This window comes from Arthrobacter sp. BC5 (assembly GCF_056680255.1).
In genome coordinates this window covers 3,166,758-3,218,642 of the sequence record NZ_CM155273.1, presented here as the reverse complement: position 1 = coordinate 3,218,642, position 51,885 = coordinate 3,166,758, and the positions used below count along the sequence as shown (strand labels likewise).

Annotated in this window: 71 protein-coding genes and 1 other annotated feature (2 of these 72 running past the window's edge); of the genes, 17 read left to right on the top strand and 54 right to left on the bottom strand. The window is 65.1% G+C overall.

What is annotated here, in order from left to right:
- The 17 genes from AC1MFI_RS15160 to AC1MFI_RS15080 form a co-directional block, all read right to left on the bottom strand.
- Positions 1–3,202: the 5' portion of a matrixin family metalloprotease gene (locus AC1MFI_RS15160; protein WP_479817895.1), read on the bottom strand. The gene continues 818 nt to the left of window position 1, outside the view; only the first 3,202 of its 4,020 coding nucleotides appear in the window; its start codon is at positions 3,200–3,202; the stop codon falls past the left edge of the window.
- A 38-nt stretch (positions 3,203–3,240) separates the two neighbouring features.
- A complete protein-coding gene (locus tag AC1MFI_RS15155; protein WP_479817893.1) occupies positions 3,241–3,876 on the bottom strand; it encodes a DUF5361 domain-containing protein in 636 nt (211 codons plus the stop codon).
- Positions 3,837–4,166: a hypothetical protein gene (locus AC1MFI_RS15150; RefSeq protein ID WP_479817892.1), complete on the bottom strand. Its 330-nt coding sequence runs from the start codon at positions 4,164–4,166 to the stop codon at positions 3,837–3,839. Before AC1MFI_RS15150 ends, AC1MFI_RS15155 begins: the two co-directional genes overlap by 40 nt.
- Positions 4,167–4,416: 250 nt before the next feature.
- Positions 4,417–4,992: a phage tail tube protein gene (locus AC1MFI_RS15145; RefSeq protein ID WP_479817890.1), complete on the bottom strand. Its 576-nt coding sequence runs from the start codon at positions 4,990–4,992 to the stop codon at positions 4,417–4,419.
- A 51-nt stretch (positions 4,993–5,043) separates the two neighbouring features.
- On the bottom strand, positions 5,044–5,328 hold the full coding sequence (locus AC1MFI_RS15140; protein ID WP_479817888.1) for a hypothetical protein: 285 nt from the start codon (positions 5,326–5,328) through the stop codon (positions 5,044–5,046).
- A 9-nt stretch (positions 5,329–5,337) separates the two neighbouring features.
- Positions 5,338–5,745 carry a hypothetical protein gene (locus AC1MFI_RS15135; RefSeq protein WP_479817887.1) on the bottom strand — a complete coding sequence of 136 codons (408 nt, stop codon included), beginning with the start codon at positions 5,743–5,745 and terminating at the stop codon, positions 5,338–5,340.
- Positions 5,745–5,990, bottom strand: a complete 246-nt coding sequence (locus AC1MFI_RS15130; RefSeq protein ID WP_479817886.1) for a hypothetical protein — start codon at positions 5,988–5,990, stop codon at positions 5,745–5,747. The genes AC1MFI_RS15135 and AC1MFI_RS15130 overlap by 1 nt, the downstream gene beginning before the upstream one ends.
- Complete coding sequence (locus tag AC1MFI_RS15125) at positions 5,990–6,349, bottom strand: hypothetical protein (RefSeq protein WP_479817885.1); 360 nt, start codon at positions 6,347–6,349, stop codon at positions 5,990–5,992. Before AC1MFI_RS15125 ends, AC1MFI_RS15130 begins: the two co-directional genes overlap by 1 nt.
- Positions 6,346–6,735: a Gp19/Gp15/Gp42 family protein gene (locus AC1MFI_RS15120; RefSeq protein WP_479817883.1), complete on the bottom strand. Its 390-nt coding sequence runs from the start codon at positions 6,733–6,735 to the stop codon at positions 6,346–6,348. The genes AC1MFI_RS15125 and AC1MFI_RS15120 overlap by 4 nt, the downstream gene beginning before the upstream one ends.
- Positions 6,736–6,750: 15 nt before the next feature.
- Positions 6,751–7,134, bottom strand: a complete 384-nt coding sequence (locus tag AC1MFI_RS15115) for a hypothetical protein (RefSeq protein ID WP_479817881.1) — start codon at positions 7,132–7,134, stop codon at positions 6,751–6,753.
- Positions 7,131–8,174 (bottom strand): major capsid protein, encoded by a 1,044-nt coding sequence (locus AC1MFI_RS15110; RefSeq protein WP_479817880.1) that lies wholly within the window; start codon positions 8,172–8,174, stop codon positions 7,131–7,133. The genes AC1MFI_RS15115 and AC1MFI_RS15110 overlap by 4 nt, the downstream gene beginning before the upstream one ends.
- 9 nt (positions 8,175–8,183) lie before the next feature.
- Positions 8,184–8,591 (bottom strand): head decoration protein, encoded by a 408-nt coding sequence (locus tag AC1MFI_RS15105; protein ID WP_479817879.1) that lies wholly within the window; start codon positions 8,589–8,591, stop codon positions 8,184–8,186.
- Positions 8,592–8,615: 24 nt separating this feature from the next.
- The gene (locus tag AC1MFI_RS15100) at positions 8,616–9,314 is read right to left on the bottom strand and encodes a hypothetical protein (RefSeq protein ID WP_479817878.1); all 699 of its coding nucleotides are present in this window, start codon (positions 9,312–9,314) and stop codon (positions 8,616–8,618) included.
- 78 nt (positions 9,315–9,392) lie between these two features.
- Positions 9,393–10,205, bottom strand: coding sequence for a hypothetical protein (locus AC1MFI_RS15095; RefSeq protein WP_479817877.1), 813 nt, complete (start codon positions 10,203–10,205; stop codon positions 9,393–9,395).
- Positions 10,183–11,607: a phage portal protein gene (locus tag AC1MFI_RS15090; RefSeq protein ID WP_479817875.1), complete on the bottom strand. Its 1,425-nt coding sequence runs from the start codon at positions 11,605–11,607 to the stop codon at positions 10,183–10,185. Before AC1MFI_RS15090 ends, AC1MFI_RS15095 begins: the two co-directional genes overlap by 23 nt.
- Before the next feature lie 10 nt (positions 11,608–11,617).
- Positions 11,618–13,252 (bottom strand): hypothetical protein, encoded by a 1,635-nt coding sequence (locus tag AC1MFI_RS15085; RefSeq protein ID WP_479817873.1) that lies wholly within the window; start codon positions 13,250–13,252, stop codon positions 11,618–11,620.
- A gap of 1 nt (position 13,253) precedes the next feature.
- The gene (locus tag AC1MFI_RS15080; protein WP_479817872.1) at positions 13,254–13,739 is read right to left on the bottom strand and encodes a phage terminase small subunit; all 486 of its coding nucleotides are present in this window, start codon (positions 13,737–13,739) and stop codon (positions 13,254–13,256) included.
- A gap of 104 nt (positions 13,740–13,843) precedes the next feature.
- Between AC1MFI_RS15080 and AC1MFI_RS15075 the strand changes: the two genes are divergently transcribed.
- Positions 13,844–14,701 carry a hypothetical protein gene (locus AC1MFI_RS15075; protein ID WP_479817870.1) on the top strand — a complete coding sequence of 286 codons (858 nt, stop codon included), beginning with the start codon at positions 13,844–13,846 and terminating at the stop codon, positions 14,699–14,701.
- Positions 14,702–14,713: 12 nt separating this feature from the next.
- Here AC1MFI_RS15075 and AC1MFI_RS15070 read toward each other — a convergent pair whose 3' ends face one another.
- The 18 genes from AC1MFI_RS15070 to AC1MFI_RS14985 all read right to left on the bottom strand — a co-directional run bounded on the left by AC1MFI_RS15070 (position 14,714) and on the right by AC1MFI_RS14985 (position 25,119).
- On the bottom strand, positions 14,714–14,947 hold the full coding sequence (locus tag AC1MFI_RS15070; protein ID WP_479817869.1) for a hypothetical protein: 234 nt from the start codon (positions 14,945–14,947) through the stop codon (positions 14,714–14,716).
- Between the two features lie 603 nt (positions 14,948–15,550).
- Entirely contained in the window at positions 15,551–15,919 is a 369-nt protein-coding gene (locus AC1MFI_RS15065; RefSeq protein ID WP_479817868.1) for an HNH endonuclease, read from the bottom strand.
- A 617-nt stretch (positions 15,920–16,536) separates the two neighbouring features.
- Complete coding sequence (locus AC1MFI_RS15060; RefSeq protein WP_479817867.1) at positions 16,537–17,190, bottom strand: DUF7341 domain-containing protein; 654 nt, start codon at positions 17,188–17,190, stop codon at positions 16,537–16,539.
- Positions 17,191–17,255: 65 nt separating this feature from the next.
- Positions 17,256–17,630, bottom strand: coding sequence for a VRR-NUC domain-containing protein (locus AC1MFI_RS15055; protein WP_479817866.1), 375 nt, complete (start codon positions 17,628–17,630; stop codon positions 17,256–17,258).
- Entirely contained in the window at positions 17,627–18,652 is a 1,026-nt protein-coding gene (locus AC1MFI_RS15050) for an HNH endonuclease (protein WP_479817865.1), read from the bottom strand. The genes AC1MFI_RS15055 and AC1MFI_RS15050 overlap by 4 nt, the downstream gene beginning before the upstream one ends.
- Positions 18,653–18,657: 5 nt before the next feature.
- Entirely contained in the window at positions 18,658–19,062 is a 405-nt protein-coding gene (locus AC1MFI_RS15045) for a DUF4326 domain-containing protein (protein ID WP_479817864.1), read from the bottom strand.
- On the bottom strand, positions 19,059–19,694 hold the full coding sequence (locus AC1MFI_RS15040; RefSeq protein WP_479817863.1) for a hypothetical protein: 636 nt from the start codon (positions 19,692–19,694) through the stop codon (positions 19,059–19,061). The genes AC1MFI_RS15045 and AC1MFI_RS15040 overlap by 4 nt, the downstream gene beginning before the upstream one ends.
- Positions 19,691–19,960 (bottom strand): hypothetical protein, encoded by a 270-nt coding sequence (locus tag AC1MFI_RS15035; protein WP_479817862.1) that lies wholly within the window; start codon positions 19,958–19,960, stop codon positions 19,691–19,693. The genes AC1MFI_RS15040 and AC1MFI_RS15035 overlap by 4 nt, the downstream gene beginning before the upstream one ends.
- A 25-nt stretch (positions 19,961–19,985) precedes the next feature.
- Complete coding sequence (locus AC1MFI_RS15030; protein WP_479817861.1) at positions 19,986–20,411, bottom strand: hypothetical protein; 426 nt, start codon at positions 20,409–20,411, stop codon at positions 19,986–19,988.
- Entirely contained in the window at positions 20,408–20,842 is a 435-nt protein-coding gene (locus tag AC1MFI_RS15025) for a hypothetical protein (protein ID WP_479817860.1), read from the bottom strand. Before AC1MFI_RS15025 ends, AC1MFI_RS15030 begins: the two co-directional genes overlap by 4 nt.
- A complete protein-coding gene (locus AC1MFI_RS15020; RefSeq protein ID WP_479817859.1) occupies positions 20,839–21,186 on the bottom strand; it encodes a hypothetical protein in 348 nt (115 codons plus the stop codon). Before AC1MFI_RS15020 ends, AC1MFI_RS15025 begins: the two co-directional genes overlap by 4 nt.
- Complete coding sequence (locus AC1MFI_RS15015) at positions 21,186–22,280, bottom strand: DNA translocase FtsK (RefSeq protein ID WP_479817858.1); 1,095 nt, start codon at positions 22,278–22,280, stop codon at positions 21,186–21,188. Before AC1MFI_RS15015 ends, AC1MFI_RS15020 begins: the two co-directional genes overlap by 1 nt.
- Positions 22,277–22,579 (bottom strand): hypothetical protein, encoded by a 303-nt coding sequence (locus AC1MFI_RS15010; protein WP_479817857.1) that lies wholly within the window; start codon positions 22,577–22,579, stop codon positions 22,277–22,279. Before AC1MFI_RS15010 ends, AC1MFI_RS15015 begins: the two co-directional genes overlap by 4 nt.
- Entirely contained in the window at positions 22,576–23,616 is a 1,041-nt protein-coding gene (locus AC1MFI_RS15005) for a hypothetical protein (RefSeq protein ID WP_479817856.1), read from the bottom strand. The genes AC1MFI_RS15010 and AC1MFI_RS15005 overlap by 4 nt, the downstream gene beginning before the upstream one ends.
- A 93-nt stretch (positions 23,617–23,709) precedes the next feature.
- Positions 23,710–23,871 carry a hypothetical protein gene (locus tag AC1MFI_RS15000; RefSeq protein WP_479817854.1) on the bottom strand — a complete coding sequence of 54 codons (162 nt, stop codon included), beginning with the start codon at positions 23,869–23,871 and terminating at the stop codon, positions 23,710–23,712.
- The gene (locus AC1MFI_RS14995) at positions 23,868–24,194 is read right to left on the bottom strand and encodes a hypothetical protein (protein WP_479817853.1); all 327 of its coding nucleotides are present in this window, start codon (positions 24,192–24,194) and stop codon (positions 23,868–23,870) included. Before AC1MFI_RS14995 ends, AC1MFI_RS15000 begins: the two co-directional genes overlap by 4 nt.
- On the bottom strand, positions 24,191–24,697 hold the full coding sequence (locus AC1MFI_RS14990) for a DUF4406 domain-containing protein (RefSeq protein WP_479817852.1): 507 nt from the start codon (positions 24,695–24,697) through the stop codon (positions 24,191–24,193). Before AC1MFI_RS14990 ends, AC1MFI_RS14995 begins: the two co-directional genes overlap by 4 nt.
- The gene (locus AC1MFI_RS14985) at positions 24,694–25,119 is read right to left on the bottom strand and encodes a hypothetical protein (protein ID WP_479817851.1); all 426 of its coding nucleotides are present in this window, start codon (positions 25,117–25,119) and stop codon (positions 24,694–24,696) included. The genes AC1MFI_RS14990 and AC1MFI_RS14985 overlap by 4 nt, the downstream gene beginning before the upstream one ends.
- Before the next feature lie 229 nt (positions 25,120–25,348).
- On the opposite strand from AC1MFI_RS14985, the gene AC1MFI_RS14980 reads away from it, so the two are divergent.
- Positions 25,349–25,663 carry a hypothetical protein gene (locus AC1MFI_RS14980; RefSeq protein ID WP_479817849.1) on the top strand — a complete coding sequence of 105 codons (315 nt, stop codon included), beginning with the start codon at positions 25,349–25,351 and terminating at the stop codon, positions 25,661–25,663.
- Between the two features lie 5 nt (positions 25,664–25,668).
- Here AC1MFI_RS14980 and AC1MFI_RS14975 read toward each other — a convergent pair whose 3' ends face one another.
- The 8 genes from AC1MFI_RS14975 to AC1MFI_RS14940 all read right to left on the bottom strand — a co-directional run bounded on the left by AC1MFI_RS14975 (position 25,669) and on the right by AC1MFI_RS14940 (position 30,549).
- Positions 25,669–27,303 carry a DNA cytosine methyltransferase gene (locus AC1MFI_RS14975; RefSeq protein ID WP_479817848.1) on the bottom strand — a complete coding sequence of 545 codons (1,635 nt, stop codon included), beginning with the start codon at positions 27,301–27,303 and terminating at the stop codon, positions 25,669–25,671.
- A gap of 99 nt (positions 27,304–27,402) precedes the next feature.
- Positions 27,403–27,573, bottom strand: coding sequence for a hypothetical protein (locus AC1MFI_RS14970; RefSeq protein WP_479817847.1), 171 nt, complete (start codon positions 27,571–27,573; stop codon positions 27,403–27,405).
- A 136-nt stretch (positions 27,574–27,709) separates the two neighbouring features.
- Entirely contained in the window at positions 27,710–27,901 is a 192-nt protein-coding gene (locus tag AC1MFI_RS14965) for a hypothetical protein (protein ID WP_479817846.1), read from the bottom strand.
- A gap of 4 nt (positions 27,902–27,905) precedes the next feature.
- Positions 27,906–28,079, bottom strand: a complete 174-nt coding sequence (locus AC1MFI_RS14960) for a hypothetical protein (RefSeq protein ID WP_479817844.1) — start codon at positions 28,077–28,079, stop codon at positions 27,906–27,908.
- 1 nt (position 28,080) lies between these two features.
- A complete protein-coding gene (locus AC1MFI_RS14955) occupies positions 28,081–28,353 on the bottom strand; it encodes a hypothetical protein (RefSeq protein WP_479817843.1) in 273 nt (90 codons plus the stop codon).
- A 39-nt stretch (positions 28,354–28,392) separates the two neighbouring features.
- Positions 28,393–29,109: a phage antirepressor gene (locus AC1MFI_RS14950; RefSeq protein WP_479817842.1), complete on the bottom strand. Its 717-nt coding sequence runs from the start codon at positions 29,107–29,109 to the stop codon at positions 28,393–28,395.
- A 48-nt stretch (positions 29,110–29,157) separates the two neighbouring features.
- Entirely contained in the window at positions 29,158–29,946 is a 789-nt protein-coding gene (locus AC1MFI_RS14945) for a hypothetical protein (protein WP_479817841.1), read from the bottom strand.
- A gap of 333 nt (positions 29,947–30,279) precedes the next feature.
- Positions 30,280–30,549, bottom strand: a complete 270-nt coding sequence (locus tag AC1MFI_RS14940) for a helix-turn-helix domain-containing protein (RefSeq protein ID WP_479817840.1) — start codon at positions 30,547–30,549, stop codon at positions 30,280–30,282.
- A 283-nt stretch (positions 30,550–30,832) separates the two neighbouring features.
- On the opposite strand from AC1MFI_RS14940, the gene AC1MFI_RS14935 reads away from it, so the two are divergent.
- The 4 genes from AC1MFI_RS14935 to AC1MFI_RS14920 all read left to right on the top strand — a co-directional run bounded on the left by AC1MFI_RS14935 (position 30,833) and on the right by AC1MFI_RS14920 (position 32,692).
- Positions 30,833–31,372: a hypothetical protein gene (locus tag AC1MFI_RS14935; RefSeq protein WP_479817839.1), complete on the top strand. Its 540-nt coding sequence runs from the start codon at positions 30,833–30,835 to the stop codon at positions 31,370–31,372.
- Positions 31,369–31,971: a hypothetical protein gene (locus AC1MFI_RS14930; RefSeq protein ID WP_479817838.1), complete on the top strand. Its 603-nt coding sequence runs from the start codon at positions 31,369–31,371 to the stop codon at positions 31,969–31,971. Before AC1MFI_RS14935 ends, AC1MFI_RS14930 begins: the two co-directional genes overlap by 4 nt.
- Positions 31,972–32,052: 81 nt before the next feature.
- Positions 32,053–32,454: an ImmA/IrrE family metallo-endopeptidase gene (locus AC1MFI_RS14925; protein ID WP_479817837.1), complete on the top strand. Its 402-nt coding sequence runs from the start codon at positions 32,053–32,055 to the stop codon at positions 32,452–32,454.
- A complete protein-coding gene (locus AC1MFI_RS14920; RefSeq protein WP_479817836.1) occupies positions 32,432–32,692 on the top strand; it encodes a DUF3263 domain-containing protein in 261 nt (86 codons plus the stop codon). The genes AC1MFI_RS14925 and AC1MFI_RS14920 overlap by 23 nt, the downstream gene beginning before the upstream one ends.
- A 541-nt stretch (positions 32,693–33,233) precedes the next feature.
- Here AC1MFI_RS14920 and AC1MFI_RS14915 read toward each other — a convergent pair.
- Together AC1MFI_RS14915 and AC1MFI_RS14910 are read right to left on the bottom strand one after the other, a co-directional pair.
- Positions 33,234–33,842 (bottom strand): hypothetical protein, encoded by a 609-nt coding sequence (locus AC1MFI_RS14915; protein ID WP_479817835.1) that lies wholly within the window; start codon positions 33,840–33,842, stop codon positions 33,234–33,236.
- A gap of 32 nt (positions 33,843–33,874) precedes the next feature.
- Positions 33,875–34,090, bottom strand: a complete 216-nt coding sequence (locus AC1MFI_RS14910; protein WP_479817834.1) for a helix-turn-helix domain-containing protein — start codon at positions 34,088–34,090, stop codon at positions 33,875–33,877.
- Between the two features lie 294 nt (positions 34,091–34,384).
- On the opposite strand from AC1MFI_RS14910, the gene AC1MFI_RS14905 reads away from it, so the two are divergent.
- A complete protein-coding gene (locus AC1MFI_RS14905; RefSeq protein WP_479817832.1) occupies positions 34,385–34,615 on the top strand; it encodes a hypothetical protein in 231 nt (76 codons plus the stop codon).
- A gap of 12 nt (positions 34,616–34,627) precedes the next feature.
- On the opposite strand, the gene AC1MFI_RS14900 is transcribed toward AC1MFI_RS14905, so the two are convergent.
- Positions 34,628–35,928 (bottom strand): IS3 family transposase gene (locus AC1MFI_RS14900; RefSeq protein WP_104119114.1). Its coding sequence is split into 2 segments (ribosomal slippage): positions 34,628–35,646 and positions 35,646–35,928, totalling 1,302 coding nucleotides; the frame shifts between segments, so codons are not numbered across the junction.
- Positions 35,498–35,647: a sequence feature (AL1L pseudoknot), on the bottom strand. Its footprint overlaps the gene before it by 150 nt.
- A 94-nt stretch (positions 35,929–36,022) precedes the next feature.
- Between AC1MFI_RS14900 and AC1MFI_RS14895 the strand changes: the two genes are divergently transcribed.
- The 3 genes from AC1MFI_RS14895 to AC1MFI_RS14885 all read left to right on the top strand — a co-directional run bounded on the left by AC1MFI_RS14895 (position 36,023) and on the right by AC1MFI_RS14885 (position 37,332).
- Positions 36,023–36,457, top strand: a complete 435-nt coding sequence (locus AC1MFI_RS14895; protein ID WP_479817831.1) for a hypothetical protein — start codon at positions 36,023–36,025, stop codon at positions 36,455–36,457.
- A gap of 139 nt (positions 36,458–36,596) precedes the next feature.
- A complete protein-coding gene (locus tag AC1MFI_RS14890; protein WP_479817830.1) occupies positions 36,597–36,968 on the top strand; it encodes a hypothetical protein in 372 nt (123 codons plus the stop codon).
- A gap of 64 nt (positions 36,969–37,032) precedes the next feature.
- A complete protein-coding gene (locus tag AC1MFI_RS14885; protein WP_479817829.1) occupies positions 37,033–37,332 on the top strand; it encodes a hypothetical protein in 300 nt (99 codons plus the stop codon).
- A 214-nt stretch (positions 37,333–37,546) separates the two neighbouring features.
- Here AC1MFI_RS14885 and arfB read toward each other — a convergent pair whose 3' ends face one another.
- Complete coding sequence (gene arfB, locus AC1MFI_RS14880; protein ID WP_479817828.1) at positions 37,547–37,969, bottom strand: alternative ribosome rescue aminoacyl-tRNA hydrolase ArfB; 423 nt, start codon at positions 37,967–37,969, stop codon at positions 37,547–37,549.
- Positions 37,970–38,037: 68 nt separating this feature from the next.
- Between arfB and ligD the strand changes: the two genes are divergently transcribed.
- From ligD to AC1MFI_RS14865, 3 genes are all read left to right on the top strand, one after another.
- Positions 38,038–39,060, top strand: coding sequence for a non-homologous end-joining DNA ligase (gene ligD / locus AC1MFI_RS14875; RefSeq protein ID WP_479817827.1), 1,023 nt, complete (start codon positions 38,038–38,040; stop codon positions 39,058–39,060).
- Between the two features lie 146 nt (positions 39,061–39,206).
- Positions 39,207–39,824, top strand: a complete 618-nt coding sequence (locus AC1MFI_RS14870; protein ID WP_479817826.1) for a hypothetical protein — start codon at positions 39,207–39,209, stop codon at positions 39,822–39,824.
- Between the two features lie 45 nt (positions 39,825–39,869).
- Entirely contained in the window at positions 39,870–40,256 is a 387-nt protein-coding gene (locus tag AC1MFI_RS14865) for a response regulator transcription factor (RefSeq protein WP_479817824.1), read from the top strand.
- Between the two features lie 24 nt (positions 40,257–40,280).
- Here AC1MFI_RS14865 and AC1MFI_RS14860 read toward each other — a convergent pair whose 3' ends face one another.
- From AC1MFI_RS14860 to AC1MFI_RS14850, 3 genes are all read right to left on the bottom strand, one after another.
- Entirely contained in the window at positions 40,281–40,772 is a 492-nt protein-coding gene (locus tag AC1MFI_RS14860) for a hypothetical protein (protein WP_479817823.1), read from the bottom strand.
- Positions 40,769–40,951 carry a hypothetical protein gene (locus AC1MFI_RS14855; RefSeq protein WP_479817822.1) on the bottom strand — a complete coding sequence of 61 codons (183 nt, stop codon included), beginning with the start codon at positions 40,949–40,951 and terminating at the stop codon, positions 40,769–40,771. Before AC1MFI_RS14855 ends, AC1MFI_RS14860 begins: the two co-directional genes overlap by 4 nt.
- 217 nt (positions 40,952–41,168) lie before the next feature.
- A complete protein-coding gene (locus AC1MFI_RS14850; protein ID WP_400484143.1) occupies positions 41,169–41,657 on the bottom strand; it encodes a hotdog fold thioesterase in 489 nt (162 codons plus the stop codon).
- A 172-nt stretch (positions 41,658–41,829) separates the two neighbouring features.
- Here AC1MFI_RS14850 and polA point away from each other — a divergent pair, with 172 nt between their 5' ends.
- The 3 genes from polA (at position 41,830) to rpsA (ending at position 47,771) form a co-directional block, all read left to right on the top strand.
- Positions 41,830–44,478, top strand: a complete 2,649-nt coding sequence (gene polA, locus AC1MFI_RS14845; protein ID WP_479820904.1) for a DNA polymerase I — start codon at positions 41,830–41,832, stop codon at positions 44,476–44,478.
- Positions 44,479–44,737: 259 nt separating this feature from the next.
- Positions 44,738–46,039, top strand: a complete 1,302-nt coding sequence (locus AC1MFI_RS14840; RefSeq protein WP_479817820.1) for a GNAT family N-acetyltransferase — start codon at positions 44,738–44,740, stop codon at positions 46,037–46,039.
- Positions 46,040–46,298: 259 nt separating this feature from the next.
- Positions 46,299–47,771: a 30S ribosomal protein S1 gene (gene rpsA / locus AC1MFI_RS14835; protein WP_104117334.1), complete on the top strand. Its 1,473-nt coding sequence runs from the start codon at positions 46,299–46,301 to the stop codon at positions 47,769–47,771.
- Positions 47,772–47,936: 165 nt separating this feature from the next.
- On the opposite strand, the gene AC1MFI_RS14830 is transcribed toward rpsA, so the two are convergent.
- From AC1MFI_RS14830 to AC1MFI_RS14820, 3 genes are read right to left on the bottom strand one after another with little or no spacing between them, the layout of a single operon-like run.
- Entirely contained in the window at positions 47,937–49,076 is a 1,140-nt protein-coding gene (locus AC1MFI_RS14830) for a class I SAM-dependent methyltransferase (RefSeq protein WP_479817819.1), read from the bottom strand.
- 37 nt (positions 49,077–49,113) lie between these two features.
- On the bottom strand, positions 49,114–49,524 hold the full coding sequence (locus tag AC1MFI_RS14825; RefSeq protein ID WP_479817818.1) for a hypothetical protein: 411 nt from the start codon (positions 49,522–49,524) through the stop codon (positions 49,114–49,116).
- Between the two features lie 10 nt (positions 49,525–49,534).
- On the bottom strand, positions 49,535–50,236 hold the full coding sequence (locus tag AC1MFI_RS14820) for a GAF and ANTAR domain-containing protein (protein ID WP_479817817.1): 702 nt from the start codon (positions 50,234–50,236) through the stop codon (positions 49,535–49,537).
- A gap of 241 nt (positions 50,237–50,477) precedes the next feature.
- Here AC1MFI_RS14820 and AC1MFI_RS14815 point away from each other — a divergent pair, with 241 nt between their 5' ends.
- Entirely contained in the window at positions 50,478–50,816 is a 339-nt protein-coding gene (locus AC1MFI_RS14815; protein WP_479817816.1) for a DUF8129 domain-containing protein, read from the top strand.
- Positions 50,817–50,913: 97 nt separating this feature from the next.
- Here the strand turns inward: AC1MFI_RS14815 and AC1MFI_RS14810 are convergent, their stop codons facing one another.
- Positions 50,914–51,885: the 3' portion of a RecQ family ATP-dependent DNA helicase gene (locus tag AC1MFI_RS14810; RefSeq protein ID WP_479817815.1), read on the bottom strand. 696 nt of this gene lie beyond the right edge of the window; only the last 972 of its 1,668 coding nucleotides appear in the window; its start codon lies off the right edge, out of view; its stop codon occupies positions 50,914–50,916.

The window sequence follows — 51,885 nt, the reverse complement described above, 5'->3', positions numbered from 1 at the left end:
TGGCCGTCATGCTCGGCGAACCGTCGCCGACCTTCACTCGGAGGCCTGCTGCACCGTCCCACATGCGGGCAGCACCCGGAAGGTCCCAAGCCCCCGCACCGTTGCTCCGCACGAATGCCGTCCCCGCGGACCGGAAGGCCTGCTGCAGGCCACCGAAGTACAGCGGTGATGACCCGTCCGCCAGGAGGTTCGATGCGAGGCCGTTGAGTCCGCCGGACTTGAGGGCCGACGCCATCTCGTAGAGCTTCTTCGGGCCCGCCGCCGCCGTGGCGTCCGCGTCGAACACGAACTCCTGCCCGTGGACGTCGCCGGCCTTCTGGTTGCGCGGGATGTTGCCGGTGTAGCCACCCTTCCGGAAGCCCTTCGGCAGCGCGACGTCGGGCAGCGGGCTGACGCCGACCTTGGAGGCGATCTTGTTGACGTTCGCGATCAGGCCCTTGTTGAGGACCGTGTCGACGACGAACCGGACCGGGGCCTTGGCGATGTCCTGCAGCTTGTCCCATGCCGTCTTGACGGCGGACACGCCCAGGTCGAAGGCCTTGGGGACCTTGTTCTGAATGATGTCCGCGATGCCGTCGAAGATCGGCTTCAGGGTGCGGTCATAGACCCACCGCACGGCGTTGCCGATGTTGTCCATCGCCGGCCTAATGGCGTTGTCGTACAGCCAGGAGAAGACCGGGCCCAGGGTGCGCCGGAAGAAGTCGACGACGGTCTGGAAGATGATTGTCCACCCGCGGATCTGCGTGTCGATCACCCCGGAGATGAAGCCGAAGACAGGGTTGATGATCGAGTCGCGGAACCAGGTGAAGATCGCGCCGAGGGTGTTGCGGACGAAAGCGACGACCAGGGAGAAGACCGCCTGCGCCGTATTCCACCACGACGAGATGATCGAGCCGACCGCGGCGAACACCGGCACGATCGTGTCCCGCCAGAAGGACAGGAACGCCGGGATCAGGATCTTCGTCACGACCGCGACGATGATTTCGAAGATCTTCGACGCCAGCATCCAGAAGGCGTTCAGGACCATGCCGATGCCGGAGAACACCGGCTGGGCAACCGCGAGCGCGTTCTGGAAGGCGCTGACCACCCATCCTGCAGCCGCCTGAATGCCGGCGAAGGCGGGCTGGATGACGTTCGTGTAGAGCCAGGACGCGGCTGTGCCGATGGCGCCGAAGACCTGCTGCACGATCGGGACGACTGTGCCCTGGAACCAGGACACGACGGCGCCGACTGCGACCTGTATCCCCGCCCACGCGTTCTGGACGACCTGACGGCCCAGCTCGGTCTCGGTGAAGAACAGGACGATCCCGGCGACCGCCGAGGCGAGGATCGCGAGGAGCCCCACGAACGGCAGTGCCTTGACCGCGAAACCGAGAGTGCGGGTCGCGACCGCAGCGATGCCCTGGGCGACCGTGAGGCCGCCCGTGGCCGCCGTGATGGCCGTCGTCGCGGCCGTGTTCGCGGCAAGGGCTGCGGTAGTTGCTTTCTTGTTCCCGAGGGCTGCCTGTCCGACGCTGGTGTTCGCGGACTGGGCTGCCGTCTGGGCTCGGATGGCGCTGGCAAGGGCAAGGTTCGCGGTTGCCTGCGTCGCGAGCAGAGGCACGCGCAGCAGGTCTGCGACCGTCGCCGCCACGGTGGCTGCCTTCATCGTTACGTAGCCGGCCGCGAGGGCGATGATGACGCCGGAGAGCACGCCCGTGTTCTCGGCGAGGTAGTTCATGACCGAGGTCGCGCCCTGCAGGAGCGGGATCGCCAGAGGGAGTGCGCCAGCGACGAGCTTGCCGATCTCACCGGACATGCCACCGATGGCCTTGCCGACCTCGACCATGATCGGTGCTGCGGGCCTGGCGACGGCCATGATGGAGGTGAATAGCGGCTGCAGCTGGCTGAAATCGCCACCGGTCAGGGATGTAGCCGCGTCCCTGATCTTGAAGAGGTTGTCGGCGAAGACCGAGTCCTCCTGCTGCCCGAAGATCGGACCGGTGAAGTCTCCCTTTGCGACGACGTTCCAGAGGTTGCCAAGGGAGTCGGAGAGCTGGCGCGCCTGGTAGCCAGCCTTCTCCGCGAACCCGGGGAAGCCGCTGCTGGTAATGTCCCCGTCGTTGGCCCGCCATGCAGCGCCGAAAGCGTTGATCGCGCCGATGCCCTCGTTGACCGCCAGGCCAAAGCCCTGCGACGGGTCCAGGCCCAGCGCCTGCACGAGTACCGGAGTGGTCGCGCCCTCGCCGAGGGCGACCTGGAAGGCCAGCACCCGATCCAGCAGCGCCGACACGCCCTCCACGGTCCCCAGTGCCCGCGTGCGCGCTGCGGTGAAGGCCGGGGCGAGGACCTGCCCGAACTTGGCAGACACGTCTGCTGTGGCTGCGGAGAGCTGCTTCTGGATGTTCGCCGTCGACGTCGAGGTGCGGGCGAAGTCGCCCTGCGCGTCGGCGGTCTGCTGCATGATCAGCGCTTGCGCGGCAAGGGTCTTGTTCTGCGGGGTCAACGCCTCCTTCGTGGTGCTGATCAGGCCCATGGCGAGGGCCTGCTGCCGCAGGGACGCGTCGTCGAGCATGACGCCGTAGGCACGGATCGGCTCGGTCTCGCCGCGCAGGGCGGCACCGATGGCCTCGATCGCCTGCTCAGGGCTGGTGCCCTTGAACGAGGCCATGTCGGAGGCCAGCTGCGTCTGCTGCGTAGCGAAGTCGGCCAGCTCGTCACCGGACAGACCCGCGGCCTTGCCGTAGGTGCCGAAGGTGTTCGCGGCGTTAATGACCTGCTGCTTGGTCAGGCCCATTTGCTTCGAGGCGGAAGCAGACTGGTTGATGATCTTCTGCATGCTGTCGCCGAAGACCACACCAGCGGCAGCGGTGGAGTCCTCTAGCTCCGAGAAGGCCCCAACCGAGGTCTTCGCGAAGCCCGTAATCGCCCCGGCGCTGAAGACAGCGAGGGCGGGTCCGATAGCGCTCTTGAGTGTCGAGGCGAATCCGCCACCGAGCTTCTGCCCGACCTTCCGGCCCGTGGCTTCCGCTTCAGCCGGCGCCGGGGCGAGCTCCTTGGACAGGTGCCCGCGGAGGCCGCCGAACAGCCTGGGGCCCAGACGGCTGCCGGTGCGCTCGGCGCCGCGCTCCACCTCGTCGAATTCGGAGATGACGGACCTGCCGAGGCCCTTCGTCGTCGCGACGAGGTTGATGGCTCCTGTTCCAAGCTCGACGATAGGCAAGAGGGCCTCCTAGTGCTTCAGGAGGCCCTCCGGCCTCTTCAGTTGACGTGCTGCCAGGTGCGCCCATTGAGGACCGCGCTGATCGTTGACCTGGACACTCCATGACGCGCGGCTAGCGCGGCCTGTGAATGGCCGGAATCGGCCCGGATGGCCCGGACGTCGTCCTCGGTGAGTTTGGTGCGCGTGCGGGCAGCCTCGGCTCGCTCCTCGGCTTCCATGACCGCTTCGAGCTCGGCGATGTCGTCCGGGGCCGTCCAGCCCAACCACTCGAGCATTTCGCTCGACGGCAGGGGTGCGTAGTCTTCCCTCTTCGGCCGGTGGCCCGGGCGGGGGAAGGGCTTCGGGCGGTTGCGGCCGGTCTGCCTGTCCTTGGTCTGGAACCAGACGAGGTAGGCGACGAGGTCGACGACTTCGGCGGTGACCATCATCTCGGGCGTCCAGATGCTGTCCTCATTGATGACCTTGAGGCGGCGGTGCATTGCGGAGTCCTCCGGGAGGTGCCTGATGATGACGTAGAGGTCGCGCCAGTTGAACCGCCGGCTGCCCACGTCCCGCAGCCGAAGGTTCCGCCCGATCAGTTCATACTCCAGCGCCTCCAGCGCCTCGCCGCCCTCGAGGATGAGCTCGGCGAGGCCTAGAGTTCCCCCAGGGAAATCGAGGACTCCTCCTGCCACTGCTCGAGGAATTCGAGGACCTCGCCGATCGAGAGCTCGTCGAAACCCTCGACGTCCTCGGGGGAGAGGATCTCTGCGACGATGCGGTCCTGCACCTCCTCCTCGGGGATGTTGCGGAACTCCTTGGCGAGCTTGTACGGCAGGTTCTCGACGTACTTCGCGCGCAGCACCGCGCCCTCGTCCGTCGTGTACTCGAACCGCTCGGACTTCTTGTGGCGGGGCTTCTTGTTGTCCTCGGGGGTCTTCGCGCCGGCGGCCTTGGCTGCTTCTGCGGTGTTGGTCTGTGCCATGGTGGGTTCTTCTCTCTGCTGGTGGGATTCTGGCGCCCTGGTGGGCTGGTGGTGAGCTTCTGGTGGTGCTGGTGGGTGGCGGCGCGGGGAAGCCCACCATGGAAAAGCCCGCGCCGCCGGTCTGCTTGCTGCCCTGCCGCTCCGAGGGCGCTACCCTCTGGCCCCTCAGCCGGTGCTACCGGCCAGGAGTTGCCACGACGAGTCCTTCCCCGGCCCGCCATCGGCGAACAGGGAAGCAAGCAGTGATTAGCTACGCGGCGGTGAACTTGCCGTCGTCGTAGTAGCGGTAGACCTTGATGCCGGACTCGTCCTTGTAGGCCGAGACCGTGCAGTTGAACATGTTGAGCCCGCCGACGACGAACGGGGTCTCCTCGATCGTCGTGAGCTTGCCGTTCGGCACGAGGATGCGCATCTTCTTTTCGACGTAGCGCATGTCGAAGCCGTATGCCGCGAAGGGCAGCTGCGCGCCGTCCTCGATGACGGAGTAAAGCTTGCCGCGGGTCGCCGTGGCCGCGGTGACGGTCACGTTGGCGTCGCCGAAGACGGTCTTCAGGACGTCCTCGTTGAACACCTCGAGCAGCGGGAACGTGAACGAGGACGAGTGGTCCGTCTGGAGGTCCGCGACGGTGTCGCCGGCCCAGTCGCGGATGCTCTCGAGGTTACGTTCGCCGGACGGGGCGAGGCCATCCTCGCCGACGAGGCCGAGGCGCTTCCACGCTTCGACGAACGCCGTGGTGGCGTCGACGGGCAGCGCGGACCCGATCGGGGCGCGCAGCACTCCGCCGGTGGCCGCCGGGCCGCCAGCGGTCAGATTACGTACATCCATGATTCCTCCAAGGGAAATAGGGGTGGCCCGGAGAGCCGATGGGGTGGGGGACTACTGGGGGGTTTCACTGACGATCGCCACGACGGGCGCGTCCGAGGTGTCCGGCGTGCCGGTCTCCGCTTTTTTCTTGCGGGTCTCGGCACCCTTCCTGGCCGCTTCGGATCGCTTGGCCGCCTCAGCTTCCTCGGCGGCCTCGTTCTCTGCGGTGACCTTGGGGTCCTCGAGGAGCCAGCCGGCCTCCACGTGCGCGTCGACCTCGGTCTGGTCGGAGCGCTCCCGGGTGAGGCCCGGAACGGTCGGGTGGAAAAGGGTCGTGCTGTCGGCTGCTTCAGCCATGGCGATCTCCTAGATCGTGTCGATGTAGCTCATGTCGATTTCGGTGGTGAACGTGAAGCGGGAGTGCGCGGTGTCGGGGTCCGGCAGGTCCGCGGGGAGTGCGAAGTCACCGATCGCTCCGAACTGCACGCCGTCGACGACGGAGTTCTCGAGGCTGTGGATGATGGCGTAGGTGGCTTCGACGAGCTCGACAGCTCGTCCGGAGCTCCCCGCCCATGCCTCGATGGCGAAGGTTCGAGAGACAGTGATCTTGTTCTTCCGGTTCCCGCCGACCAGCAGGATCCGGATGAACTCGGGCGGGAGGTCGCGCGGTCGCTGAGTGGCGACGGGAATTGCGACGCTGAACCGTGTGCGGAGACGCGCGAGGAGGATCTTCCGCAGGAGTGCCGGAGCGTCCCCGAACAGAGGTTCCGCCATCAGCGCCGCCCCGCGTCGAGTGCCCTGGTAAGCGCCCGTTCCTTGGCCTCCCGGCGCTTGGCTGCCGGTGTCTGCGCAGTGACGGAAACGCGCGCGCGATTCCTGCCGATGTAGGTCGAGACCTGCATGCCGGGCCCGGCGGCCGCGGCGATATTTCGGCCGCGGCGCTCAAGGTCCTTCACGACGGCCTCGCTGGTGCGCAGTCTGCGGAACCCCTCGAGGTTGAGCTTCAGGTTGCTCGCCATCAGCCAGTCACCTTTCTCAGTTCAATCGCGGATACGACCTCCCGGCCGTCTGGGTGCCGCCACTTCGCCGGCTCGCCCTCGACGGTGTACGTGCTGCCGCGCGCCTCGACCTTGTCCAGGTGCGTGAACGGCATGTCGAAGGGCCCGTAGATCTTCGGCTCGACGACGACGCGTGAGCCGCCAGGCTCGCGCGGCTCGGAGGACGATCCGGGGTCGAAGACGTAGATGCCGACCTCTATCGGGTCGCCCCAGCCCGTGATCTCGTTTCCGTGCCCGTCAAGGACCGGGTTCCCGTCCTCGTCGATCCGGCCTCCGAGGTGCGGGAGCCGCTGCACCGTCTCGCTGATGCGGCGAGTCATCGGTACCCCGACCTGACCCGGAACGACCGGATGCGCTGCCGCGAGCGCTTCCTCCGGAGTCCCTTGAGGTCCTCCTCCGAGATGTAGATGAACCCCGAGGACACGGCGGCGTCGATCGTCTTGGAGTCGGTCACGGGACCGGTCGTGGTGCTGATCTGCCGGACAGCTTCAGGGTTCTGGAGGACCCTCTTGACGGCGTTGACGACGGCGATCTTCGCCGCTTCCGCCAGCAACCCGCCCTCGACAACCATGGCGTCAACGCTGGGCACGCGGAGCCGGAGCTTCGTTGATGCCTCGCTGAGGAGCCACTCGATGACCTGTTCCTCCCGCACCGAAAGAGGCCCCCACGCCTCGATCACGTTGTCCTTCGTCGCAATCTCGGGCATGAGAGCCTCCTTCAGTTACTCGGTGGGGATGCCGGCTTCGGCGAGCGAGTCGATGATCTCGGATGCCTTGGCGTCCTCGTCGACCTCGAAGCCCTTGGAAGCGGCGTAGGCGGCCCAGGCTGTGGCACTGGAGCCCTTGCCGCCCTTGGGCGGAATGGGCACCTCGGAGGAGCCCTGTGCGCCGCTCTGGTCGTCCGCGCCCGTGCCGGCGCCGCTTTGATCGTCTCCGCCGTCGCCACCACCGGAGTCGGGCTCCTGGGCTTTCTTCGGGGGAGTTGCCCAGACGTCGGGGTTGGTGATGAGCTCAGCGGCCCACTCCGGGACGGTGTCACCCGGCCCAAAGGCCTTGGACTCACCGTCGCGGTGCACGAACACGAAGGTGTTCAGCTTGCCGGTCACGGGTTGCGTACCTTTGCGACGAAGAGCCGCTTGGCGTCCGTGAGGATCGGCAGGGCGGTGGCGTCCACGAAGGTGAATTCGCGGTACGGGGGACCGACCTTCTCGGTGACGCCGACGATGCCGGAAGCGTTCTCGAAGGCGAAGTCGGCCTTCTCCGAGTTGACGAGCTCGAGAGCGGTCGCGGAGACGCCGTACGCGGTGTATCCGAGCTCGCTGAGGTCAGCCGGGGTGAGCATCACGCGGTCATCAGGGATGACCGGGGTGACGACGCCGTCGACATCGAAGCGGGCGACGTCCTGAAGCACGACCGGAGCAAGGTTCTCCGAGTCCATCAGGTCGTTGAGCTCGTTGTAGGTGACGCGCGTCTTGCCCGTCTGAGCGCCGTGCACGGCGTTGATGATCTGGCGGTTACGCTGCAGGAGGCGCAGGACGCCCTCCGTGGTTCGCTGCTCGCCGGGCCGGGTGCCGTTGGTGCGACGGTACTCGTCGTTCCAGGCGATCATGTCGTCGAGCGCGAGGGCCGCCTCGGTGCTCGACCAGAGGATGGCCGCGTCGACGATGTGGTTGGCGGGTACGCCGAAGTCGTACTCGCCGTTGACGCCGTTCTCGTTGATGGTGATCTTGCCGTCGGTCAGCAGATCGCCCCAGGCGAGTTCGAGGCGGTTCTGAACCTCGCGGGTCAGCTGCTCGCCGTCGTTGTAGGTGGCGTTCGCGAGCGCCTCGGAGCGGGTGCCACCGGTGCGCGCGAACTCGAGCTTCAGCCGCTCGTACTCGCCCTGGCTGAGCGAGGTCGAGAGCGGGATCAGCGGGACGCGCTTGTCGGAGCCGCCGTCGCGCTGGGAGACGGTGATGGCGCCGTCGAAGGTGCGGAACTTGGCGGCGCGGTTGGTGCGGAGGACCTCGGCGAAGTCGACGGTGTTGGTGTCGAGGTCGCGGCGGGGGAATGCGTTCAGGAACGCGAGGTTCGCGGGGACAGGGACTTCGCGGACGAAGACCGTGAGGTCGACCGGAGGGACCGGAGCGTCGTAGAAAATGGCCATGAGGTACTCCTAGAGTCCGGTGTGGATGAGGGCGAGGTCGGCGCGTGCTGCGTCGTCCAGGGAGCCGGTGCCGTCCTTGAGGGGCAGCCGGTCGGGGTTGATGAAGCCGTGCACGAGGCCGGCGCCGCCGACGCGGGCGCCCCCCGGACGGGCGGGCAGCGATCCGAAGAGGATGCAGCGCGCCGTCTCACGGCCATCGGTGGCAGCCCCGTCGTAGGGGACGAACAGCTCGGTGGCCGTGACCTTGCCGAGCACGATGCCGGAGGGCACCGTTCCGTTCGGCTTGTGGCGGTCCTGGAACTGCGAGAGGTCGAGGGTGATCGACGGCGTGGTGCCGGGATCGGTGCCGTGCGGGCCGACGAGCCACGAACGGTCCTCGGCCTGGTGGGTGGTGGTGATGACTCCGAATTCAGTCATGATCCGGTCCTTTCATGGGAGTGGTTAGTCCTTTTTCTTGAAGCGGCGTGCCGCTTCTGCCCGACCTGCGTCGCCGGGCGTGGATGATGCCTGCTCACGACGGCCCTGCCCCGTGTGGGGGAAGCGCTGCTTTTCCTGCTTCGAGGACTCCGAGGAGTTCTCCGTGACCCACTTCTTGATGTCATCGGTCTTGGCCTTATCGCCGTCAATGAACTCACCGATGTTGAGGCCGAGCATGGCGCCCGGCTCCACGGTGCGACCTGCGAGCGCCTTCTCGAAGGCGTTCCGGGCGCGTTCCTGACCGAGGACGGAGCGGTACTCGTTCCGGCCCGCTTCCTTGGCCGCTTCGATGGCGCGTTCCTGGTCGGGCAGGTTCTTGGTCCGGTTGGCCTCGATGTCCTGCTTGAGCTGGCGTGCCTGCTCGGGGGTGAGGTCCCCGTAGGCCTTGACCCGGTCCTCGTGCTTGCGTGCGGCGCTGCGCCAGTAGGCGGCCTGCTCTTCCGGTTTCATGTCCTTGACGGACGTATTGGCCGGGTAGCCGTTGGCTGAGGCGTCACCGTCGCCAGACTTGGGCCCGTCGCCGTTGTCTCCGCCGTCCTTGCCGCCTCCGTTCTCGTCCATGCGGGCGTTTCCGAAGGTGAGGCGACGGAACTCGAAGAGCTTGGCCAGAGCGCCGGGCTCGTGCAGGTTCAGCCCGTGGGGCTGCAGGGTGTTCGTGAGCATGCTGTTTCCTCCCATGACGGGGTAGTGGTGCGCCCCATGGCGGGGCATCCGCCACGGGCGAGCGCCGCGCGGAATTCTCTAGGTGAAGACCTCGGGTCCGGCGAAGTGCTGCGAGCGCCAGCCGATGATGGGTCCGATCTCGGAGTGCTGGTTTGCGACGATGAGGTCGAGGTAGTCGGAGCGTTCGTTGCGGCCGTCGAGGATCCTGGCGTCGCGGTCGCTGTCGCCGAACTCCTGCTCGACGGCGGCTTGTGTCTGCTCCAACAGGTCCGGGTCGATAACGTGCTCATCCGGTCCGGCGTAGGGCTTGGTGTCGCAGTCGCAGCCGGGATGGATCGGCATCAGGTTCCCGGTCGTATAGCGCTGGGTCGAGGCGATGACGCACAGCGCGCAGTTCTCGCGGCCGGTGAGAACCCTCCGGTGGGCGGAGAACCTGCCTCGGCTCATGGTGTCGCGGGCCGCGTGGGCCTTAGAGAGTTGCAGGCCGGTGCCGACGATGTCGGTCAGGCGCGCGCCGCCGGCGGCGGCTGCTGCGGTGAGCGATTTTCCCTCGCCGAGTTTCGTGTAGACGGTGTTGAACGGCCGCTGGTAGACGGTTTCCGCGTCGACGCCGCGGAGCGCGATCGTGGTCGCGGTGATCGCGCTGCCCGTCCGCACAGCCTGCTTCAGCTCGAGCTCGGACACCTGCCGGATGTACGCGTCCGTGAGGTCCGCAATCCGCTGCTGCCCGGCCTCGACCCGCGGCACCAGTTGGGCGACGAGCATCTCGTAGTCCGCGTCACGGTAGGACCCGAGCCCTCCCCACTGTCGTTCGGCGTAGGCAAGGACCCGGGCCCGTACGTCGCCGACCTGGCGCCGGTAGTTCGCGTCAAGCCGTGTTTGCGGGAGCATTGAGGTCCTCCGCGAGCAGCATCTCGTCCGCCAGCTCCGAGGAGAGCTGGCGGATCTCCTCGGGCGTCTTCTGCAGGATCTCGCGCCAGATCGTCTTCTTGGCAAGCGAGCCCTGCGCCTGTGCGACGGCGGAGTACATGTCCGAGAGCGAGTGCCGCTCGGTGGGCATCCATCCGATGATGATCTTCGACCGGTTCGCCCGCTCCGTGTCCTCGAGAGTGAGGAAGATCAGGTAGAACAGGTCCCGCAGTGCCTGGGCCGCGCGGGTCATCTTGTCCTCAGTCGCGAAGGTCAGACCCTCGCGTGTGAAGGACGCTCCCGTCGCGGACTGGTTGTCCGGGGCGAGGATCGACAGCGGCCGGCGGGTGACCGCCGCGAGCTGCTTCACGTCGTCCTTAATGGCGGACAGGATCCCGTTGAGGTCGGCCTGAGTGGACTCCCAGATGGTGGCGTCCTTCGGGAGCTGAATCCACGACCCGGGATCGGACGTCAGGACATCATCGAGTGTCAGCTTCTCAGCACCCGATCCGTTGCCTCCCTCGTCCTCGTCGTCCTCGTCTTCGTCCATGTGCACCACGCGCTGCTTGAACGCCTGGTACAGGGTGATGACCATGCGCTGGTACACGGTGTCGTTGATGCGATTCAGCAGGTCCAGGTGAGGCTCGAACTCGCCGACGCCGCGGCGGTTCCGGAATCGGACGACAGGAACGAGGCTGTGGGGGAGCGGCTCTCCCCCCGCCCCACCGAAGTCCTCGTCCCAGGACCACGCGCTCTTGCTGAACAGCGGGCCGCGGGGGCTTCCCTTCGACTTCCGCGACGCGACGTAGCGCATCGCCGGGCCGAAGGCGTTGGCCTCTTCGTCCCACTGGCCCTTGATGAAGAGGAAGATGTAGTCCTTGCCCTCGTCCGGGTCGTGAAACGTCTTGGACGCGGCGCGGATCTCCGACTGCTTCACCGGGTTGTGGATGGTGACGACCTGGCGAGGATCCTCACCCGTGACGATCAGCTCGTCGGACTCCGAGTCCCTGCCGACCATCATGAAGCTGTCGCCGAGCGCCAGCATGTTCTCCATGACGTCAGCGAACTCGACGTCGAGGCCGTGTTCCTTCCAGATGCGCTGCGCCTCGTCGTCGACCTCCTCGCCGCTGAGGGCGGTGCGGATGTCTCGGACGGTGATGCGCTCGGCCACCGACCCTACGAGGACGTCGGCGTAGTTCGTGCGGGCGGTCTTGAGGAACTCGCGGAACGACTCCCGAGCGGTCTCGACGTTGGTCGGCAGGGGCGGATCCCCGATGTGGTAGCTGTGCAGCAGGTTGAGGCGCTTCAGGCGTCCCGTGCGCTTCTTGTCCAACTTCGCGAGCCACCAGCCGGGGCTATTCGGGGTTTCGATGTCGATGGTCACAGGGCACCTCCTAGCGAAGTCGGCGGATCACAGAGCGCTTCTTGCGGCGCGGTTTGGCGCCGCTCTTGCGGGCGTCCAGGCAGGCTTTCCACGAGAGGACTCCTGCCATCGCTTGGTCGAACTTGCGGTCGAGCTCGATCTTCCCGAGCGTCCAGAGCGGTTGCCCTTGGTCGTCGAGGATGCGTAGGTCGCGGCGGCCAGCGTTGCCGATGTGCCGGGTGTAGTCCTCGGCCCCGGTATGGGTGAGGATTCCGGCGTCGATGGCTTCGGTGAAGGCTCGCACCGCGTAGGACATCGGGGTCTTCCGCGCCGTCCACCACTCTTCGACCTGGTCCGGGTACTTCGCAGACCAAGAGCCCATCGTCTCGGTCCAGTGCGGCGGGTCGCCGTAGAGCTTCCAGACGTTGAACCGCTTCATCAGCTCCTCGAGCTTCGCGGTGACTTCGTCCTCGTCGACTTCCCAGTCCTCGACCTTCGGATCCTGCTCCCACAGGAGGTCCTTGCCGCCCATCTGCAGGCCGGTCTCGATGTCGGTGACCACGAACGCGGTGGCGTCGCGGAATCGTGCGCCGTCGAAGCCGATCGTCACGAACGCGCCGTTGGGAATTGTCTGGTCAGGCCGCGCGAGCGTGCCCCACTTGTCGAGGTCGAAGGCCTGCGCTGCTGACTTCTGCCAGCGGTTCAGCCACACCCGCTCGAGGTAGGACTTGTCGGCGCCCTTGCGGTCCCACTGCCGGGCGATGGACTCAAACTGGCCGGGCCCGTACTCTCCGATCGGGCCGGTCGCCTCCGAGATAGCCGCCACACGCAGGTCGAGCGTCGTGAGGTCCTTGTGCTCCGGACCAGCCCACCGGGCGAAGAAGAACATCTGCGGGTCCTCGATGAGGCCCTTGTCGATGTCGTCCGCTTCCTTGCGCAGGTCCTCCTGGATGGAGTTCTGCCCAGGCTGGCCCGCCGTCGATGTGTAGAGCGACCACGGGTCTTCCAGCACCCTCTTCTCGAGGTTCGCTGTCATCGTCTCGTGGGCGTTCTTCTGGTTCGGTAGGTACAGGCGGTGCGGCTCGTCGAAGCACTGGAACGTGGTCAGCGCACCGTCGCGGGAGTTCGGAGCGTTCGATACCGGGACGACCTGACCCTCGTTCTGGCCGCGAGCGCCCAGGCGGATGATGCGGTCGAGTCCGGAGTCGAAGAGGTCCGCGTCGGGGCCTTCCTCAACGACGTACTTGAGGACGCCGTAGGCCAGCTCGGATACCTGCTCCTCGCTGGTGGCCATCATGGGGATGTAGGGGAACATCACCGGGCGTCCGACCGGTCGGCCGTAGGCGTCGAAGCCGTCGCAGCGAGCCGGCGCTTCGGGATGAAGCTCAGCAAAGGACACCCAAGCCGCGAACTCGGTCTTGGCGAGTCCCTTCCGCCACTCGATGCCGCCTCGCTTGAATCGGCGGCGCCCAGCGAGACGGTGACCCACCGGGTACACCTCGTAGAGCCGGTAGAGAGCCGCACGCTTCTCGGGGTCGAGGACGGCCGGGCGGCCAGCGAGGGAGCCGGGCCCGAAGACGCATCTGTCCTCGATGAAGGACACCAGCTGAGGGCCGAGGGTGGGCCATGGCTGATCATCCAGCTCGGGGACAATCAGGACCGCCACGCTAGTTCACCGACCTCAGGATCTGTCTCGGGTCGGGCCCCTCGTCGGGGGTGCCAGCCTGGCTGTGATCCCGGCCGCGGTCCTGGTTGCGCGTCTCGCCCTCTTCCGCGAGCGCGAACATGATGCGCAGTCGCGCGCGGTCCTCCGGGGTGGCCCCGAACTTCGCGACGCGCAGCCGGAGCTCGGACGCGAAGCGGAAGTCGCCGGACCACACCCGTGCATGCAGGAGGGCGGTGTCGAGCAGCTCCGACCAGTCGTTGGCGGTGAACTCAGCGGCGAGCGGGGACTCGCCCCACATCTTCCACCAGCGCACCGTGACCAGCGGCCACGTGAAGCGCTTCTTCTTGCCCTCGTCGTCGGTGAAGTAGATCGTCGGCAGCTTCGGCTGCTCGTCCGGGGTGATGCTGATGACCCGCATGCCCTGCTGGTCCTTGTTCCGCCGGGAGCGGGTGGAGGGATTCTTGCCGACGGGTCCACGTCCTGCCATCGGGCACCTCCACTCATGCAATCCGTCAGTGATCTACCTCTGATACGAGTTCCTTGGATGCAGCGCACTATTCTTGCCTAGCTGGTTCTACGAAGGAGATAGATGTGCTGAGCTTCCTGGGAAATTTCCGCGACATGAAGGCCTCTTTGACGGGCGGCATGATCGTGTTGCTTGCGCTCTGGCTGATGTTCGGGAATGCGCTCGTGGACACGCCCCCAGATGATCGCTTAGCAGGCAATTTCCGACGATTGGCGGAGTACCTCGGTCCGTTGCCCACCGTGGGTCTTCTCAGCTTTCTCGCCTACCTCCTGGGGATTATCTTGTCGCTTGACGAACGGGCGTTTCGACTCGCAGGTTTGTTGCGAATCCGGTCGACAAGCAGCGATCCGCTCCACGCTAGGGGCAGGCTGCAGGAACTCATCAGGAGACGGATCAGCAATGCGAACCTGCCTTTGCCCTATCTCGCGCTTGAAATCGCGCCTGAACAGATCGAAGCCTCGGACCGCGCAAACCTTGCCTCCATGCGGGAGAAGGGGATAAGCACAGCACAGCTTGATCATCAGTTTGGATACGCAGAGAGAAACGAGGCTTTGACAGACGCGATTTGGTGGAAGATTGATAGTCAGATTCTGACCGACATGGATCTCCTCGCTGTGCAGCTCGGACACAAGCACGAGGCCTCCTATAACAGGTTTGAGAAGGCTCAGAGCGAAGCTGAGTTTCGGGCAAGCCCGGTGTTACCCGCCCTATTGCTAGTGGGCGTGCTCGACTGGCGTCTGGTTACCGAGGGGTACAGTCTCATCGCGATCACACTAACCGTGCTCACGCTCATGGGCGCTTATACGCTGATGAGGAAGGCTCTAACCAAGCGGGCCGAAGCGCGAGAGATTGTGATGAACGCCGTTCTACTTGGGCAAGTCGAAGTCGAAAGCTTGACCACACTCAAGACGATGAGCGAGTAGTTCCCGCGTTGGTCACAGGCTAGGCGATAGGTCGCGGTGCAGCGGGGCGAGATCAAGGGCCTGCTTCAAAGCGCCGGCGCGGACGGTGTGTCCGGTGACGGTGATGTACCGGCCGGTGGAGTAGAACTCGACGCTGAGTCCATCGATGGTGGTTCGCCGCCCTGGTCCGGCGGGCGCCCTGCCCCAAAGGTGGAGCCCCGCGCCGGAGGGTGAGAGCTCGACCCAAGCGGCCGGGAATCGGTTCATTAGCGTCTGCGCCTGCGCGTTCGGTTTCCCGCCCACCATGCAGTCGTCTAGGTCAATGCAGGACACTCCGTCGCCGTTCAGGACGAACCCCAGCCCGACGCCGACGCGGGACGCTTTCGCTGCGGTGTAGTCCGTCCGGGTCCGTCGAGGACGCATGGCGGCCCGCGAGTGTCATCGGCACCTTGTCGGCGCGGCCGCGGCGCTCGACCAGGTCCCACCGGACCCACCGATTTAGGCGCCTCAGCTCGACTGGGATCGGGGCACGGTTTGCGTACACCCTGCATTTCGCAGAACAGAAGCGCGCGTCACTCCGAAGCAAATTCAGAGGGGATGAACAATGCGCGCACGCTCGTTTCGTCATGCCCCTATTCTACTCTTTTGTTACGGATAATCCGCGCTATCAAGCGGATGCAGGAAAGGCGACTCTGCGAGCACCGATAAGCCTTTCCCGGTGCGTGGAATGACCCGACGGGGCGAATTAGGCGATATGCGGGCATTTCGTGGCCGCTGGTGCCAGAAATACCCAGACCCGTACAAACAGAAAGTTGCAGCACCTCTCCGTAAGAGCTTCCGGGGCGGGGGAGGGGGATAGGCCCCTGGGTCTCATCCGACTGCGAAATCGTAGTCAGATCGAAGCCGACGGCGACCTTTGGCCGCCTCCTGCTGAGTCTTGTCCCGGTGGCACGGCGAGCAGGCTGCCTGCCCGTTATCCAGCGTCGTTTTGCCGCCAAATGCCTCGGCGACGATGTGGTCGGCCTCGGTCGCTCGGTAGGTGCACCGCGGCCCGCGGATCTTGCACTGGCCCTTGTCTCGAGCGAGTACAGCCGATCGCCATGCCTTGTGCTCAGTCGTCGCGGTTCGCGGTGTGCCTTCGCGCTGCCAGTTCACCGTCGTGTGCTCGGGACAGTAGCGCTTGCCGACGACTCGCGTCTCGCACTTGTGGTCCGCGCATTTCTTCGGAGCTCTTGGCATTGGATGTCCTGCCGAATAGCGAATTGCTGATGGCACAGCTGAGGCCCGGGAACTATGTGCGGTCACCGGGCCTCAGCATTTGAAGACACTTCTCCAAAGCCCCTTCAGGATAGCGTCAATGCCGGACGTTTAACAACTGCTCGACATGCATTCATTGCACACCGTGTCGGGAAACTCCCGATCGGGTATCAGGGTCGGGTGGGATTGATGGGAGGGGGGTACACATTGTGTACCCCCCTCCCGGCTACTTGCAGCAGTCCGCGTGGTCTTGGCCCGGGTGGGCCGAGTAGTTCGGACCCGTGAAAGGCGCCGGCTTATTCTCAAGGTGCTTCCGGTACTTGGCGAGCAGCGGAAGCATCTTCCGGCGCAGGTCGGCGGGAGCCATGTCGTAGGTGTATTCACAGGCCGCAAAGTCGCTTCGGTCAGCGGGGTAAAGCCCGCACCCGTAGGCGGGTTCAGGTGCCCACCCGAGTGCGAAGTGGGTGAGTACGTCGAGCTGACGCCGGTCGCTCGAGGTGCTTGTCTGTCGAGCTTCGTGTCCTGCCTAGCTAGGAAGAAATCTCGGTGGGACTTGGGCAGCGCCGCGAGCGCCTCATAGGTTTCGGTGCCGACAATGGTCACGCTCGTCCTTCCTTCGTCTGGTTGTCTGCGCTGATCTGCTCGGAGAGTTCGATCAGGTCGAAGCCGGGCCAGTGCTTGCCGCAGATGGAGCACTCTGCGTACGGGCCGGCATCGTCAGTGCTGATGTGCAGCGCGGTCTTCTTCGTGCGCTCGCCGTCGTCCTCGATGAAGTGAAACGCCTTCTTGCATGCGGGACAGGTGCCGGCCAACGGGATCACCTTCCTCGGGTTGAAGAGCGACTCGATGGACCGGTTCCATCCGAGCACGATCTTCTCGGCCTCGACCAGCTTCTCCCGATCAAGACGAGCCCGTGCCGCCCAGTACTGGATCCGGTCCTCAAGATCGTATGAGCGTAGCGGTTTCGTGTCGCGATTGGTCCAGTACAGGAAGCCTGCCTGCTCATCGATCTCGCGGTAGAGGTCGAAGGCGTTGAGAGCGAGCGGGGTGGGACGGCCGCCGCTGCCACCGGATCCACCCTCCATGCCTGGGGTCTTGGCCCTCCGCAGCTGCTTCAGCAAAGAGTCAGCCCGCACCCACTTGGTCTTCGTCCCGCCGTCTGGTGTCTCCTGCTCGATCGAGTGGGGTGTCTCGTTCACGAGGAGGGAGATCGCCTGGTCAAGCTTCTGGGTGCTCAGGTCGTGGTTCGTCATGGTCGGCTTCTTCCTGCTTCTCGTCGGTCCATCGCTGCACGCATCCCCAGCACTTGCACTCGCCCTCAACGTGACCCGGCACCGGGCTCTCCCTTCAGCTCGGTGATGATCGATCCATCGAGGATTCCGTCCGGGCGCCACACGCCGGCATCGATACCGAGCAACGCGAAGGCGGCAAGCCACTGCTGCTGAGGCAGAGTCGTCTTGCCCTTCATCGTCTTCAGTTCCCGCACTAGGATGGTTGCCCGCGCCCGGTGGATCATGACGAGGTCAGGGAAGCCAGGCTCCGACCGACGGGAATCATGAGTGTGGTAGGTCATCCATCCGAGGAGCTTGGCGGTCTGCACGACACGGGATTGGAAGTCCTTCTCGGAGAGAGCTAGGACAGTCGTAGTTCTGTGATCAGAGGCAGTAGGCATGAGAGTCCTATCTGTGGTCATCGGTTCTTCCTATTGCGTGGTCGACGTCTGCGATTGCCAGAGGATTGAGAGGGCGGATGCTTGAGTGCCCCACCATCACCACCCGGCCTGACCTGTCCCTTCACAGCCCGTCCCGTCACGTCCTGACCCGTCCCAGCAAATCCAGTTCCGTCAGCCTGATGTCCTGCCGGAATCTGCCGGAAGGATGGCGAGGCTTCATCGCTGCTGTGGTCCGGTGAGGCCGGACGAGCGTGGACCGGGCCGGAAGTATCCGTTGCCTGGTCGACCGGAGCTGCCACTGATGGCTGCTCAACGGGTCGCTCTGCCGTTGCCTGTGGTCCGTTGACCGGTCCAGAGATGAAGGGCTTGCGTGGGGATGGCTTGACGACGACGTCGTTCTTCGCGAGGAACGCGGCCGTCGACTCGGAGTAGTACGGTTCAGCCGGCGGTGGCAGTGGCTTCCACGCCTTTCCGCTCTGGTCGTCCTTCTTGGAGGAGTTACAGGACCGGCAAGCAACGACGAACATCTCGAGCGATGGCTCGCCCTGTCCGGGCACAACGTGGTCATACGTGCCGCCACGGCCCGACTTCCGATCACCGAAGTACACGACATTCGCGCAGTACCGGCACTGATCACCGTCCCGCAGCCGAGCCGGGATGGTGAGTTCCGGATTGCGGGCATCCCGCTTCCGTTGGTTCATCCACTCCCGCTCAGACTTCAACACCATGTGGAAGAGGTTCTCGTCCTCGACCAGCTTCAGCGCGTCCCGCTCAACACCCTCCTCCTCGACCTTCACCCAGCTCATGTACCCAGCGCGGACCGCCTGGTCCGTCATAACCCGATACCGAGACATTCCAGCTACCGACTTCGCCGTCCCCAGCGTCACCAGATAGTCCTGCTCGTGCGCCGCAGCCATAGTCACGCACCGCTGCACGAACCCGTACAGTTCATTGACCGTCCGATCATCAGCCTCATCAAACTCCAGCGCTCGCAGAACGATGGGGTGGAATGCGGCGGTGTCGGACCCTTTTACCCAAGACATGAGGTTTAGGGGCCCTGCCTCTCACTCGGTGGAGCGGCGAGCGCGATGGCAGGTGTCGCCTTGTCCTTGAAGGCGGCGGTTATGGTGTTGTCGTCGTTGGCGAACTTGAGGAGGACGTCGGCATGACACGGTCGGCCGGGCGGGCACCAACACATGAGGTCCTTGCCTCGCAGTTCCGCGAGCGCTTCACAGACCTCTGGCTTGCCCTGGATGGCGATCTTCAGCGTGTTGCGGAACATCCGAACCGCGTCCTTCTCGTCGATCCACTCGCCGGCGCGCTTGCCCGTGAGGAGCATGAACTTGCCCGGCACCCACGGATTGCCCCAGCGCGAGCCGCGTCCGACGTAGACGGCGCCCTCAGGCTTCCTCCAGCCCTTCGTGCGCTTCCGCTGAATCCTGTGCGGGCTCACGCGAGGGCCTCCGCAATCGCATGCTGAATCTCTTCTGGAACCAAGCTGTAGCCGAGGTTTTGTCGCACCCGTGCCAGGTCCTGCACGGCGTCGAGTGCAGCGATCAGATTCGAAACGTCCGTGCGGGCGTGCGCGATGAACAGCGCGTCGAGGATGCCTTGGTCGTTGGTCTCAAGGCCTGCCACCCACTCACCTGGGTCGTCGGGCTGGATGACCGAGATTATGGCTTCGTTGTCTGCACCGTAGCCGGGGAAGATGATCCATGGTCCGTCGGTGGCTGCTTCGGCGCGTGCTCGGATGTCGTCCAGGGCGCTCGCAGGCACGTTCCTGCCTGGTCGCGAATTGGTACTCGGCGGCTCGTCCTCTAATGCCGCCATGATCTCGGGCGTCCGGGCGAGGACTTCCTCGGACGCGGCTTCCCAGCCAAGGATGAACATGGGGTCGCCATTCACCCTGTCGGTCATGTTGGGGAGGACCAAGAGCGCGCGAACTCGTTCTGCAGCTCGTTCCGCGCTCGCCCGGTGAATGCCCTTCTCGGCTTCGGTTCTGTCCAAGGCCTCAGCTGCCCGGGTGAGCAGGCTGTAGTCCTCGGACTCGTGTGCTGCGGCGCGCAGCTCGTCCTGGAGGCTCATTGCTGCGCCTTCCTGCCTGCGTCTGCTGCGAGCGCGTAGTCGTCCTGGGTGGTGTCGCGGCTGTTGGTGAAGACGTTCGCGATCGAGTCGAAGGCATCTACGAGGGCTTGGAAGGGCCCGGGCTGCTTCGCTGCTTCGCCGAACTGCTGCATGGCTTGGAGGGTCTTCAGTCGGGACGCTGCCTGTCGGGCTTTGGCTTCCTCGCGCTTGCTGGCGCGGAGGTCTTTGAGGGCTCCGGGGTACTGCTTGCCTGAGAATCGGGACATGGTGGTCTCCTTCGTTGTGGTGCCGCTATGCGGCGTCGTGGTGGGGGAGGCTGGCGAAGCGTTCGACGACTATCGAGCGGAGGCATTCTTCGCGTTGGAACGGAATCCATCGCGGGTCCCCGGTCTTCCTGCCTCGGACTTCTGATTCGGCTTCCTGGAAGACCTGCCGGAAGAGTTCGGCTGCCAGCTCGACGTCGCTGAATCGTTTGGAGAGGTCTCGCTGCTCCTGCCCCTCAGGGGCGCCGGCTGTAAGTCGGTCGACCTCGGCGACGAGGCACATGATCGGGCTTTCCGCGAACCACCCGCACTTCGAGCAGTAGAGGCTCGTGTGGGTGTGCTGGTACGGGCACGCGTTCACCCGGGCCACGTACGCCCTGGCAACCGCTAGCTGCTGCGCCGTCTGCGGATCCGGCTCGGCACCATGGAAGGTCGCCGCAACCTTGCCGCTCATCCGCCGGCCTGCTCGCGTGAGGCTACGGTCACGATCGCGAAGTACTGGGTTGGGAGCCCTTCGAGCCCGGCTCGGCTGGGGTGCGGATCGTGCACGATGGTGCCTCTCCGGTTTGCGACGACGGCGTGCTCGAAGTCGCCTCGAGGACTCGGGCCGGTGGCGATGAGGTAATCGTCTTCGCCGAGCACGTTCTCAAGATCGGCCCACCAGCGCATTTCCATGTCCTGGCCGCGGTGCTCCTTGATGAAGCGCTGGGTGGCATGCCACCACTCGGTTTCACCCTCGAGGGCGGCGAAGTGCGGCACGTCGGCGAGGGGCAGGTCGAGGACGGACGCGATGCAGGTCTTCCAGCAATCCCCGGGGACGCCATCCGCGTCGTGCCCATCGCCGCGCTCCGGGTCTCCAACGATCTGTTGCGTGTGCCGGATCATCGTGCTGCTCCTGTCAGTACGGCGAGCGCTGAGCGCGCGTATCGGGTGGTGATTTGTTGGCAGTCAACGCAGGCGTCCCAGCCGCTTTCCCAGTCGCACTGGCCGCAGTAGGCGCCGTCTTGGTTGATGGCTCGGGCGATGCGTTCGATGACGGTGTCGTCGGCGAGGACGCGGCGGATGCCGCGGGTCGCGTCGCTGGTGTCGGCTGCTTTGAGGGTGGCGTTGGCTCGTCCCGTCCAGCGGGGCTCGTAGCCCTTGTATGGGGGAGCGCCTGCTGGTGATGCTGCCTGGAGGGCTTTGCCTGCCGCTGCGAGGCGTTCGGTGATCTGGATTGGCGCGGGCATCAGTCTTCGCCACCCAGGTGGGCCAGAGCGTCGCCGAGGCCCTCGGGGGTGTAGAGGACTGTTCGGGCCTTCGCTCCGTCAGCCGGGCTGACGATGCCGCGGTATTCGAGGAGGTCCATGAGGCGGGCTGCCTTCGCGAAGCCGACGCGCAGCTTGCGCTGAAGCATGGAGCTGGACCCGAACTGCGTGGTGATGACGAGTTCAGCGGCCTGCTTGAGCAGGTCGGCGTCCTCAGCTCCCTTGTCGTCGGGCTGCTTGACGAGGTGCAGCGTCTGCGTGGGCTCGTCCTCGGGCTCGGTCGTGGTTTCCGGTACCTCGACGGTGACTGTGGTCGGGCCGTGGAAGCCGGACCCGAAGCGGAGCCAGTCGCGGGCCGCCGTGGTGAAGGACTCGTTCTGCGCGATGTCGGGGAGACGGTTGTGCCAGCCGGTCCGCCACTCGTTCAGGTCGTTCGAGATCTCGTCGCCGTCCTCAGCCCTAATCGGCATCAGCAGTCCGAGGAAGGACTCACCGCAGGAGATGAGCATCCTGGTCTTCGTAGCGGTCGGCTCGATCGTCAGCGCCTCCTTGTAGGCAGAGGCCGCGTGGGCGAAGAGCTGCAGGAGCTTGCCGTTGGTGACGATGCGGGCCGGCACGTCGATGTCCGAGGCGAGGGCGCCAAGGAACATGCGGGGCAGGTTCGGGTAGTCCCCGCCGGCGGCGCTGTTCGGAATGGTGAAGGCCTTACCCGGGAACAGCCCGCTGACGTCGAGGAAGTGCAGGTTCTCGTCCGTGACGGTGAGGCGGAGCGCGTCACCGATGCTGTCCTCGGGGTTGTTCTTGCTGGCCTTGAAGATCGCCAGCAACTCCTTCACCGTGGTGCTGGACAGCTCGAAGGAGTCCTCCCGTGCGCTGCCCGTCAGGCCGCTGTGCTCCCAGATGCTCGCGATGGCCAGGGCTGCGGATGCGGTGTTCGTCGCCTGTACGTAGAGGTTCTCATCGGTCACGTCGAAGTGGACGTTGCAGATGCTGCCGAACGCCTCATCCGAGTGCACGTGCGGGACGACAGCCTGCAGGGCCTTCCGAAGGTCGTTGGTATTGACGTCGATGATCATGTTCGTGGCGCCTCCGCCCTTGGTGGGATGACCTCGTAGCGAGCAGTAAGAATGCCCGGGGAGAGCGTGGACAGACGGCCAAAGGAGTCCTTCACCAGATAGTGACCCCACGGGGCGCTGACGTTGTCGTGCGCGTTCGTGACGATGACGCCGTCGGTAAGTCCGCGGCCGGAGGCGGGAAGCTTCGCGAAACGGGCCTTCCCACCCGCGAAGGTCTCAACCTCGGGCAGGTTCAGCTCCGTCAGCTGGATGGCCTGAATGCGGGTGGGCCGGGCCCGGTAGTGCTTGACCTCGGTCATGAGCTTGCTCCCTTCGTGTTCTGGTGGGCCTCTCGGCCTTCGCGGCGGAGGTCAGCGCCTTCGGGGTCGAGGTCGTCGGCGATGCGGCGGAGCATCTGAGGCAGCGCGGCGCTGATGTGACGCTGCTCGATGGTGTCGGCGGTGTGGCTGATGGACCAGGCGTCCACTTCCTCCGGCGTCATTTGACCGAAGGGCCGGAGCGGCAGCAGCTCGTCATCGTCATCGCCGTCCTCCGCGAGGAGGGCGACGAGGTCATTCCAGTCGATGGCCTCGGCGGCACCTTCAACCGCGGACTCAAGCGATGTCAGCAGCTCGACGAAGTTGCTGAGGAATGGGTTGAGGGCCTTTGTCAGGTCCTTGTGCTCGACGTCGGTCAGATCCTCGGCCTTGGTCTTCAGCTTGTCCAGTGCGCGCCGGAGCGGCTCGGGGTCGGAGTAGTCCGCGGATCCTGTCAGCGGGGACAGCCCTGCCGGCATGAGTGCTGCTTCGTCCTGGTGTGCGGCGAGCGCCTTTGCACAGTCGGAGGTGCCGTTGACGCTGGCGAACTTGTCGATCTCGTCGTCGTCGGCGCCACCGTTGCGGGCGTAGATGGCGGCAAGCTCGCAGATGATCAGTTCGTAGCCCCAGCCCTCCAGCTCAAACTGCCTCCCTCCTGCTTCGTGGAAGCGCTGCAGGCGTCGGCGGAGCCATTCGGGGAGCGCGGCCTCGCGCTCCTGCCAGTCCTCGCGGCTTTCCTCGAGGCGCTCCCGTTTCTCCCGATCCCACTTTTCCTTCCGCTCAGCCTCCATAGCTGCGAAGTGCTCGTCGGAACGGTGGAAGATCCAGTCCTCAGAATCGGGGAGGCGGAGACCGCCGATGTAGTTGAAGCCGAACATCTCGCGAACGACCGCCTGGCCTTCAGCGAAGTGCTCAGAGTCGACGGGGGACAGCATGGTCCAGCCGTCGCTCATCTTCAGGGTGGCTCCGTCCCCGTGATGCGTTAGCTTCTCGATGGTGACGAGTTTCGTGTTGCGATTGGTGAATGTCTCGGTGGTCATGGCTTGCTCTCCTGTGAGTGCTGCTTACGGATGTGGTCCTGCACGAGGGAGGACACGGGGTGCCTGAAGGGGCAGTAGGGGCAGACGTTCGGGTCACGCATCGGACCTCGATTCGGACTCGATCCGCCGCCACCCGGCAGCGGTGAGGTGCTGCGCGAGATCTACGGCGGAACGGGCTGGCTGGTCCGGGCAGGTGATATGCCACCGGGCGTCCTGCCATGCCTGAATGTCGCGGGCGAGGTCCTCAGCCGTCACCGCGTGCCCCCGTACTGCCGGCGACCGCCTGGGACGGCTTTCGCGGGGCCCGTGTTGCGGTGCTTGCGCAGGTGCAGCGCCCGCTCACGGGGTTCGGTGGGGGTAGGTGTGGCAATTGGGCCGTGGTCCTGAAGCCACTTTCCGACGTCGATGAGCTGCTTGTAGGTGATGCCGGTGTCGGTGCCGCATAGGAACACTCGTTCCTCCTGCTCGTGGCACCCACACTCGCAATTCGCGGGCTCATCCAGCTCGTCGTCCCACGCGGCTTCGTCGCACTTGTGGCAGTTGGAGTCGCGGCAGTCGGGGGAAAGGATGATGCTCATTGCTGCAGCCTCGCCCGGTACGGCGACTCGACTCGGTGCGCGCCGACCTTCTCGGAGATGGTGATCCAGTTCTCGACCGTCCCAGCTCCCAAGCCGAGGTCGAAGGCGAGCTGCTTCTCGATGTTCGCGCCAGGACTCTTCTCCCACCCGGGAAGGAGTGCGATCGCATCGGCCCGCAGCAGCATGCGCAGCCCTACCCGCATGTAGTCCTCCCAGGAGGACTGCTTCGGATTCCGAGCCGGGTTGAGGGTGCGGTAACCGGCGGCCTGCAGCTGCATCTCAGCGGCATGGAACGCCGGATAGTTGAACTCAGGAAGGCCCGTCATGGGACCGGCGATGTACACGGTCAGGATGTCGTCAGCTGGCGGTGTTGCTGGTGGTGGTGGAGAGCTGGGCGGTGGAGGTGGTGGTTCGGTGAGGTCCAGACGGCTGCTGGTAGCACCCACCACAAGGATCGCGAGCAGGTATGCCAGGGCGATTACCGCGACTACGGTGTTGCTCATCGTGCTGCCTTTCCGTGGAGCACCCAGCGGGTGCCGGCGGAAGCTACTGCTGTCTTGCTGACCTGCTCACCGAGTCGGTGGTAGACCATGACCTTGCGGGCGTATGGTCCGCCGTCGTCCTTGATGACTTCGATGACCCGCAGGCGTGGGCTCATGGAGCCCGTCGGGTAGACGACGTCGCCGGGCACCATGTCGGCCACGCGGATCCGGCCGTGGTCGGCGAGCGCCGGCTGTGCAGACCAGAAGTCGTCGGCGGGGATGGAGTACTGCCGGGGCTCGCCGTCCAGCTCGTAAGCGAAGAGGTAGTGCTTGCGGCCGTCGATGAGTGCGGGCCCCTGCAGCCTGAGCTTGGGGACGCCTTCCAGTCCGTGGTGCGCCCAGGCTCTGCCGATCGGCGTCGGCTTCGGTTCCTTGCTGGCCATCAGGTGTCTCCTTTGGCTGATCGAGGGGCGAGGTGTGCGAGTGCTGGAGGAATCTCTGGAAGTTCGAGTGGCGGATTCGACCACTCGCAGAGGGTGCAGCCAGGACCGCCGCACAGGTGCGGTGCTGCGACCACGGGGACAGGGGCGAGGCCCTCAGTCATGCGGGCACCAGCCCTGTTGGGCGTGAGCGAGCCGTGGCAGCTCCGCTGTGCTGGATAGGCTTCAGCGCATGATGATCACGGTTACGAAAGACTCGGCTGAGCTGCTCGCTCAGATCTTCCCCACGCTGCTCATTGCTCTCGCAATTGAGATTCGCGGGCCGAAGGGCCAACTCAAGCGGTGGCTGGGTAGACTGCGCTTTCTCACCAGAGTCCTGGCGGTGCTGACTAGCCTGGTCGCGACCTTTCAGTGCATTCTGGTGGCCACCGGGAGTCCCACTGGCGCCGGGCCCGATTGGTGGGTGACCATTGCGTTCTGGTCGCTGTTCTTCGCGCTGCTGCTTTTCGTGAGCAACCTGTTCCACCGGGAAATCGATGAGAGCTAGCTTTTTCATGCCGCTACTCCGAGTGACTCAGCCGCGCAGGCAATGAGGTCGCGAGCTGCAGGCGGAGTCACAGCGTTGCCGGACATCTTGACCTGCTCACGCTTGTTGCCGAGCATCTTGTACTCCGCAGGGAACGCCATGCCGCGCTTGATCTCGTGGGGCTCGAGCATTCGGAACAGACAGTCCTCGAGGTCCGGCACCTTCCACTCTGTGAGGGCATGGTGTGTGCCGTTCGCTGCGAAGGTGTCCAAGGGCTCGGCGACGTCCTTTGGCGCGTTGGTGCCTCGCAGCGTGGTGATCATTGCGAAGCGGTCCCGGGTGCTCAGCGTGTCGATCGGGTGCCCGACGGATTTCATGCCGCCGTTGCCGTAGTAAGACATCAGCAGTGCCTGCGTGTTGGCCGTTGTCAGGGTTGGCAGTTCGCTGCCCACCTCGCGCATGCGGTTTGCCCAGTTGTTCGTCATCAGGAGGGCAGTCTCGTTGCGCGTGGTCATGGTCCGCATTGCCTCAGCAGTGCGGGCAGCCTGCTTACCCTCGCGGCCTTCGACAGGGACGAGTAGGGACTGGTGCCCGGCTGTCGTGAGTGTGCGCATGACCTCGTCGACTGGCGTGCTCATCTGCCCCTGGTCCCCACGCGCGGTGTTGTTGCGCATAAGCAGGGCCTTCGTTGGGGAGGTATGCAGGGTGCGCAGCGGATCAGTGTCGGGCCAGATTCGGAAGTAGTCGCCACCGCGCCGCGGGTCCGCGGAGTCGTACTGGTTGCCAGCGGCCTCTAGGTGCATGTCGCGGCCGTGGTACTTCCGTAGGCCGGCCTGGATGCGAGCGAGAGTCTTCGGCGCGAGCGGGCGGGCACGGTCTCCGATCCGCTCACCCATGATCGACCAATCAATGGCGCTGGATGCGGGTAGCCAGCCTGGCTCCACGATCTGGTTGCGGCAGACGGTGTTCGGGCAGCGGTAGTTGTACTGCGCCCGGTACCGTCCCCAGCGCTCGGCCTTCTTGAAGACCTGCATCGCGTTCACGACGGCGTCGCAGCCGCTGCAATACGCTCTCGGGCGGAAGTACTTGTCGAAGTCGGGGCGCCGGTTGCCCTTCAGCCAGAACACGACGTACATGCGGTCGCGGGACTGCGGGGCAGGGAGCCCGCCGTACTGTGCGTGCATGCTGTTGAGGTAGACGATGTGGTGGTCGTAGCCGAGAGACGTCATGGCCATCAGCCAGGCGTCGAACATGATCCACTTCGCCGCGTCGACGACGTTCTCCGTGATGATGATCTTGTAGCCGTGGTGCTCGGCGAACCGCGGCACGTCCCACATGGTGGCGCGGGACCGATCAGCAGCTTCATCGGGGAGGCTGTCTCCGAAAAGGTCGGGCTGATTGGTGCCACGCTTCTTGCCCTTCGCCACGGAGTGGTTGGTGCATTCCGGGGAAGCCCAGAGGATGTCGGAGCTGGCGACGTAGCGGGGGTCAACTTGGGAGACGTCGGCGCAGAGGTGCGCCGCGTTCTGGTGGTTGCTGTTGTGGGTGTCGATGGCGAGCTGCCAGTGGTTCATGGCGCTTTTGACGGTGACGCCCGGAACCTCAGTGGCCCCGGTGGAGGACCCGCCAGCACCGCAGAACATATCGGTGAGAGTCAGCATCAGGCGCTGCACCTGCAATCGCCCGTAAGAGGGTGAATCGGCACATTGCAGGACGGGCAGCGGTCAACATCGCGTGGATGCGGCGCTGTGGGGGTGAACTCAGGCAGCTTCGGCACCGGACACCTCCCGGCGGTACGAGAACTGGCCAGCGGCGATACGGTGAGTCCGCACGTGCAGTGCCGCCCACGCGAGAGCGTCGGCGCGGGTCTCGAAGTTCTTCACAGCGCCGTCAGCGTCGGAAATGACGTAGGGCTCAGCCCACACGGTCACGATCCACTGATCCCCGTTGGGGCGAACAGTGGCCCTCGGGTGAGGCAGCTCATCACAGCGAGGCGAAGGGCTCAGCGGCTTGTTCAGCATCATCAGGCGACCGATGCCGTCAGTCTTCCTCGTCGTAGGGCGATGCTCATGGCTGCACCTGGCTCTCCACGTAGGTACGTAGGAAGCCCTCGGCGGCGCGCAGCTGCGCGAGCGCGTGCACGGGCTGGTTGTCCTGGGACAGCAGCAGCGAGCGGGTGATGTGCTCCTCCGCGCTGAGCATCAGGTCTTTGGGCGTCAGAGCTGCGACGGGCAGCACAGGGTTGGGATGGGTGATCATGGGGCTACTTCCAGAGCTTGTTGGACAGGATGAGGGCGCTTGCGGCGACGACGACCGCGCCCGCAGCGTTCAGATTTGCCGCAGCGGGGTACGTCAGGAGGTACACAAGGGCACCGATCGCGAGCGTGAAGATGAGGATGATGTAGGTGGCGGTGCTGCGGGTCAGGGCGAGTCGCATGTCAGGCTCGCTTCCGGGCACGGGTGCCGATCTGGCGGACGCTGGCGGTGCTGCTGGCGCTGATCTGCTCGGAGGCTGAGGCCGGTGCGGCGTCCCTTACGGGCTGGGTGCGGAGGGCTGCTATCTCGCGGATGTGCTCGCTGGTGAAGACGAGCTTCCCCTTGCCCCAGGTGAGGTGCGGGATCTTCCCCTCGTAGGCCTGGTCGCGGAGGAAGTTCTCCGTGCACTTCATGAGCTGCGCCGCTTCGGCTGGCTCGTAGAACTCAAGATCCATGGCTGGCCTCGTTCTGTGAATCGTTGGTCTGGGCGGCGCTCATACGAGGACACCTGCCCGTTCGACGGCTTGCTGGGACTGGGCGAGCTTCCGGCGGAGGTAGTCCACCCCGGAGGGCCAAACCCATGTGGTGTGGGTGGGGATGGTTTCGCCGGCCCGGTTGCGGCGGGTGCCAACCTTGATTTCGAAGTGGTGCATGTACCGCTGGTAGGGCAGGTTGTTGCCCTGGAGGATGCCGAGGTGCCGAAGTTCCCGGAAGAGGACGTTGCGGCCGTAGCCGATAGCCTTCGCTGCTGCTTCCATGCTGTAGAGACCATGGGCATCCATCAGCTCGTCGAACGCTTCAGCTTTCGGGGCGGTGAGCTGGATCTGTTCGGCCTGGTCGATCACCTGGCGGGCGAGAGCGAGGACCAGCTCCTGCTGGGTGAGCTGCGGCATGACGGTGTACTCACCGGTGGTGCGGATGGCGGGGAGCACCTCGTGGGTGACCCACCGCTTGAAGGAGCGGGCCTGTTCTTTCCTGCTCCTGAAGATGAGGGAGTAGAGGCCGGCCTCGTTGATGAGGGACATCGTCTGGACGCCGCCAGGGGTGTCCACCCTGTGTACGCCCCTCTCGTCCTCGTCGAGGAGGGCAACTGATGAGCGGTTGAGGTCAAGGGTGGCGAGGACGTCGGCGGCGACGAACCATGGTTCTCCCGCCACCGTCGCGGTGCGCACCTCGTGGCCTTCGAATGTGAAGGGCTGTATCGTGGCCATGAATCTTTCTTTGCTGAAGGATTTGTTGATGCGGCCGGCTAGCTCGAACTAGCTGGCCGTTTCGTTTTCCGCGCTGGGCACGAAGGCCGCTGCGGGTGGTCGCTCCGCGGAGTAGTACTCGGTGGCGACGAAGCGAGCGAGGTGAGCGTGTAGCTCGTAGTACTCGCGCTCCAGCTCGTGCCAGGCAGCCTCGAGGTGCACGAGGCCGGCGTCGAGTTGACCTGAGCGGTCCAGAGTCCGGACGGTGGCCAGCTCCCGGTCGAAGCGATGCGACCCAGTCGAGAACCGGTTGAACGCCGCAATCTGTCGCTCCGCGAGCGCCTTGTCTGCCAGCGACTTCGGGCTCGGGAACGCAGATTCTGACTTCGCGAAGAACCGCGGGATCCGGAGGTCCTCCTTGTCGTGGTGCATGTGGCGCATCTCGAACTCCGCCATCAGCTTCGGGTCCTGCTCCATCGATGCCTTCTTGCACGTGTGGCAGAGGAGATGCCCGTTGCCGAGGCGTTGGAAGGGCCTGGGCGCGCCGCCGGGGGAGAGCGGCGCGTCCAGAGCCTTCTTGTCAGCGGTGGCCAGCACGTGGGGGAGTGCGGTCGCTTCGCTGACGGGGACCGCAGCGGGCTGCGCTGTGGAAGAAGCTTCAGCCCGAGCGGAAGAGTGGAAGTGGCAGGTCGCCTTGTGCTCGTCAACGAGCTGGCGCATTTCTGCTTGGGCGGGATCCTCAGCTGGCGCGACACCTTCGGTGACGGGCCACTCGAGAAAGAACCCGCAGTTGCATTCGTACTCTGCTGGGCACATCGCGCCGTTCTCGTCACGGCCGCCGGTGCTGAAACGGCTCATGGCTGGTTGCCGCGAGTACTGGCCCAAGTAGGGCGGGTGGGTGAGACGAGTGGTGCAAGGCAAGACCGCATTGCATATCCTTCGATTACTCGACGAAGACCACTTGGCGGTGGTTGTCGTCTGGTTTGGAGCGGCTCGGCATTCACTTCTTCGCGGGATAGATGCCGGGCCGCTTGTCTTAAATTCCTGGTTCTGCTTCCGCCTCGCGCAGAGCCTGCGCGACGTCGGATAGTTCTGCTGTAGCTCTAACCAGCCGATCCCAGTTCATGTCGGCGTAAGCCAATCGAGCCTGATGCTGGAGTTTGGCGAACCTCTCGTGGAGTTCCGCTGTCGTCATGCTGAGACCATCCGGGCTTTTGGGGTAACGCTCCGTGAAGCACTGCTGGGTATTTCGGGCACGAAATAGACATCCAATGGCACGTCGAGCGCTTCGCAGATCAGTTCAGCGACCCGGCCTCTATTCACGGATTGCGTCCGGCCCGACACCAAATTGTCGATCGTGCCGGGAGCAACATCTGCGTATCGAGCAAGGCGCCGATTGGAAAAGCCCTTCCGCTCCATCCGATCGACCAGGGAGTCGCGGGCGACGAGCTTCATTCTCATGCCGGTAGGCCACCTCCTTCGTTGAGTATGTGCGGTGCTACGTGTGTTCAAGTGAAGCCTCCTTAGGCAGGTATGTCAAGCAGTAGGTAATGGAACAGTACCTAGAGTTAGGCACCTTGGCAAGCGCCTTACGCACCTTTCCCGCCAGTACTGGGGCGGGAGGAAGATTTTCCGAACTTTCTTCTTAGGCGGTAAGTGGTACTGGATGATTGACTGACCCTAGGCAGTGCCTAAGAACGCGCGTTGGTGCGCTGGCTTTCTCCACCCCAAGCTAGGAACCGTGATGAACGAACTGGACCTGTCGAGACTCCTCAACGCCGCACGACGCGGCGGGGAGATCTCGTATGAGCGACTGTCGAAGGCCTGCGGGGGCACACCCTCGGCCAAGCGGTTGCACCAGCTCGAGAACGGACCGCTGAAGAACTTCCCGGATCCGCTCACCATTCAGGCTCTTGCCAAGGGCACGGGATTCAGCTCAACCGAGATCGTCATGGCGTCCGCCAGATCTCTAGGGCTTCCCGTCACATCAGACGATCCGGACACCATGAGGATCCACGGTCTGTCGACCGCGCCTCCGCGGGTGACTGATCTCCTTCGCGACCTCGGACGAGAGATCGTGAAGCTGACGGAGAAGGAGAGTGATGGGAATGTCAGTACCGCCCCCATTATCCGAGCAGGGGAGAGCCCTGCCGAAAGCAAGGATGAGACGACGCAGGACGATGTCGACCTAGCCGCTTATGACACGGGTCGGGAAAGCCAGGGAAGGCGCCTGCGCCGGCTGCAGGATGAGGCGGCTGAGGCTACCCAGGAGGATGGCTCATGATGGCAGGCGGCGTATATGAGGCGGAACCTGACTATTACGATGTGGCGCTCGTGGAGGTCGTCGGCACGCTGGACGACGACAGGAGGAGCGCTGACTACAGCGACGTTCTTCAAATTTCAATACCCACTTGGCCCGTCCAGTGGATGCCGGGTGAGATCCGCCGGGCCGCTATCGAAAGTCTTCACGCCGCGCACGAGTACAGCTACTACCTCGATGAGCGGGTGGGCGTCACAAACTGGGGTGCTTCTGGGGGCAGCCTTGGAATCCTCATCCAGATGGCTCACTTGACCGCCGCAGTCACGGACCACCCGGTGGCGAGGGGGATCGAGGCCGTTCTTCGAAGCAAGGTCGCGTCAGTGCCTCGGCCAGGCTGGGTCGACGAATCTGCCATGATCTCGGACGCGAAGCACCGCGTTGCTATGCGCTACAAGGTGAACGTCGCCGAGCTCATCGTTAGTGGACATGAGGTTGGAGGGGACTCAACTGCTGCCGTCACGCTTGAAGGGCCTGATGGGGTCGTCTACGACTTGCACTACCGCGCGACTGATGCGGGCTTGCAAACCACGAGGATCCGAGTCGCCAACCTGCCAAAGAGGTAGCGAAAGACTGCCACTGAATCACATCGATGTAGTTCACTGTCACGAACTAATAAGGTCACCGCAGCTGTCTACTTTGGTGGCATGGTCTCAGCCCACCCCTGGCGCGAACTGCGCTCACTGCCTCACATTACCGTGGAATGGGTCGAACTGCCCGAGGGCATCGACGCTAGGACTAATGGTGTGGACCGCATCCTCATGGACAAATGGCTCCTGCAGGTCGAACGGCGCTGCGCCCTAGCTCACGAGCTCCAGCACATCCGCATGGGGCACCGCGGGCACCAGTGCCTCCGCATCGAGCTCGTGGTCCGGGTCATCGTGGCCCGCCGGCTCATCCCGCTTGAGGACCTCATTGCCGCGTACCGCTGGGCTGGCAACAACCTCTGGGAGATGGCCGACGAACTCTGGGTCACACCCGAAGTTCTCTGGGACCGACTCACCCACCTCGACGCGAAAGAACGCGATGCCCTCCACAGTATTGACTGACCGCCAGCAACAGATGCTCCGAATGGCCGGCGCCGCCTACAAGAGGCAGGGCGCCCGCGACAGCGACATCACCAAGCTGTTCAACATCACCCCTACCGCCTTCTACCAACAGATCAACCAGATCATCGACACCGAGGCGGCCTACGCCTGGAACCCGATGCTCGTCCGTCGCCTGCGAGCGCAGCGGGGGACAAGGGACAGGCCGCGAGCTCAACGCCTGGGAGTCAGCTTCGGGTGATGTTTCCCAGTGTCGCCAGAAGGAGCGAGCGCGCACCGTACGCTCGCTCCTTCAACGCCATTCTCAGTTGGAGGGAGCTCGGTCTTCGAAGCCGAACAGCGAGTCAATCGGCGCCCACAGTTCCAGCTTGTTCTGCGAGCCGTCCGGGTTCTCGATCGTCACTGTATGTATCCAGCCAGGCTCACTTCCGATTTCGGAAGGCGCGAACCCGTACCCCAGTACCTTCGGCGGCAGGTCGCCACCCATGCGGATGGAGAACCCCGGAACTGGTGGTGTTCCAGGTTCCGTTGGTACGCCGAAGTCAGCGTCGAATATCCATCTCGCGCCTTCATCCACCGCACGCTTGTGCTCTCGGCATATGGGGACACTAGCGGGATCTTCGGGATGAAGTCTTAGCGTGTCGGAGGAGTCGTTGGAGCATCGCAGCACTTTGCATTCAGTCATGATCTGACGATACCGGGCTCCTACCGCGCGTATGGGGTCACGTTCACCCATCGGCTGCGAGCGCAGCGAAGGAAGTAAGCGGGCAAGTGCACGGACGTTAGGAGTCGAAATTGCTCAATGAAAAGCGCAGTTCGCGTACTACGTCCGGATGGTCCGCTGACAGCTCATGTAGGTCGCCGAGGTCGAAGCGCTGCCATCGTTGGCCGCGGACGTCGTCGAACTGCAACTCGAACCGATCAGCGTGTCCTGATGGCGTCCTTACCGTCTGTTCCTGCTTGCCTCCGGGTTCGATGGCCCGCCAATTGTTCACCCTGACCGTCTCGTTCCCATTTTCGAGGCTTGTGCGTCGGTTCAGCAGCACGACCCATGTAATCGGTTGTGCACTGTAATTGTGAATGACCAGAGAAGTAATCCGGTCCCGGCCACTCTGGTCAAAGCGCTCGTCCTGATGCACCAGGGAAACTTGAGTTGCCTGAAGGCGGAGCCGCTCGTGAGCTTCCTCGTCCTCTCGCGCCCGGAAACGCTCGCGGTCCTCCCGAGCTTCGCGACGCTCCGTCTCAAGGCGCTTACCGTCCCGTCGAGCCAAGACAATAGCGACGACTACCGCGGCAACAGTACCTATCGCTCCGAAGACTGACCCAGCAGCCCCCACCCATTCGGCCACGGATCCCAGTTCCATCGCTTGGGTAGCGCGTGTCATCAACATGCGGTGATCCTATGTAAGCCTGCTCCGTGTAATCAGTCGACCGAAGGGAGATCAGCGGGCTTCAGAGCCCCGCGCTGCTTCTCTGCCTGCTCGTACATGCGAGCGATGTACTCCTCGAGCTTCGCCCGCTCCACCCGCCACTGACCACGGCCCCCGACCTGGATTGCGGGCAAATCTCCCGACTTGACGAGGGCATACATCTGCGACTGGCTCACCGCCAGCTCCTCGGCGGCATCAGTGAGAGTCATGAAACGAGGTTGAACACTCATGAACTGATCCTAATGCCGTCACACGAGGTGGATGGGATGCCGACGTCGCCAAGCTCGTCAACCTGATGCCGAAGCAAGAACAAGGGCAGGGGCTGACAGGGGTGTTCTGGTGTACTGCTCGGCCGCTTAGTACCTTCGAAAAAGCGGCGTCTCTTGCAAGGGAACCCGTGCGCACTTGATTCGAAGAAGGCGACGCGGATCGGTTGGTGGCGCTGGGCCAGACTTAGAATGGCATACTGTCAGCACAGCTACGCGTACGCCAAGGAGCCAGAGTTGTCTGAAGCACTGCCCACAAGTTTGCTAGAACCAATCACGTTTCTGGCGTCCCTATCGGATGAGCAAGTTGACGCAATCGACGCAGCGTTTAGTAATCATGGATCTCTGACAACGCTGCATGCTGTCACCGAAGCCGTTCAAGGTGCCGTGCCTAGCGAGGACCCAGATGAGGCCGAGGCGCTGGCGGGCATGCTAATGGCCTTCGGACGTGAATCGCCCCGGGTTTGATGGAGGCTCGGTTCACTTGCTTCCGGCCCCGGTGGGGACGTTGGTAAGACTGTAGGCCTCCGTGGACTCGTGCGCCCAATGGTTGTTCTCGAACTCCACCGGTGGGATCAGCCCGATTTCGCCGTGGAGGCGCCGATGGTTGAACCAGTCAATGTATTCAGCGACAGCGATTTCAAGGTCACTGACGGTTTTCCAGCCGCCTTTGGGCCGCATGATCGGGTTGCGGATGCACTCAGCTTTGAAGAGTGAGTTGAATGCCTCGGCCATGGCGTTGTCGTAGGAATCGCCCTTGGATCCAACGGAAGCGACCGCTTCGGCTTCGGCAAGCCGTTCGGTGTAGCGAATCGCACGATATTGCACTCCACGATCGGAATGATGCGTCAGACCCGCAACGCTTTGTCGGGCTCTTTGACGGTTCCAGAACCCCATCTCGAGGGCGTCCAGGGCCAGATCGGTTCGCAGAGAGGTCGATACCTGCCAGCCGACGACGAGGCGGCTGAAGACATCGATGATGAACGCGGCGTAGACCCACCCCGAGTGTGTCCGGATGTAGGTCAGATCCGCCACCCATAACTGGTTCGGGGCTGCAGCAACGAACTGCCGCTCGACCAGGTCCGCCGGCCGCGGTGTTTCCGCGCCCGCGACGAGGGTCGTCTTGCGGGTCTTCTCCCGGCTGATCCCACGCAAGCCGCCGGCTCGCATCAATCGCTCCACGGTGCACCGGGCGACAGGGTGGCCTTCCCTGTTCATCTGCGCCCAGACCTTCCGGGCACCATAAACACCAATATTGTCCTGGTGCACTTTGGTGATGACCGGCATCAGTTCCGCATCCCGCACCGCACGCGCTGAGAGCGGCCGGCTCTTCGCGGCGTAGTAACTGCTCGGGGCGATCTCGACGCCTGCTGAGCGCAGGACCTCGATGACCGGCTCGACCCCGAGTGGTTTGCCCTCCACGACACGATCACGGTGGGCATCAATGTAGCCAGTAACTACTTCAGTTGGCGGTCGAGCTCCGCCGCGGCGAAAAAAGCCGACGCTGTCCGCAGTATCTCGTTGGCCCGCTTCAGTTCCCTGACTTCGCTCTCAAGCTTCGCGATCCGCTCGGCCTCCGCACTCGTGGTGCCCGCCCGAACCCCGTTATCGACCTCAGCCTGTCGAACCCACTTACGCAGCGTCATCGGGTGCATCCCCAATTGCTTCGCCACCCGCTCCACCGCACCAACGCGGGAGTCCGGATCACGCCGCAGCTCGACCGCCATCCGGGTCGCCCGCTGACGCAACTCATCGCTGTACTTCGTCGCCATAACTCTCATCCTCCATGGGTTGAGAGCCTCCACTAAACCCGGGGCGATTCAACGATTAGGGCACGATGATGGCAAGAGTCGATCCATCAAGACGTTCTCGCGCATGTCGAACGCTGACAATTTGGAGCTTTCTGAAGCTCAGAGGGCCGAACTCAGGCGGCGACTCTCACGCCTGATAATGTCGCCGAGTCTCGTATTAGCGGCTCGTTCAGCTCACGCGGATCGAGATCATGAGCGGATGTTTATTGAGTCTTCAATTCGCATAGACCTTCGACCCCAACTATCGAATGCCGGCAAGCTGGAGGGCATCGTTCCTTGGCACACCCTACGTATTCAGTACGCAGCGCGGCTCCAAGATCGTAACTTTAGCGAGTCACTAGCTCTTGATCATCGTGATTTAGTAGCTCTGAGAAAGCAGATTGATCGATCACTTGAAGAGCAACTGAAATTGCAAGCTGAGATGTTGTCTAAATCTGTTCTCGTTTGGGATCCGTATGAGCCAAAAGATTCGGCAGAGGTAGCTAACGATGAGTCCTAGGTATGACGATCTTCTCGAACCTGGGCGATACCGACGCAAAACGCTCGACGAGGAGATTGAGCTCTTCCGGTTTGAGGATTTCGATCTCGCTGTCGAGAAGAGCACAGAAGGTCTGTTGCGTTCTCACCAGATTAGTCGCATGGACGCAGCAATTCGCGCTATTGATGATGCGAAGATGCAATTCGGCATGGACACTTTCGAGCCGTCTTCCACCGCTGCGACTGGCGACCTTGTAGTCGCCCAAACCCCAAGTGCGGCCGAGGTCGGGGCGTTGAAGGAATCTGACGAGCGTCACGGAGCAACGGAGAGTCTCGTTCGAGTTGTTAGCCTAGGTGCTGCGCACAGTCGCATGTGGCTATTTCTTGTTGTCTTTGCATTGGTGGCAGGCGTATTAGCAGGTGCTGCATTTTTTGCAGGGGTCGGTCTCAGTCCTTCGGTCGCCCTTTATGGTTTAGTCGGGACACTGGGTTTAGGTGTGGTACTTTTCTTGCTTAGTGCACCAAAGGCTTAGTAGAATGAGAGGCAGTAAATCCGACGACAATAGCTTGTTTCGCTCCATAGCCCACGTTCTCAAGGTGGCACTGAAAGTAGAGTTTGGGTCTCCTGTAGGGCAGGTGAATGTTGCGGTCACCTTCTTGCCGATGCTCATAATTGCTGGTTTAAACCTGGGCTACAGCCTCATAGACCGGGCTGCTAATATCGCGCTAGCGATAGCTAACGGTGCTACACAGCTTCCAGAAGCACCTCAGTTCGATTACGGTCTCTTGGTCGGCCTCATCGTGCTGACGACAATCTGCATGTTCTTTACGACCTATACTCACCTCCGTATCAATGGACCTTCTGGTTCAAGCCCGCAAAACGGCAAGGTCCCATAGCGACATGGCCGGCTTCAACAGTCGGCTAGGCCCGTGACCCATACGAGGGTGTGCACGCTGTGCACACCCTCGTTCCGTTGTTTGGGGTCGTTCTCGTCAGTTCCCTGGAGTCCCCGGCACTTTTCCATGTCAGCCTTGTCCTCAGGTCGCGCTTGTCCGGTTCGAGTCCCACTTCGGGCACCACGACGTTCCCGACCGGCGGCCGGCAACAGGGCTACTCGGCTGTCGGCCGCTTTCGCTGCAGTTTCGTGGCTGACCGTCGTTCCTTGGCAGCCACTCGCCGGCGGACCGAGCCCCGGGTCGGCCGAGTCGCCCTGCGCGCAGCCGGTTCGGGCGCGAGGCCCTCTGCCAGAAGGCCGGCGAGCCTGGCCAGGGCGATCTCCCGATTGCGCAGCTGGGAGCGTCGTTCCGAGGCGGTCACGGTGATCACCCCGGAGGCGAGACGGGCTCCGAGACGCGTCAGCAGCATCAGGCGCTGGCTGTCCGAGAGCGCCGCCGAGCGTGCGACATCCCAGAAGAGTTCCACGCGGCTGTCCGAGGTGTTGACGTGCTGCCCGCCCGGCCCGGACGAACGCGAGAACCGCCAGCCCAGTTCCGACGCGGGAATCGTGAGCGCGGGCGTCACCTCCAGATCCATGCACCAAGCGTCGCACGAGAACGGGGCCGGGAGAGATCCATCGGAGTTGCCGGGGGTACATTGAGCCCATGGCAAGCGAAGCGATGATCCTCGATGTCGACGGCCCGGACGGCACGCGGGCGGTCCGCCTGTCGAGCCCGTCCCGCGTGCTCTGGCCCCAGATGGGCCTGACGAAGCTCGACCTCGCGCGGTACCTCGTCGCCGTCGCGCCGGCGTTCCTCCGCGCGAACGGCGGCCGTCCCCTCTCGCTCCAGCGCTTCGGCGGAGACGTGGACGGCGAGTACTTCTTCAGCAAGAACCCGCCCAGGGGCGCTCCCGATTATGTCCGCAGTGTGACGGTGGTCTATCCCAGTGGCCGCTCGCACCCCCAGCTGGTCCTCGACGAGCCGGCCTCGGCCGTCTGGGCCGTCCAGATGAACACGGTCGTCTTCCATCCGTGGGCCTCGCGCGCCGAAGACCCGGACCTCCCCGACGAACTGCGGATCGACCTCGACCCGCAGCCCGGCACGACCTTCGCCGACGTCGTGGCCGCCGCTCACGAGCTCCGCGCCGTCCTGCACGAAGCAGGCCTGACCGGCTTCGTGAAGACCTCGGGCAACCGCGGCCTCCATGTCTTCTCGCCCATCGAGCCGCTGCACGAGTTCCTCGAGGTCCGCCGTGCGGTCATCGCCGCCGCCCGGGAGCTCGAGCGGCGGATGCCGGATCGCGTGACGACGGCGTGGTGGAAGGAGGAGCGTGGCGCGCGCATCTTCGTCGACTACAACCAGGCGAACCGGGACAGGACCATGGCCGGCGCCTACAGCCCGAGGGCGTTGCCGCACGCCCCGGTGTCCTGCCCCGTCTCCTGGGAGGAGCTGCCGGGCCTCGAGCCGGCATCCTTCACCATCATGACAGTGCCCGAAAGGCTGCGGACCCAGGGCGACCCGTGGGAGGACCTTCATGCGGAGCCCGGCACGATCGACGTGCTGCGCAGGTGGTGGGACCGAGACGTCGAGAACGGACTCGGAGAGTTGCCCTTTCCGCCCGACTTCCCGAAGATGCCCGGCGAGCCCATGAGGGTGCAGCCGAGCCGCGCACGTAGCCGCGACTGATCCGCCCTGTCAACGGCCCTGCCACCACCTGTATCGCCTGCCCGGGGACGTGCAGCCGCTGGTAGAACGGAAGGAGAACGTTGCCGCGCCCCGCGTCGAGCCGGGCCTGATTCCGTGCCGGACCGCCCGTCGGCACTGGGAGACCCATGAACAAGAGCGTGCTGTCATCGACCCTCCTCCTGCTGCTCCTGACGGGATGTGGCGGCAACCCCGCGACCGATGCCGAGCCGCCCGGTCCCACGCCGGATCCCGCACAGACCCAGAGCGACGTTGCTGCTGCGCCGTCGGATGCGCCGTCCGTCGAGGGACTCACCGATTCCAGCAGCGGCAGCTTCGCGTTCCTGATCGACCAGGCCAGGGGCGACATCGTCCTCCCCGCGGAAGCTCCCGGGGACATCGAGGGGCTGCGCACCCGGCTGGGCGAGGATGCGGTGACCTACGCGCTCGTGACGGTGCAGAATCCCGAAGGCGGAACGCCCCTCGAGCTGGAGACCATCACCGTCTTCACGCCGGAGGGCCAGGACCTGGAGTTGCGTCCCGCAGCGACGGTGATCGAGGAGTGGGGCGCGGCATCCAACGGCGGCGAGTCCTCGTCGGAGGTCGTCGGGCTCGTCGAGCAGTACAGCGGGGGAGCGGTGCCCGGGGACACGAGCGAGCTCCTGATGATCGGGGCGTTCCCCGAGGTGCCGGAGACGGTGCGACAGGTGATGGTCCAGCCGACCGGTGGCGAGCCCGTGGAGGCCACCGTTAGGCCGGAATCGTAGGCACCGGCGCCCCGAGTCGACGGCGCCGCGGAGTAAACTCACGGTATGCCGAGCAAGGAAAACCCCCGCACCGCTGTGGTCATCGAAGACGACGACGACGTGCGCGACCTGCTGCACACCGTGCTGACCGGGTCTGGTTTCCGCGTGCACACCGCGCCCGCGGGCCTCGCGGGAGTGGAGATGGTGCGCCGCCTGATGCCGGACGTCGTCACGCTCGACGTCGGACTGCCCGATATCGACGGTTTCGAGGTGGCGGAGAGGATTCGCCGCTTCTCGACCACGTTCATCGTCATGCTGACGGCGCGCACGGACGCGTCCGACGAGAAGAGAGGATTCGAGGCCGGCGCCGACCGCTACCTGCGGAAGCCCTTCCGGCCCGCCGAGCTGCGCCGCCACCTGCAGGAGGGCACGGCGGCGACGTCCGACGCCTGATCGGTCACCGTCGAGCAGGCCCCGTCAGTGGGACCGTGCGCCCGCAGTGCTCACCAGTAACGGTTCGTTGAGCGCGTCCGAGGCCAGCCCTGTCACCAGGGCGTAGACGCCCTTGTGCAGATAGTCGACGGTCTTCTCGCCGGCCGGCCACAGGGACGGGGCGGCTCCGGCACCCGTGGCGTTCTCCAGGGTCTGGTCGAAGGCGAGGCGGAGGACCGTGTGGGCGGCCGTGGCGGAGCCACCCCGGATCCCTGTCACGGACCAGATGCCGCGCAGGGCGCCGAGAGTTGCTCCGGTCAGCCAGTGCATCGCATGGTTCCACGCGGGATAGTGCGCCGAATCACTCGCGGGTCGCCCGCATAGCAGCCGCAGCGTCCGAGCCGGGATGTGCGAGTCGGGGCGGTGTGTGAAGTGCTGCTCCACGAGCTCGCCGACGGTCATCGCGGCCGTACCCAGCAGGCCTGCCGCCACGCCCCGCAGGGCGGCCCCGGCCAGGACGGACCGGCGTCCCGTCACTGGTTGTCCTCCCCGCGCGCGTCATCGTCGAGATCGGTGTCGATCCCGTTGTTGTCGTCGTAGTTGCCGGTGTCTGTCCCGGAATTGTCGCTGTCCTTGGTGCCCAGGTCGCAACCGCCGAGGAAGAGTGCACTCGCGGCGAGGAGGGCGGCGATGGACTTGAGTTTCTTGTCGGCCATGGGAGGCTCCATCCTTCGGGTGCCGGTCAGGGACGACGGTCCCGCCGTCCCTGATCCACGCTAGGCAGGGGGTAGGAGAACCGGCAACCAGCGGCCCTCCGGTTGGCCGGCTTGCAATCCGGGCTGCCGTTCCTATCCGGGCAGGAGACCGTAGCGCTGCAGGAGCCTGCCCAGCGGATGGCGGGCGATTCGTCGAACCGTGCGCCCGTGCCCGGTTTCAGGTGCGGGAGTCGCGGATCAGGTTGGTGATGCGCGCGGTCGAGAGACGGCGTCCCTGTTCGTCCGTCATGACGACTTCATGCGTGGTCAGGGTCCGGCCGAGGTGGATGGCGGTCGCGGTGCCGGTCACCAGTCCGGAGTCCGCGCTGCGGTGGTGCGTCGCACCCACCTCGATGCCGACGGCCTGTCGTCCCGGCCCTGCGTGAAGCCCGGCCGCGAAGGACCCGAGGGTCTCGGCGAGCACCACGTGCGCTCCGCCGTGCAGGATGCCCGCCACCTGCTGGTTGCCCTCGACCGGCATGGTCGCGACCATGCGCTCCGCGCTCATCTCCTGGAACACGATGCCCATCTTGACCGTGAGGGCGCCCACGCCGTACCGGCCCAGCCAGCCGTGCATCTCCGCGGGAACACCGGCGGCGACGAGCTCCGCGAGCCGTTCCTCGGACGGTTCCTGGACGGCGTCGGGCTGGGTGCGGTTGTCTGTCATGGCAACTAGGCTGGCACCTGTGAGTGAAACAACCAAACCTGCTGCAACCCTGACCATGGCGCCGCCCGCCGAGAGCACCGCGGAGGATGCGGAGGCTCCCTCCGGGGGACAGGCGCCGGCCCGGCGCAGTGATGGCTCACGCAACAGGCTCCTCGTCATCGATGGGCATTCGATGGCCTTCCGGGCGTTCTACGCGCTCCCGCCCGAGAACTTCTCCACCGATACCGGACAGCACACCAACGCGGTCTACGGTTTCACCGCGATGCTCATCAACCTCATCAAGGATCAGAAGCCGAGCCACGTCGCGGTGGCCTTCGACCTCGATACCCCCACCTTCCGCTCCGAGGAGTACACGGAGTACAAGGGCGGCCGTTCCAAGACGCCCGAGGAGTTCCACGGCCAGGTGGATCTGATCATCAAGGTCATGGAGGCCATGCGCATCCCCACCATCTCACTGGACGGCTACGAGGCGGACGACATCCTGGCCACGCTCGCGTACCAGGCGGCGGCGTCGGACTGGGACGTGCAGGTGGTCAGTGGAGACCGCGACGCCTTCCAGCTCGTGAACGACCGCGTGACCGTCCTGTACCCGAAGCAGGGCGTCACCAACATCCCGCAGATGGATGCGCAGGCCATCGAGGAGAAGTACTTCGTCCCGCCGCACCAGTACTCGGATCTCGCGGCGCTCGTCGGCGAGAGTGCCGACAATCTGCCGGGCGTCCCGGGCGTGGGCCCGAAGACGGCGGCGAAATGGATCAAGCAGTACGGCGGCCTCGAGGGCATCCTGGAGAACCTCGACAAGATCGGCGGCAAGGTCGGCGACTCCCTGCGCGCCCACATCGAGGACGTGAAGCGGAACCGTCGGCTGAATCGCCTCCTCACCGATCTGGACCTCCCGGTGGACCTCGACGCGATGGTCTCCCAGCACCCGGACCGCCCGGCCGTCGAGGACCTCTTCGACTCGCTGCAGTTCAACACGCTGCGCAAGCGACTGTTCGATCTCTTCGGTGAGGAGGAGACCGAGGAGGAGGGCGACGAGCAGAGTGCACCGTCGCACGTCGTGCTCGAGGACGCTGCCGCGCTCACACGGTGGTTCAGGGCGACGAACCAGGCGCAGGCGTCGGTGGCCCTGGCGACCGAGACGACGGCAGGAGCCACTGATGTCGTCGGGATCGCCATCGTCACCAGCCTCCACGCGGCGTTCATCGAGCTCGAGCCCCTCGACGCGGCGGCCGAGAAGGTCCTCGGGGACTGGCTGGCGGATACCGACGCGCCGAAGATCGTCCACGACTTCAAGGCGGTGTTCAAACTCCTGTCCTCCCGGGGCTTCCTGCTGGCCGGTGAGATCGACGACACCGCCATCTCGGGCTACCTCATCCAGCCCGACCGCCGCAGCTATGACCTCGCCGACCTCGCCCAGTACCACCTGCGCCTCTCCATCACGGCGTCCGCCAGCGATTCGTCGGGGCAGCAGGCGCTCGACCTCGGAGGCAACGACGTGGCATCGCCCGCCGTCGTGGCGGCCTACGCGGCATTGCGCCTCAGCGAGCACTTCGCCGGACAGCTCGTGGAGCGGGGCGCCAACCAGTTGCTCGGGGGACTGGAACTGCCTCTCGCCGAGGTGCTCGCCCGCATGGAGCTCACGGGTGTGGCCGTCTCGGTGGAGGGCCTGGACAGGCTCCTCGACGACTTCTCGAAGACGATCAGCACGGCCGGGTCCGAGGCGTACCGGATCATCGGCAAGGAGATCAACCTCGGCTCGCCCAAGCAGCTGCAGACCGTGCTGTTCGACGAGCTCGAACTGCCCAAGACGAAGAAGATCAAGACGGGCTATTCCACCGACGCGGATGCGCTCACCGACCTCATCACCAAGACCGGACACCCCTTCCTCGAGCAACTCCTCGCATACCGCGATGCCACCAAGCTGCGCCAGACCGTCGAGGGGCTCCGGAAGGCCGTCGGCGACGACGGACGCATCCACACCACGTACCTGCAGACGGTCGCTGCGACCGGCCGCCTGTCCTCGACCAACCCGAACCTGCAGAACATCCCCGTCCGCTCGGACGAGGGCAGGCGCATCCGTGAGGTGTTCGTCGTCGGGCAGGGTCGGAACGGCGAGAAGTACGAGAGCCTCATGACCGCTGACTACTCCCAGATCGAGATGCGCATCATGGCGCACCTGTCGGGCGACGAAGGGCTCATCTCGGCATTCCAGGAGGGCGAGGACCTCCACCGCTTCGTCGGCTCGCACATCTTCGGTGTCGCGCCGGAAGAAGTCACGAACGCGATGCGGTCGAAGGTCAAGGCGATGTCCTACGGCCTGGTCTACGGCCTCAGTTCGTTCGGGCTCTCGAAGCAGCTCAACATCTCGGTCGACGAGGCACGCACCCTCATGCGCGACTACTTCGAGCGATTCGGGGCCGTCCGCGACTACCTGCGCGGGATCGTGGAGCAAGCCCGGAAGGACGGCTTCACCTCGACCATCGAGGGGCGACGGCGCTATCTGCCGGACCTCTCCAGCGACAACCGGCAGCTGCGGGAGATGGCCGAGCGGGCCGCCCTCAACGCACCGATCCAGGGCTCGGCCGCGGACATCATCAAGAAGGCGATGCTCGGCGTCGACGATGCCCTCAGGCGCCGCGGGCTGGCGTCGCGCATGCTGCTGCAGGTCCACGACGAACTGGTCCTCGAAGTAGCGGAGGGCGAATCCGAAGAGGTCGAGGCCCTGGTCCGTGAGCAGATGGGCAGTGCGGCCGATCTCTCGGTGCCCCTCGATGTCTCGGTCGGTACGGGCGCCAGCTGGCACGACGCCGCCCACTAGGGGTGCCACCGCTGTGCGGGCTGTGCTCGTGCGTGAAGCGCTCGAGCGGGGCGATGACCATACCCCGATTTCATCGAACACGTGTACTAACCACGATGGAGACAGGGCGCTGTGGAGGACAAGACGACACCCCTTATCCACATACGCACGCGCAGGGGGGGGACTCCCTCGAAGCCGCAGCCCGACACGGCCCGACACAGCCCGACACGCCCTCATGGCGCCCCTGTCCCCGCCGGACAGCCCCGGCTAGGGTGATGAGGTGAGCGACAACACCGCACCGGACCTGTACACCGAGATCTTCACCCCTGACGCCGACGAGGACGCCACGGCGGACGGCCGCTTCACGAAGTGGCTCGATGCCGAGGGCATCGGGTTCCACGAGGGAACGTTCGATCCCGAGGACATCCCGAAGTTCCTCGGGGCGTACCAAGCGGACCAGCGCGTCCTGTGGGGCGTCCACGACCGCGCCCAGCCCGCCGAAGCCCTCGGCTCGGACCATCCGGTGGCAACCTACGGCACCATGGTGCACCCGCTCAACGTCGGGGCAGGGCAGATCGATGCCCACCAGATCACGGCGGTCACCGTACGGCCGAGCCACCGGCGCAACGGCATCCTGCGCTCCATGATGACGAGGGACCTCGGCGAGGCCGCGGAACGAGGGCTCCCGCTGGCCATCCTGACCGCGTCGGAGGCCACGATCTACGGGCGCTTCGGGTTCGGTTGTGCCACGTTCACGCAGACCATCGAGGTGGATGTCAGGGAGCGGTTCGAGGTGACGGCGCCGAGAACGGGAACCACCACCCTCGTCGCCCGGGAGCACGCCGTGCGCCTCGCCCAGGAGATCTTCGCAGGCTTCCATGCCGTGACCTTCGGATCGGTCGACCGGCAGTACGCCTACCCGCGCCGCGCGTCGGGCGAATGGGGCAGGGAACGGCCGGTCGAGGATCGCGGCGTGCGAATGGCGGTGCACTACGACGCCGCGGGAACGCCGGCCGGGTATGTGTCCTACCGCTTCGCGGGCTGGGAGACCACGCCCTACACCATGAAGATCGTGGACCTCGTGGCGACCACACCTTCTGCCTACCTCGAGCTCTGGCGCTACCTCGGGTCGCTCGACCTCGTGCAGGTGATCACATGGGACGAGGCGCGGCGAGACGACGCGCTGCCGTGGTCGCTCCGCGACCGGCGCTGCTACAGCGTCAAGGGCACCGACGACGTCCTCTGGGTCCGCCTGCTCGACGTGCCGGCCGCGCTCCGTCAGCGGTCCTACCGGGGTAGCGGCAGTATCGTCCTGGAAGTGCTGGACACCCTCGGGATCGCAGGCGGCTCCTACCTCCTGACCGTCGTCGACGGGGTGGCGCAGGTGGAGCATGTGGACGCTGCAGCAGCACCGGACGTGACGCTCACCGTGAACGCGCTCGGATCGCTGTACCTCGGGGGAGTCCAGGCTTCCACGCTCGCGGCGGCCGGTGGACTGACGGCTCATGCGGACGACGCCGTCGAGCTGCTCGACACGCTGTTCGGGCTCGCGCGGGAACCGTACTGCATCACGCATTTCTGAGCGCGACGGACTACGTCGCGAGGCGAAGCCCTGCTTTGACGGTGTTTGGCCCCGAGGCTAGACTGAACAGGCGCGTAGTGCGCTTTGGACGGTTCCGGTGCAGACCGGGATCCCCGGGGCGCGGTACCACTCCTGAATCTTCCGAGGTTCTTTCCATTTCGTCCACATCCGGACATCGGAACCCGCTCCCGGCCCAGCTGGAATCGCGGTGTCCGCCATGACCGGAGCAAGTAATCATCCACAACGGAGCCCCAACTACATGACCATCACCACCACCGAGAAGCAAGGTGCCCCCGTCGTCGCCATCAACGACATCGGCACCGCTGAGGACTTCCTCGCAGCGATCGACGCCACCATCAAGTACTTCAACGACGGAGATCTCGTCGAGGGTACGGTCGTCAAGGTCGACCGCGACGAGGTTCTGCTCGACATCGGTTACAAGACCGAGGGTGTCATTCCTTCCCGCGAGCTTTCCATCAAGCACGACGTCGATCCCGGAGACGTCGTCTCCGTGGGCGATCAGGTCGAGGCTCTGGTTCTCACCAAGGAAGACAAAGAAGGCCGACTGATCCTCTCCAAGAAGCGTGCTCAGTACGAGCGCGCCTGGGGCGACATCGAGAAGGTCAAGGAAGAAGACGGCGTCGTCACCGGTACCGTCATCGAGGTCGTCAAGGGTGGCCTCATCCTGGACATCGGCCTGCGCGGCTTCCTGCCGGCGTCCCTCGTCGAGATGCGTCGCGTCCGCGACCTGGCTCCGTACATCGGCCAGCAGATCGAAGCGAAGATCATCGAGCTCGACAAGAACCGCAACAACGTCGTGCTGTCGCGTCGTGCGTGGCTCGAGCAGACCCAGTCCGAGGTGCGCTCCACGTTCCTCAACAAGCTCGAAAAGGGCCAGGTCCGTCCGGGCGTCGTCTCCTCGATCGTCAACTTCGGTGCGTTCGTGGACCTCGGCGGCGTCGACGGCCTCGTACACGTCTCGGAGCTCTCCTGGAAGCACATCGACCACCCCTCCGAGGTCGTCGAGGTCGGTCAGGAAGTCACCGTGGAGGTTCTCGAGGTCGATCTCGACCGCGAGCGTGTCTCCCTGTCGCTGAAGGCCACCCAGGAAGATCCCTGGCAGACCTTCGCTCGTACGCACGCACTGGGCCAGGTTGTCCCCGGCAAGGTCACGAAGCTCGTTCCCTTCGGTGCGTTCGTCCGCGTCGAGGACGGCATCGAAGGCCTCGTGCACATCTCGGAGCTCGCCGTCCGCCACGTGGAACTGGCCGAGCAGGTCGTCTCCGTGGGTGACGAGCTCTTCGTCAAGGTCATCGACATCGACCTCGAGCGCCGCCGCATCTCCCTCAGCCTCAAGCAGGCCAACGAGGGCGTCGACGCCGACAGCACCGAGTTCGATCCCGCGCTCTACGGCATGGCCGCCGAGTACGACGAAGAGGGCAACTACAAGTACCCCGAGGGCTTCGACCCCGAGTCGAACGAATGGCTCGAGGGCTACGAGACGCAGCGCGCCGCCTGGGAAGCTCAGTACGCCGAGGCCCAGTCGCGCTGGGAGTCCCACAAGAAGCAGGTCGTGCAGCACGCGTCCGACGACGCCGCTGCAGCGAACGAGCCTGTGGAGTCGAACGCGACGAGCTACTCTTCGGAGCCCGTTGCCGCCGATACCGGATCCGGCACGCTTGCCTCGGACGAGGCACTCGCAGCACTCCGGGAGAAGCTGACCGGAGCGTAGGCTACCGCGTTCCAGCTGAACCGAAGAAGGCCCCCGTCCATTGGACGGGGGCCTTCTTCTTCCTCGATGGAAGGCGGACTCGTTGGGAGGCGGATCTGATCCGGGACCGATCCGATCCGGACGGATCGCCGGCAGGGCGCTCTTCGACGTCGGCCGGTGCGGCTCCTACCGCCGCGTGGATCGCGTGACGGTGAAGCGGGGGGAGCGATCGAGCTGGAGCGTCGGCCCGATGGTCCGTTCGAGCACAGGCCGGTACCGGAGGTGGCTGTTCCAGACCGTCCAGAGCTCCCCGCCGGGCTCGAGGACGCGCGCGCAGGCGTCGAACAGCCGGTGCGCGATACCGGCGTGGACGGTGCTGCCCGTGTGGAACGGCGGATTGAGGACGATCACGCCGGCCGAGCGATCGGGAATGGCCGACAGGGCGTCGTCCCGACTCACCCTGATCCGGTCCGCGACGCCGTTCGCGCGTGCCGTCGCGGCTGTGGCGGCGACGGCCGACGTGGACTGGTCGGTCGCGTACACCCTCAGCCGAGGATCGCTCAGCGTGAGGTACGCGGAGATCGTGCCGTTGCCGCACCCCAGGTCGATGACCTCGCGTCCCCCGTCCGGACGCCGGTCAGCCACCCCCCGGAGGTGGGGGAGCAGCATCCGTGTCCCGGGATCCAGGGATGCGCCGCCGAAGGTGGCACCGTAGGCGCGCAGTTCGAGCGGCCGGTCGAGGCCGACGTCGTACCTCGCGCTCCGCGGGAACGCGGACGCGGCGACCACGCGCGGCTCACCCGCGATCAGCACGCGTGACTTCTGCCGGGCAAGGCCCGCGGTGACGTCGGCGAAGTAGCGTCCGAGCACATCGTTCATGGACAGGGACATGTGCTTGACCCTGCCCACGGCCAGCACCCGGACGTCCGGCCGCCCGTACGAGGCAATGGTCCAGGCGATCTCTTCGAGCTCGTCGAGTGAACGGGGTAGTCGCAGCAGGACGGTGGTGACGCCATCGAGCAGGCAGGCGTCGAGGGGGACGGACCGGTAGGCGCCGTCCATTCCCTGCTCGGCGGCATTCGCAGCGAGCGCCTGCTCGTGGACGAGGCCGTCCTGGAAGGCGCGGATATCCTGCAGGCCCGAGAGGTGCGCGGCACCGAGCGTGAGCGCGCCGTAGGAGTCGTTGACGGTCGCGACGGCGCCACCAGACCGGAGACGCTCTGCTGCTGTGTCGAGGAGCAGGCGGTCGGCGGCGTCCACGGCGACCAGTTCCGGTGCCTCGACGTCGGGGCGGCGGCGCAGGAGGTCGAGGGAGAACGGGCTCATCCCATCCATCCTAGGTGCCGCTGCGACCCGGTGGCGGTCAGGGAGGGGTGGTGCCGGAGCCCGACTCGTTGCCGCCCGGGTCGGTCTCTGCGCCCGGTCGGCGTTCGAAGAGCCAGTCGAGTGCGGTTGCATCCGGACTGCCCGCCGCCTCCCGGGGGGTCATCGCGTTCTCCGGCTGCTCGCCCTCCCCGGCGGGGTCCGTGCTGTAGGGGGCTCGCAGAGGGGGAGGCAGCCGGTCGATCAGTTCGTTCGCAGCGTGAGCCAGGAGGTCGCGCTGGAGCGGTGGGAGCGTGAAGGATCCGTGGAGGTAGGCTTCGACCTCGTACTCGCCCGCATCACCGCCCAGCGCGAAGTAGTGCAGCCACAATTCACTGCCACCGATCTGGGCATGACGGATCGCCCGAAGGAGGTTGACCCGCTGATATTCGTGATCCGGACGGTTCTCCACGAGCTACGCCTTAGTGCGAGCTACCGGCAGTGCCGTCGAGGACGGAGCGGGCGATGATGCGTAGGTCGGTCTTCGTGGAGGACGCCTCCGACAGCATCCGCCGCATCGCCTGCTCGGCGTCCAGCCCGTGTCGTTCCATCAGGATTCCCCGTGCGGTATGGATGAGGTCGCGGGTCCCGAGTGCTTCCTGGAGGGCGCGCGTCGCCGCTGCGGGAGCGCCGTCCGGCTGTGCGCTTCCCAGCAGCGTCGCCGCCGGCGAGGCGAGGAGAGCAAGTTGCTTCCTGTCCTGCCCGGAGAAGGCCGAGGGCAACGGCGAGTAGACCTTCAGCGCGCCGATGCTCCTGCCGTCATGAACCAGCGCGGTGCTGAGGGTCGAGCGCAGCGGGAGATGCGCGACGGCCTTCTGCCACAGGGGCCAGCGGTCGTCCGACCGGACGTCATCGACCTGCACGCTCGACTCGGCGGCCCAGGCCGTCAGGCACGGGCCCTGGCCCAGCTCGTACTGCAGGGCATCAGCGGTGGCGACGACGTCGTCGGTGTAGCCGGTGCTGCGCTTGCGTCCCTGGTCGTCGAGGAGGGAGACACCCGCTCCGAGTGAGCCGGGAATGGACTTCTTCACGGCCTCTGCCAGATCCTCCACGGCGCGGCCGGCCTTCATCTCCGTCAGCAGGAGGCCCTTGAGTCTGGCGAAGACGAAAGTCAGTTCTTCCATCGGTGAAGTCACAGTTCCAGCCTCGGCAACAGAGTCGTTTCGATCGATTACAAAGTATCAGGATACACACGGCGTTCCGCCCCCTGCTGGTCCTGTCGCGCTGCCGTCCGAAGGTGTAGGGGAGCCCCAGTGGCCCCCGCTGTCACGGCTCGACACCGCCCAAGACCTGCTTGCCCGTGGCTGTCCGACGTGCCTAGGCTGGAATTACTAAGCACCCTTTCCAATGAGTCAAGGAGTTGACGTGACCGGATCATCAGGCCATGACGCACTGCCGCTGCCCGACTACGACCACATCCCGCTGGGCACGCTGCCCACACGTATCACAGGCCTCGACGAGGGCGGCCTGCGGGTGCTCCTCGACTACGAGGAAGCACACGGCGACCGACTTCCGGTGAAGCTCGTCCTGCAGCAGCGGCTGGAGGCAGTCCAGGGCGGCGCCGAGCTCTCCGACGGAGCAGGCACCTCGATGCCCGAGGTGAGCAGCACCGCCGGCGGTTCGCCCGTGAGCCCCGCGACGTCGGGCCCTCCGATCAACCCGCCGTCCCAGGGCGACCCCACCAACCCCGCCCAGCCGCGCTAGCCCTTCGAAGGCGACCGCTTCGTCCGGGAAGCCCCGAATGCGTCCCGGGGCCCGTGACTGCAGAGGCCCCCGGATGCAGCCGTGCCGTCCGTATCACCTATGCGGACGGCACGGCTGCGAGCAGCTCCTTCTCCTCGACGAGTTCCAAGGACAGCGTCTTGTAGCCGACCGAATCGAACAGCACGGTGATGATGCCCTCCTCGTACCCCATGACGGTCCCGCGTCCCCACTGCGGATGCTCCACCTCGCTGTCGATCCCGAAGGGTAGGTCGCCGGTGTCCGCGACCGTCACCCCGACCGGCTCCGGATCTCCGATCACGGATTCCTCGCGCGCGCAGTTGCCGCAGTTCCCGCAGGGCTCCTGCAGCTCCTCCCCGAAGTACGAGAGCAGGAACTGCCGCCGGCAGCCTTTCGTCTCGGCGTAGCGCCGTGCCATCTCGATGCGTGACCGGTCGATCCGCTCCCGGGTCTCCGCCTGGTCCACGGCTTTGGCGACAGCCTCGTCGGCGGACATCCTCCTGGCCCGGTACCCCTTCACTCCGTCCCCGACGGCACCTGATGCCTCGAGGAGGTTGAGCAGACCGGCCAGCTTCCGCGGTGGGAGGCCCGAGAGGTCCTTGAGCTTCTTGGCCTTGACCGGCTTGTCCTGGGCCGCGAGGAGCAGGAACAGTTCGCGGAGCCGGGTGCGATTGACGGACTTCGCTGCGAAGAACCGGCGCAGGGACAGATCCTCGGGCCGGTAGTGCAGGATCGCCCGGGATGCGAGCCCATCGCGCCCGCCCCGGCCGATCTCCTGGTAGTAGCTGTCGAGCGAATCGGAGATGTCCGCATGGACGACGAAACGCACGTCCGGCTTGTCGATACCCATGCCGAAGGCGGTCGTCGCGACGACGACGTCGATGGTCCCGGTGAGGAAACCTTCGTGCACGGCCTCGCGCTCCTTCTTCCGGCGTCCTGCGTGGTAGGCATCGGCCCTCAGCCCGTGCTCCTGCAGTTCGGCTGCGAGCGCGTCGGCGGACTTCTTCGTCGCGACGTACACCAGTCCCGGCCCTGGAAGGTTGAGGACCTG

Excerpts from the sequence above, each read along its gene's own strand:
- AC1MFI_RS15150 (WP_479817892.1), bottom strand. The coding sequence starts at position 4,166 with ATGGCACAGACCAACACCGCAGAAGCAGCCAAGGCCGCCGGCGCGAAG.
- AC1MFI_RS15145 (WP_479817890.1), bottom strand. The coding sequence starts at position 4,992 with ATGGATGTACGTAATCTGACCGCTGGCGGCCCGGCGGCCACCGGCGGA.
- AC1MFI_RS15140 (WP_479817888.1), bottom strand. The coding sequence starts at position 5,328 with ATGGCTGAAGCAGCCGACAGCACGACCCTTTTCCACCCGACCGTTCCG.
- AC1MFI_RS15135 (WP_479817887.1), bottom strand. The coding sequence starts at position 5,745 with ATGGCGGAACCTCTGTTCGGGGACGCTCCGGCACTCCTGCGGAAGATC.
- AC1MFI_RS15130 (WP_479817886.1), bottom strand. The coding sequence starts at position 5,990 with ATGGCGAGCAACCTGAAGCTCAACCTCGAGGGGTTCCGCAGACTGCGC.
- AC1MFI_RS15125 (WP_479817885.1), bottom strand. The coding sequence starts at position 6,349 with ATGACTCGCCGCATCAGCGAGACGGTGCAGCGGCTCCCGCACCTCGGA.
- AC1MFI_RS15120 (WP_479817883.1), bottom strand. The coding sequence starts at position 6,735 with ATGCCCGAGATTGCGACGAAGGACAACGTGATCGAGGCGTGGGGGCCT.
- AC1MFI_RS15110 (WP_479817880.1), bottom strand. The coding sequence starts at position 8,174 with ATGGCCATTTTCTACGACGCTCCGGTCCCTCCGGTCGACCTCACGGTC.
- AC1MFI_RS15105 (WP_479817879.1), bottom strand. The coding sequence starts at position 8,591 with ATGACTGAATTCGGAGTCATCACCACCACCCACCAGGCCGAGGACCGT.
- AC1MFI_RS15100 (WP_479817878.1), bottom strand. The coding sequence starts at position 9,314 with ATGCTCACGAACACCCTGCAGCCCCACGGGCTGAACCTGCACGAGCCC.
- AC1MFI_RS15095 (WP_479817877.1), bottom strand. The coding sequence starts at position 10,205 with ATGCTCCCGCAAACACGGCTTGACGCGAACTACCGGCGCCAGGTCGGC.
- AC1MFI_RS15080 (WP_479817872.1), bottom strand. The coding sequence starts at position 13,739 with ATGGCAGGACGTGGACCCGTCGGCAAGAATCCCTCCACCCGCTCCCGG.
- AC1MFI_RS15070 (WP_479817869.1), bottom strand. The coding sequence starts at position 14,947 with ATGAACCGATTCCCGGCCGCTTGGGTCGAGCTCTCACCCTCCGGCGCG.
- AC1MFI_RS15065 (WP_479817868.1), bottom strand. The coding sequence starts at position 15,919 with ATGCCAAGAGCTCCGAAGAAATGCGCGGACCACAAGTGCGAGACGCGA.
- AC1MFI_RS15060 (WP_479817867.1), bottom strand. The coding sequence starts at position 17,190 with ATGACGAACCACGACCTGAGCACCCAGAAGCTTGACCAGGCGATCTCC.
- AC1MFI_RS15055 (WP_479817866.1), bottom strand. The coding sequence starts at position 17,630 with ATGACCACAGATAGGACTCTCATGCCTACTGCCTCTGATCACAGAACT.
- AC1MFI_RS15050 (WP_479817865.1), bottom strand. The coding sequence starts at position 18,652 with ATGTCTTGGGTAAAAGGGTCCGACACCGCCGCATTCCACCCCATCGTT.
- AC1MFI_RS15040 (WP_479817863.1), bottom strand. The coding sequence starts at position 19,694 with ATGAGCCTCCAGGACGAGCTGCGCGCCGCAGCACACGAGTCCGAGGAC.
- AC1MFI_RS15035 (WP_479817862.1), bottom strand. The coding sequence starts at position 19,960 with ATGTCCCGATTCTCAGGCAAGCAGTACCCCGGAGCCCTCAAAGACCTC.
- AC1MFI_RS15030 (WP_479817861.1), bottom strand. The coding sequence starts at position 20,411 with ATGAGCGGCAAGGTTGCGGCGACCTTCCATGGTGCCGAGCCGGATCCG.
- AC1MFI_RS15025 (WP_479817860.1), bottom strand. The coding sequence starts at position 20,842 with ATGATCCGGCACACGCAACAGATCGTTGGAGACCCGGAGCGCGGCGAT.
- AC1MFI_RS15020 (WP_479817859.1), bottom strand. The coding sequence starts at position 21,186 with ATGCCCGCGCCAATCCAGATCACCGAACGCCTCGCAGCGGCAGGCAAA.
- AC1MFI_RS15015 (WP_479817858.1), bottom strand. The coding sequence starts at position 22,280 with ATGATCATCGACGTCAATACCAACGACCTTCGGAAGGCCCTGCAGGCT.
- AC1MFI_RS15010 (WP_479817857.1), bottom strand. The coding sequence starts at position 22,579 with ATGACCGAGGTCAAGCACTACCGGGCCCGGCCCACCCGCATTCAGGCC.
- AC1MFI_RS15005 (WP_479817856.1), bottom strand. The coding sequence starts at position 23,616 with ATGACCACCGAGACATTCACCAATCGCAACACGAAACTCGTCACCATC.
- AC1MFI_RS14995 (WP_479817853.1), bottom strand. The coding sequence starts at position 24,194 with ATGAGCATCATCCTTTCCCCCGACTGCCGCGACTCCAACTGCCACAAG.
- AC1MFI_RS14990 (WP_479817852.1), bottom strand. The coding sequence starts at position 24,697 with ATGAGCAACACCGTAGTCGCGGTAATCGCCCTGGCATACCTGCTCGCG.
- AC1MFI_RS14985 (WP_479817851.1), bottom strand. The coding sequence starts at position 25,119 with ATGGCCAGCAAGGAACCGAAGCCGACGCCGATCGGCAGAGCCTGGGCG.
- AC1MFI_RS14980 (WP_479817849.1), top strand. The coding sequence starts at position 25,349 with ATGATGATCACGGTTACGAAAGACTCGGCTGAGCTGCTCGCTCAGATC.
- AC1MFI_RS14975 (WP_479817848.1), bottom strand. The coding sequence starts at position 27,303 with ATGCTGACTCTCACCGATATGTTCTGCGGTGCTGGCGGGTCCTCCACC.
- AC1MFI_RS14965 (WP_479817846.1), bottom strand. The coding sequence starts at position 27,901 with ATGATCACCCATCCCAACCCTGTGCTGCCCGTCGCAGCTCTGACGCCC.
- AC1MFI_RS14960 (WP_479817844.1), bottom strand. The coding sequence starts at position 28,079 with ATGCGACTCGCCCTGACCCGCAGCACCGCCACCTACATCATCCTCATC.
- AC1MFI_RS14955 (WP_479817843.1), bottom strand. The coding sequence starts at position 28,353 with ATGGATCTTGAGTTCTACGAGCCAGCCGAAGCGGCGCAGCTCATGAAG.
- AC1MFI_RS14950 (WP_479817842.1), bottom strand. The coding sequence starts at position 29,109 with ATGGCCACGATACAGCCCTTCACATTCGAAGGCCACGAGGTGCGCACC.
- AC1MFI_RS14945 (WP_479817841.1), bottom strand. The coding sequence starts at position 29,946 with ATGAGCCGTTTCAGCACCGGCGGCCGTGACGAGAACGGCGCGATGTGC.
- AC1MFI_RS14940 (WP_479817840.1), bottom strand. The coding sequence starts at position 30,549 with ATGAGAATGAAGCTCGTCGCCCGCGACTCCCTGGTCGATCGGATGGAG.
- AC1MFI_RS14935 (WP_479817839.1), top strand. The coding sequence starts at position 30,833 with ATGAACGAACTGGACCTGTCGAGACTCCTCAACGCCGCACGACGCGGC.
- AC1MFI_RS14930 (WP_479817838.1), top strand. The coding sequence starts at position 31,369 with ATGATGGCAGGCGGCGTATATGAGGCGGAACCTGACTATTACGATGTG.
- AC1MFI_RS14925 (WP_479817837.1), top strand. The coding sequence starts at position 32,053 with ATGGTCTCAGCCCACCCCTGGCGCGAACTGCGCTCACTGCCTCACATT.
- AC1MFI_RS14920 (WP_479817836.1), top strand. The coding sequence starts at position 32,432 with ATGCCCTCCACAGTATTGACTGACCGCCAGCAACAGATGCTCCGAATG.
- AC1MFI_RS14915 (WP_479817835.1), bottom strand. The coding sequence starts at position 33,842 with ATGTTGATGACACGCGCTACCCAAGCGATGGAACTGGGATCCGTGGCC.
- AC1MFI_RS14910 (WP_479817834.1), bottom strand. The coding sequence starts at position 34,090 with ATGACTCTCACTGATGCCGCCGAGGAGCTGGCGGTGAGCCAGTCGCAG.
- AC1MFI_RS14895 (WP_479817831.1), top strand. The coding sequence starts at position 36,023 with ATGTCGAACGCTGACAATTTGGAGCTTTCTGAAGCTCAGAGGGCCGAA.
- AC1MFI_RS14890 (WP_479817830.1), top strand. The coding sequence starts at position 36,597 with ATGGACGCAGCAATTCGCGCTATTGATGATGCGAAGATGCAATTCGGC.
- arfB (WP_479817828.1), bottom strand. The coding sequence starts at position 37,969 with ATGGATCTGGAGGTGACGCCCGCGCTCACGATTCCCGCGTCGGAACTG.
- ligD (WP_479817827.1), top strand. The coding sequence starts at position 38,038 with ATGGCAAGCGAAGCGATGATCCTCGATGTCGACGGCCCGGACGGCACG.
- AC1MFI_RS14870 (WP_479817826.1), top strand. The coding sequence starts at position 39,207 with ATGAACAAGAGCGTGCTGTCATCGACCCTCCTCCTGCTGCTCCTGACG.
- AC1MFI_RS14865 (WP_479817824.1), top strand. The coding sequence starts at position 39,870 with ATGCCGAGCAAGGAAAACCCCCGCACCGCTGTGGTCATCGAAGACGAC.
- AC1MFI_RS14855 (WP_479817822.1), bottom strand. The coding sequence starts at position 40,951 with ATGGCCGACAAGAAACTCAAGTCCATCGCCGCCCTCCTCGCCGCGAGT.
- AC1MFI_RS14850 (WP_400484143.1), bottom strand. The coding sequence starts at position 41,657 with ATGACAGACAACCGCACCCAGCCCGACGCCGTCCAGGAACCGTCCGAG.
- polA (WP_479820904.1), top strand. The coding sequence starts at position 41,830 with ATGGCCTTCCGGGCGTTCTACGCGCTCCCGCCCGAGAACTTCTCCACC.
- rpsA (WP_104117334.1), top strand. The coding sequence starts at position 46,299 with ATGACCATCACCACCACCGAGAAGCAAGGTGCCCCCGTCGTCGCCATC.
- AC1MFI_RS14830 (WP_479817819.1), bottom strand. The coding sequence starts at position 49,076 with ATGAGCCCGTTCTCCCTCGACCTCCTGCGCCGCCGCCCCGACGTCGAG.
- AC1MFI_RS14820 (WP_479817817.1), bottom strand. The coding sequence starts at position 50,236 with ATGGAAGAACTGACTTTCGTCTTCGCCAGACTCAAGGGCCTCCTGCTG.